Source organism: Janthinobacterium sp. GW460-12-1-14-LB5 (genome assembly GCF_059423585.1).
Genome location: NZ_JBWKYD010000032.1, coordinates 1 through 56,784, shown reverse-complemented (window position 1 = coordinate 56,784; position 56,784 = coordinate 1). Strand labels below are relative to the sequence as shown.

Annotated in this window: 51 protein-coding genes (1 of these 51 only partly in view); 15 read left to right on the top strand and 36 right to left on the bottom strand. The window is 64.5% G+C overall.

All coding sequences use genetic code 11. The features are described 5' to 3' along the window. Positions 1-32: the 5' portion of a hypothetical protein gene (locus tag AC07X6_RS25570; protein ID WP_494792809.1), read on the bottom strand. It extends 376 nt beyond the left edge of the window; 32 of the gene's 408 nt are visible here — the first part of the coding sequence; the start codon lies at positions 30-32; its stop codon lies off the left edge, out of view. A 152-nt stretch (positions 33-184) separates the two neighbouring features. Here AC07X6_RS25570 and AC07X6_RS25565 point away from each other — a divergent pair, with 152 nt between their 5' ends. After that, entirely contained in the window at positions 185-700 is a 516-nt protein-coding gene (locus AC07X6_RS25565; protein WP_494792808.1) for a DUF6265 family protein, read from the top strand. Positions 701-742: 42 nt separating this feature from the next. On the opposite strand, the gene AC07X6_RS25560 is transcribed toward AC07X6_RS25565, so the two are convergent. The 16 genes from AC07X6_RS25560 to AC07X6_RS25485 all read right to left on the bottom strand — a co-directional run bounded on the left by AC07X6_RS25560 (position 743) and on the right by AC07X6_RS25485 (position 17,034). Beyond that, on the bottom strand, positions 743-2,041 hold the full coding sequence (locus AC07X6_RS25560; protein WP_494792807.1) for an NAD(P)/FAD-dependent oxidoreductase: 1,299 nt from the start codon (positions 2,039-2,041) through the stop codon (positions 743-745). A gap of 15 nt (positions 2,042-2,056) precedes the next feature. After that, positions 2,057-2,554 carry a hypothetical protein gene (locus AC07X6_RS25555; RefSeq protein WP_494792806.1) on the bottom strand — a complete coding sequence of 166 codons (498 nt, stop codon included), beginning with the start codon at positions 2,552-2,554 and terminating at the stop codon, positions 2,057-2,059. 93 nt (positions 2,555-2,647) lie between these two features. Further along, on the bottom strand, positions 2,648-3,421 hold the full coding sequence (locus tag AC07X6_RS25550; RefSeq protein ID WP_494792805.1) for a transporter: 774 nt from the start codon (positions 3,419-3,421) through the stop codon (positions 2,648-2,650). Between the two features lie 77 nt (positions 3,422-3,498). After that, positions 3,499-5,154 carry a methyl-accepting chemotaxis protein gene (locus AC07X6_RS25545; RefSeq protein ID WP_494792804.1) on the bottom strand — a complete coding sequence of 552 codons (1,656 nt, stop codon included), beginning with the start codon at positions 5,152-5,154 and terminating at the stop codon, positions 3,499-3,501. A 177-nt stretch (positions 5,155-5,331) separates the two neighbouring features. Beyond that, positions 5,332-6,714, bottom strand: a complete 1,383-nt coding sequence (locus tag AC07X6_RS25540) for a multicopper oxidase family protein (protein ID WP_494792803.1) — start codon at positions 6,712-6,714, stop codon at positions 5,332-5,334. Between the two features lie 2 nt (positions 6,715-6,716). Continuing rightward, positions 6,717-8,075 (bottom strand): TolC family protein, encoded by a 1,359-nt coding sequence (locus tag AC07X6_RS25535; RefSeq protein WP_494792802.1) that lies wholly within the window; start codon positions 8,073-8,075, stop codon positions 6,717-6,719. Between the two features lies 1 nt (position 8,076). Continuing rightward, positions 8,077-8,418 (bottom strand): hypothetical protein, encoded by a 342-nt coding sequence (locus AC07X6_RS25530; protein ID WP_494792801.1) that lies wholly within the window; start codon positions 8,416-8,418, stop codon positions 8,077-8,079. A 126-nt stretch (positions 8,419-8,544) separates the two neighbouring features. Further along, positions 8,545-8,973, bottom strand: coding sequence for a hypothetical protein (locus AC07X6_RS25525; RefSeq protein ID WP_494792800.1), 429 nt, complete (start codon positions 8,971-8,973; stop codon positions 8,545-8,547). A 41-nt stretch (positions 8,974-9,014) separates the two neighbouring features. Next, positions 9,015-9,545 carry a hypothetical protein gene (locus AC07X6_RS25520; RefSeq protein ID WP_494792799.1) on the bottom strand — a complete coding sequence of 177 codons (531 nt, stop codon included), beginning with the start codon at positions 9,543-9,545 and terminating at the stop codon, positions 9,015-9,017. After that, a complete protein-coding gene (locus AC07X6_RS25515; RefSeq protein WP_329958067.1) occupies positions 9,545-9,637 on the bottom strand; it encodes a DUF2474 family protein in 93 nt (30 codons plus the stop codon). Before AC07X6_RS25515 ends, AC07X6_RS25520 begins: the two co-directional genes overlap by 1 nt. 50 nt (positions 9,638-9,687) lie before the next feature. Then, entirely contained in the window at positions 9,688-10,695 is a 1,008-nt protein-coding gene (cydB, locus tag AC07X6_RS25510; protein WP_494792798.1) for a cytochrome d ubiquinol oxidase subunit II, read from the bottom strand. Then, the gene (locus AC07X6_RS25505) at positions 10,685-12,100 is read right to left on the bottom strand and encodes a cytochrome ubiquinol oxidase subunit I (protein ID WP_494792797.1); all 1,416 of its coding nucleotides are present in this window, start codon (positions 12,098-12,100) and stop codon (positions 10,685-10,687) included. Before AC07X6_RS25505 ends, cydB begins: the two co-directional genes overlap by 11 nt. Positions 12,101-12,254: 154 nt before the next feature. After that, the gene (locus AC07X6_RS25500) at positions 12,255-13,829 is read right to left on the bottom strand and encodes a sensor domain-containing diguanylate cyclase (protein WP_230540716.1); all 1,575 of its coding nucleotides are present in this window, start codon (positions 13,827-13,829) and stop codon (positions 12,255-12,257) included. Positions 13,830-13,968: 139 nt separating this feature from the next. After that, positions 13,969-14,526, bottom strand: coding sequence for an NADPH-dependent FMN reductase (locus AC07X6_RS25495; RefSeq protein ID WP_230540715.1), 558 nt, complete (start codon positions 14,524-14,526; stop codon positions 13,969-13,971). A gap of 86 nt (positions 14,527-14,612) precedes the next feature. Next, positions 14,613-15,731, bottom strand: a complete 1,119-nt coding sequence (gene alr, locus AC07X6_RS25490) for an alanine racemase (protein WP_230540714.1) — start codon at positions 15,729-15,731, stop codon at positions 14,613-14,615. 13 nt (positions 15,732-15,744) lie between these two features. After that, positions 15,745-17,034 carry a D-amino acid dehydrogenase gene (locus AC07X6_RS25485; protein WP_494792796.1) on the bottom strand — a complete coding sequence of 430 codons (1,290 nt, stop codon included), beginning with the start codon at positions 17,032-17,034 and terminating at the stop codon, positions 15,745-15,747. Positions 17,035-17,140: 106 nt separating this feature from the next. On the opposite strand from AC07X6_RS25485, the gene AC07X6_RS25480 reads away from it, so the two are divergent. The 4 genes from AC07X6_RS25480 to AC07X6_RS25465 all read left to right on the top strand — a co-directional run bounded on the left by AC07X6_RS25480 (position 17,141) and on the right by AC07X6_RS25465 (position 19,765). After that, complete coding sequence (locus tag AC07X6_RS25480; protein WP_070222192.1) at positions 17,141-17,641, top strand: Lrp/AsnC ligand binding domain-containing protein; 501 nt, start codon at positions 17,141-17,143, stop codon at positions 17,639-17,641. 148 nt (positions 17,642-17,789) lie between these two features. Further along, positions 17,790-18,137 carry a hypothetical protein gene (locus AC07X6_RS25475; RefSeq protein WP_070222194.1) on the top strand — a complete coding sequence of 116 codons (348 nt, stop codon included), beginning with the start codon at positions 17,790-17,792 and terminating at the stop codon, positions 18,135-18,137. A 95-nt stretch (positions 18,138-18,232) separates the two neighbouring features. Further along, positions 18,233-18,799, top strand: coding sequence for a carboxymuconolactone decarboxylase family protein (locus AC07X6_RS25470; RefSeq protein ID WP_230540712.1), 567 nt, complete (start codon positions 18,233-18,235; stop codon positions 18,797-18,799). 105 nt (positions 18,800-18,904) lie between these two features. Next, positions 18,905-19,765 (top strand): tetratricopeptide repeat protein, encoded by an 861-nt coding sequence (locus AC07X6_RS25465; protein WP_494792795.1) that lies wholly within the window; start codon positions 18,905-18,907, stop codon positions 19,763-19,765. Here AC07X6_RS25465 and AC07X6_RS25460 read toward each other — a convergent pair. After that, complete coding sequence (locus AC07X6_RS25460; RefSeq protein ID WP_494792815.1) at positions 19,736-20,710, bottom strand: GlxA family transcriptional regulator; 975 nt, start codon at positions 20,708-20,710, stop codon at positions 19,736-19,738. The genes AC07X6_RS25465 and AC07X6_RS25460 overlap by 30 nt on opposite strands. A gap of 139 nt (positions 20,711-20,849) precedes the next feature. Between AC07X6_RS25460 and AC07X6_RS25455 the strand changes: the two genes are divergently transcribed. The 3 genes from AC07X6_RS25455 to AC07X6_RS25445 all read left to right on the top strand — a co-directional run bounded on the left by AC07X6_RS25455 (position 20,850) and on the right by AC07X6_RS25445 (position 23,124). Further along, complete coding sequence (locus AC07X6_RS25455) at positions 20,850-21,491, top strand: cysteine hydrolase family protein (protein WP_494792794.1); 642 nt, start codon at positions 20,850-20,852, stop codon at positions 21,489-21,491. A 140-nt stretch (positions 21,492-21,631) separates the two neighbouring features. Continuing rightward, positions 21,632-22,564 carry a CFI-box-CTERM domain-containing protein gene (locus tag AC07X6_RS25450; RefSeq protein WP_494792793.1) on the top strand — a complete coding sequence of 311 codons (933 nt, stop codon included), beginning with the start codon at positions 21,632-21,634 and terminating at the stop codon, positions 22,562-22,564. Beyond that, positions 22,561-23,124 carry a YdcF family protein gene (locus AC07X6_RS25445; protein WP_494792792.1) on the top strand — a complete coding sequence of 188 codons (564 nt, stop codon included), beginning with the start codon at positions 22,561-22,563 and terminating at the stop codon, positions 23,122-23,124. Before AC07X6_RS25450 ends, AC07X6_RS25445 begins: the two co-directional genes overlap by 4 nt. Positions 23,125-23,143: 19 nt before the next feature. Here the strand turns inward: AC07X6_RS25445 and glpK are convergent, their stop codons facing one another. The 8 genes from glpK to glpD all read right to left on the bottom strand — a co-directional run bounded on the left by glpK (position 23,144) and on the right by glpD (position 32,324). Further along, a complete protein-coding gene (glpK, locus tag AC07X6_RS25440; protein ID WP_494792791.1) occupies positions 23,144-24,637 on the bottom strand; it encodes a glycerol kinase GlpK in 1,494 nt (497 codons plus the stop codon). Positions 24,638-24,721: 84 nt separating this feature from the next. Further along, a complete protein-coding gene (locus tag AC07X6_RS25435) occupies positions 24,722-26,449 on the bottom strand; it encodes an ABC transporter substrate-binding protein (protein ID WP_230540705.1) in 1,728 nt (575 codons plus the stop codon). 71 nt (positions 26,450-26,520) lie between these two features. Beyond that, entirely contained in the window at positions 26,521-26,796 is a 276-nt protein-coding gene (locus AC07X6_RS25430) for a DUF2160 domain-containing protein (RefSeq protein WP_230540747.1), read from the bottom strand. A gap of 31 nt (positions 26,797-26,827) precedes the next feature. Then, positions 26,828-27,634 (bottom strand): carbohydrate ABC transporter permease, encoded by an 807-nt coding sequence (locus tag AC07X6_RS25425; RefSeq protein ID WP_152282449.1) that lies wholly within the window; start codon positions 27,632-27,634, stop codon positions 26,828-26,830. Then, positions 27,631-28,515, bottom strand: a complete 885-nt coding sequence (locus tag AC07X6_RS25420) for a carbohydrate ABC transporter permease (protein ID WP_034754965.1) — start codon at positions 28,513-28,515, stop codon at positions 27,631-27,633. Before AC07X6_RS25420 ends, AC07X6_RS25425 begins: the two co-directional genes overlap by 4 nt. Then, positions 28,515-29,615, bottom strand: a complete 1,101-nt coding sequence (locus AC07X6_RS25415; RefSeq protein ID WP_494792790.1) for an ABC transporter ATP-binding protein — start codon at positions 29,613-29,615, stop codon at positions 28,515-28,517. Before AC07X6_RS25415 ends, AC07X6_RS25420 begins: the two co-directional genes overlap by 1 nt. A gap of 1 nt (position 29,616) precedes the next feature. Further along, complete coding sequence (locus AC07X6_RS25410) at positions 29,617-30,711, bottom strand: ABC transporter ATP-binding protein (RefSeq protein ID WP_494792789.1); 1,095 nt, start codon at positions 30,709-30,711, stop codon at positions 29,617-29,619. Between the two features lie 74 nt (positions 30,712-30,785). Then, positions 30,786-32,324 (bottom strand): glycerol-3-phosphate dehydrogenase, encoded by a 1,539-nt coding sequence (gene glpD, locus AC07X6_RS25405; protein ID WP_494792788.1) that lies wholly within the window; start codon positions 32,322-32,324, stop codon positions 30,786-30,788. 226 nt (positions 32,325-32,550) lie between these two features. On the opposite strand from glpD, the gene AC07X6_RS25400 reads away from it, so the two are divergent. The 3 genes from AC07X6_RS25400 (at position 32,551) to AC07X6_RS25390 (ending at position 35,169) form a co-directional block, all read left to right on the top strand. Then, positions 32,551-33,309: a DeoR/GlpR family DNA-binding transcription regulator gene (locus tag AC07X6_RS25400; RefSeq protein ID WP_230540701.1), complete on the top strand. Its 759-nt coding sequence runs from the start codon at positions 32,551-32,553 to the stop codon at positions 33,307-33,309. Between the two features lie 355 nt (positions 33,310-33,664). Then, positions 33,665-34,168 (top strand): MarR family winged helix-turn-helix transcriptional regulator, encoded by a 504-nt coding sequence (locus AC07X6_RS25395; protein ID WP_230540700.1) that lies wholly within the window; start codon positions 33,665-33,667, stop codon positions 34,166-34,168. Between the two features lie 83 nt (positions 34,169-34,251). Continuing rightward, complete coding sequence (locus tag AC07X6_RS25390) at positions 34,252-35,169, top strand: pyridoxal-phosphate dependent enzyme (protein ID WP_494792787.1); 918 nt, start codon at positions 34,252-34,254, stop codon at positions 35,167-35,169. A gap of 3 nt (positions 35,170-35,172) precedes the next feature. Here AC07X6_RS25390 and AC07X6_RS25385 read toward each other — a convergent pair whose 3' ends face one another. From AC07X6_RS25385 to AC07X6_RS25355, 7 genes are all read right to left on the bottom strand, one after another. Further along, positions 35,173-37,176, bottom strand: coding sequence for a diguanylate cyclase domain-containing protein (locus AC07X6_RS25385; RefSeq protein ID WP_494792786.1), 2,004 nt, complete (start codon positions 37,174-37,176; stop codon positions 35,173-35,175). Further along, entirely contained in the window at positions 37,173-37,703 is a 531-nt protein-coding gene (gene cysC, locus AC07X6_RS25380; RefSeq protein ID WP_494792785.1) for an adenylyl-sulfate kinase, read from the bottom strand. The genes AC07X6_RS25385 and cysC overlap by 4 nt, the downstream gene beginning before the upstream one ends. 62 nt (positions 37,704-37,765) lie before the next feature. Next, positions 37,766-40,435 carry a molybdopterin-dependent oxidoreductase gene (locus AC07X6_RS25375; RefSeq protein ID WP_494792784.1) on the bottom strand — a complete coding sequence of 890 codons (2,670 nt, stop codon included), beginning with the start codon at positions 40,433-40,435 and terminating at the stop codon, positions 37,766-37,768. Positions 40,436-40,446: 11 nt separating this feature from the next. Beyond that, positions 40,447-41,673, bottom strand: coding sequence for an NAD(P)/FAD-dependent oxidoreductase (locus tag AC07X6_RS25370; RefSeq protein ID WP_230540695.1), 1,227 nt, complete (start codon positions 41,671-41,673; stop codon positions 40,447-40,449). Then, complete coding sequence (gene nirD / locus AC07X6_RS25365) at positions 41,670-42,032, bottom strand: nitrite reductase small subunit NirD (RefSeq protein ID WP_494792783.1); 363 nt, start codon at positions 42,030-42,032, stop codon at positions 41,670-41,672. The genes AC07X6_RS25370 and nirD overlap by 4 nt, the downstream gene beginning before the upstream one ends. A gap of 3 nt (positions 42,033-42,035) precedes the next feature. Next, the gene (gene nirB / locus AC07X6_RS25360) at positions 42,036-44,588 is read right to left on the bottom strand and encodes a nitrite reductase large subunit NirB (RefSeq protein ID WP_494792782.1); all 2,553 of its coding nucleotides are present in this window, start codon (positions 44,586-44,588) and stop codon (positions 42,036-42,038) included. 10 nt (positions 44,589-44,598) lie between these two features. Further along, the gene (locus tag AC07X6_RS25355) at positions 44,599-45,894 is read right to left on the bottom strand and encodes an MFS transporter (RefSeq protein WP_494792781.1); all 1,296 of its coding nucleotides are present in this window, start codon (positions 45,892-45,894) and stop codon (positions 44,599-44,601) included. A 337-nt stretch (positions 45,895-46,231) separates the two neighbouring features. Here AC07X6_RS25355 and AC07X6_RS25350 point away from each other — a divergent pair, with 337 nt between their 5' ends. Further along, on the top strand, positions 46,232-47,962 hold the full coding sequence (locus AC07X6_RS25350; protein ID WP_494792780.1) for a CehA/McbA family metallohydrolase: 1,731 nt from the start codon (positions 46,232-46,234) through the stop codon (positions 47,960-47,962). A gap of 31 nt (positions 47,963-47,993) precedes the next feature. Here AC07X6_RS25350 and AC07X6_RS25345 read toward each other — a convergent pair whose 3' ends face one another. Beyond that, entirely contained in the window at positions 47,994-48,572 is a 579-nt protein-coding gene (locus AC07X6_RS25345) for an RDD family protein (RefSeq protein WP_494792779.1), read from the bottom strand. A gap of 389 nt (positions 48,573-48,961) precedes the next feature. On the opposite strand from AC07X6_RS25345, the gene AC07X6_RS25340 reads away from it, so the two are divergent. Then, a complete protein-coding gene (locus AC07X6_RS25340; protein WP_494792778.1) occupies positions 48,962-51,067 on the top strand; it encodes a prolyl oligopeptidase family serine peptidase in 2,106 nt (701 codons plus the stop codon). A gap of 90 nt (positions 51,068-51,157) precedes the next feature. Here AC07X6_RS25340 and AC07X6_RS25335 read toward each other — a convergent pair whose 3' ends face one another. Beyond that, positions 51,158-51,781 (bottom strand): glutathione S-transferase family protein, encoded by a 624-nt coding sequence (locus tag AC07X6_RS25335; protein ID WP_076566717.1) that lies wholly within the window; start codon positions 51,779-51,781, stop codon positions 51,158-51,160. A gap of 261 nt (positions 51,782-52,042) precedes the next feature. On the opposite strand from AC07X6_RS25335, the gene AC07X6_RS25330 reads away from it, so the two are divergent. Next, positions 52,043-54,736, top strand: coding sequence for a M1 family metallopeptidase (locus AC07X6_RS25330; protein ID WP_494792777.1), 2,694 nt, complete (start codon positions 52,043-52,045; stop codon positions 54,734-54,736). Positions 54,737-55,267: 531 nt separating this feature from the next. Beyond that, positions 55,268-56,017, top strand: coding sequence for a YceI family protein (locus tag AC07X6_RS25325; protein WP_494792776.1), 750 nt, complete (start codon positions 55,268-55,270; stop codon positions 56,015-56,017). Here AC07X6_RS25325 and AC07X6_RS25320 read toward each other — a convergent pair. Beyond that, complete coding sequence (locus AC07X6_RS25320; RefSeq protein WP_494792775.1) at positions 55,980-56,609, bottom strand: LysE family translocator; 630 nt, start codon at positions 56,607-56,609, stop codon at positions 55,980-55,982. The genes AC07X6_RS25325 and AC07X6_RS25320 overlap by 38 nt on opposite strands. Positions 56,610-56,784 lie beyond the last annotated feature (175 nt).

The following is a 56,784-nucleotide window of genomic DNA, read 5'->3' as shown; positions in this document are numbered from 1 at the left end:
TCGCTGCGCTGCGGCGTGAAAGAATCGTGCATGATTGCTCCTGGTAGTGATTGGGCCAGCAATGTCATTCCATAAAGTATAGTTGGCCTGCCGCTCCATCGGGCGGCGCGCAGCGCCTGCACTGCGAAAAAGCATCACTTTATTGCAATTATTGAATGCAAATATCTAAAGAACAGGAGACCGTATGCAAGGCCTTGCCACGACGTGGTTTGTAGTTCTGCTGGGCATGACCACCGCCCAGGCCGCCGAAAAAACCGTGCCGCCGCCGGAAACCGTGGACAAGCTGGCCTGGCTGGCCGGCTGCTGGAACGTCGATGGCGCCGAGCCCGGCTCCGGGGAGCAATGGAGTACGGCTGCCGGCGGCACCCTGCTCGGCACCAGCCGCACCGTCAAGGGCGGCAAGACGACGGCCTTCGAATTCGTGCAGATCCGCCTCACCGAACCGGGCCAGCTGGCCTACATCGTGCAGCCGTCGGGCCAGCCGGCCGTAGTGTTCAACCTGCTGCGCCAGGACAAGCCGAATGAATTCATCTTCGCCAACCTGGACAATGACTTTCCGAGCCGCATCATCTACCGCCGCGACAGCGAGCGCATCTTGCACGCCAGCATCACCGGCACCTTGAAGGGCAAGCTCACCACCATCGCCTTCCCCATGACGCGGGGCCGCTGCGAAGCGGCGCCGATTACGCGCAGCAAATAAAAAGGGGCCTCGCGGCCCCTTTCTGCTCTGATACCAACCAGGTCAATGCAGCTTGACCTGCGGCGTGCTGCGCTTGATCAGGAAACGGCCCATGGCCATGACGGCCGTGCGCACGCTGCCCAGCACGGCGTTGTGGTGCATCAAATGCAGGCTGACATACATCATGCGCGCGACAAATCCTTCGACGAACCAGCTCAGGCCCTTCAGCGAACCCATCAGGGTGCCCACCGAGGTGGTGCGGCCAAACGACACGAGCGAACCGTAGTCCAGGTATTCGTATGGCTTGGTTTGCGGCGGCTTGCCCTTCGCTTGCAGCAGGAACGTTTTCAGCAGGTAATCGGCCTGCTGGTGGGCAGCCTGGGCGCGCGGCGGCACCAGCTTGCCGTCCGGCCCCATGCAGGCGGCGCAATCGCCGAGCGCGAAGATATTCTCATGGCCCTGCACATTGAGCATGCCCGTCACTTCCAGCTGGCCGGCGCGGTTGGTCGGCAAGCCCAAAGTGGACAGGAATTCCGGCGCGCGGATGCCGGCGGCCCACACGCAGATGTCGGCCGCATAGCTGGTGCCGCTGGCCACCGTCACCTTGTCGGGGTCGATGGACGTCACACGCGTATCGGTCACCACGGTGATGCCATGCTGATGCAGCAGTTTCGAGGCGGCAATGGAGACGCGCTCGGGCAGCGGCGCCAGGATGCGCGGCGCCCCTTCCAGCAGGGTGATGCGCACGTCCTTGATGGCGTTGAGATTCTGGAAGCCATACGCGGCATACACGCCGCTCGCTTCGCGCAGTTCGGCCGCCAGCTCGACGCCCGTGGCGCCGCCGCCGATGATGACGATGTCGACACCGGGATGGCCGGCGTCGCCCTGGCGCTGCTCGGCCATGGCCAGCAGCTTGAGCAGGGTCAAACGGAACCGTTCCGCGTCTTCCGTGGCATTCAGGGAAATCGTGTTTTCCTGGGCGCCGGGCACGCCGAAGTAATTCGAGGTGCTGCCCACGGCCAGCACCAGCTGGTCATAGCTGACTGTGCGCTGCGGCAAGAGCTGTTCATCCTTGTCGGTGGCGATGGCGCCCACGGTGAGGCTGTTGCTGGCCGCGTCGAGCGCGATCAGGGGGCCATAGACATAGGTAAAACCATTGTCATGCGCCAACATCTGGTACGACAGGCCCTCTTGATGAATATCCAGGGTGCCGGCCGCCACTTCATGCAGCGAAGGCTTCCAGATGTGATACAGCCGGCTGTCGACCAGGGTCACCTGGCCGGGGCCGAGCTTGCGGCTGAGTTTGCAGGCCAGCTCCAGGCCGCCTGCACCTCCTCCTACGATTACGATTTTACTGTGCAAAGATCCTCCTGCGTGTTAATCCCTGTGCCCGTTGCCGTTGCCGTGACCATTGCCATTACCGTGGCCCTTGCCCGGCTTGTTGTCATGCTTGTCGCGCTTGTCATCATGCTTGTCGAAGTGCTTGTCATGCTTGTCGTCATGACGGCCGCGGTCGCCATAATCGGGACGGCCATGGTCGCCATGTTGCTGGCGATAACGGGGCACATATTGGTTGTTATACCAACTATCTTGGACGAAATATACCTCTTGGTTACAGGCATTATACTTGCGGCAGTGCTTGGACCAGTTTTTCGCATGGCCGGGCGGCACGCGCAAATAGATGGGGCGGGCCGAATAGTATTGCGGGCGCTGCACGATGACGGGCTGGGCGTAGATCAATTGCGGCGCGGGATAGTCGCCGATGTCGAGGCGTCCGTAAAAGCCTGGCTGGCCGACGGTGACGGAGACGCCAACCTGGGCGACAGCAGCGGTACCTGCCGACAGCAGGACGGCGGCGAGAATGAGGGTTTTCATGGGGACACTCCTTTTATCAGTTATGCCGCAATTGTAGACCTTGTGTGACCAACTGTTTGTTCGCAAGGACACATAAGGACTGCCGTGGCAATCTCACCACAGCTTGCCCAAAGGCACTACCAGGCCGCTGAACAGCGACCAGCCCGGCGACGCCGCCGTCAAGCCGCGCGCCATGCCGATATCGATGGCCAGCCGGGGCGTGGGACTGTAGGTGGCCGCCAGCAGCAGTTGCGCCGTGGCTCGTGCGCCGCGCAGGCGCGTGCCCGACACTTCCGCCGTGGCGCCCCAGCGCTCGCTGACGGGCGTGGAAAAGGAGGCCGCCCAGCCCGTCTGCACCCGGCCCGTGCCAGGGTCGGATGCGCCCAGGCGCGTGGCGTTCAAATTGGCGTCCATGTGCACGGCGCCCAGGTCGCGGCTGAGAATGCCGTTCAGCGACACGTCGCTCTTGCCGCTGCCGATGCTGTCCTTGGCCGTGGGCAACTTCCAGCCCAGTTCCAGGCCCAGCGCCGTGGCGCTGTCGAGCACAAAGGCGCGCTTGAGCACGAGCGTCGTGTCGCCCACGCCCGTCTCGCGCCGGCCCGTGTCGTCGCGCGCGCGCACAACACCCTCGCCTTCGAGCAACACGCCCCATTCGGGCGTGAACGCCAGCTTGAAGGTGTAGGGCAGGCTGGCGCGGCGCGTATCGTCCGTTTTCGACAACAGGCCGCCCGCCTCGAATTCCAGCTGGCCCGGCACGGGCAGCTGGGCGGGGCTGGCCACCGAAGGACGGTAAGGCAGGACGGCATCGCTATCCTGCGCCTGCGCCAGGGGCGCCAGGAACAGCAGCAACAGGGAGAAACGGAAGGACGGCAGGAAAGGAGATGGCATGGGGAACCCGGAAGTGGCAAACGCGCAATAGCGACAGCCTACCACCGCCGCGCCGCTTGCGCCCGGTCCAGCCGCCGTCAGGCCAGGCGCCGCACGCCCGGCCTGGCCGCTGGCGCGGGCCGGCGCAGCGGCGTGACATTGCTCGACGCCGGCACGGCGATGCCCTCGGCCTGGGCATGCAGGCGGAACACGCCCACCAGCTCCGTCAGGGTCTGCGCCTGGTCCTGCAGCGATTCGGCGGCCGCCGCCGCCTCCTCCACCAGAGCCGCATTCTGCTGCGTTACCTGGTCCATCTGCAGCACGGCCTGGTTGACTTGCTCGATGCCGGCGCTCTGTTCCGCGCTGGCGGCCGTGATTTCCTGCATGATGTCGGCCACCTGGCGCACGCTGGTGACCACTTCGTCCATCGTGTGCCCCGCGTCGCGCACGAGTTTGGCGCCCACGGCCACCTGCTCGACGGAGTCGCCGATCAGGATCTTGATTTCCTTAGCGGCACTGGCCGAGCGCTGGGCCAGGTTGCGCACCTCGGCCGCCACGACGGCAAAACCGCGCCCCTCCTCGCCCGCCCTGGCCGCTTCCACGGCCGCGTTCAGGGCCAGGATATTAGTCTGGAAGGCGATGCCGTCGATGACGCTGATGATGTCGACGATCTTGCGCGACGAGGCATTGATCGATTCCATGGTCTGCACCACCTGCCCCACCGCAGCGCCGCCCTTGCCGGCCACGTCGGACGCGGCGCCGGCCAGCGCATTGGCCTGGCGCGCATTGTCCGCGTTCTGCCGCACGGCCGAGGTCAGCTGCTCCATCGACGACGCCGTTTCTTCCAGCGAACTGGCCTGCTCTTCCGTGCGCGACGACAGGTCCAGGTTGCCCTGGGCGATTTCGCTCGACGCCGTATGGATGGTGTCCGTGCCTGAACGGACCTGGCTGACGATGCCCACCAGCTTGTCGCGCATGGTTTTCATGGCAAACAGCAGGCTGGCGCTGTCGTGGCTGGCCGTGCGGATCTCGACGGTGAGGTCGCCCTCGGCAATGGCGCCGGCGATCTTCACGGCATACGCCGGCTCGCCACCGAGCTGGCGCGTCAATCCCCGGGTGATCAGCGCGCCCAGCGCCAGGCCGACCGCCACACTGCCCAGCACCAGGGCGAGCATGAAGCTGCGGCTGGCCTGGTACACGCCGGACGCCTGCTCGGCGGCCGCCTTGGCGCGCGCTTCCTTCTGCAGCGAGAGCTTGTCCAGCACACCGTCGAGTTCGTCCGCATGCTGGCGCGTCTTGTTGAGCAGTTCGACCAGTTGCGCGCTGCGCTGGGCCAGCGGTTCGCCGGCCGCCAGGGTCAGTGCCTGCTGCATGGTGGCAATGTACTCGGCTTCGACAGTGGCGAAGCGGGCAAACAGTTCCTTGGCCGCTTGCGTGACGAACAGCGGTTCCGCCTTGGCAAGGTAACTTTTATTTAATTCGAGAAATTTGGCGATGTCGGCCTGGCGCGTGGCGCGCTCCTCGGCGGTCGTGGCCAGCAAGAAATTGCTGCGCGCGCGGCCCACCTTGATCAGGGCGATATTGGCTTCCTTGATGTACGACAGGCCCAGCAATTCATGGTTGTACATCTGCCCCGCCATGGTGTCGATCTTGCCCATGTTGAAGATGCCGATGCCGGCCACGATGGCGCCCAGCAGCGCCACGCAAAAGAATGCCGCCAACAGGCGCGTGCCCACCTTCATCCGATTCAACATGATTCCTCCGATGGCCTGGCGGCCGATACGCAACGGGACCTCAACTTGAATATAAAGAAAAAAGCAGGAGGAAAATGCTCGGATTGTCACTAAACAACAATTCATTGATTTATAGCAACATGCAAAACGGCTTGCCGTGCTAGGCAAGCCGTTCCGGCAGGTGCTTAATGGGCCAGCTTAATGGCCCGTGTGCGCGCCAGGCTTGCGCACCGTCATCTCCACGCCGCCTTTCACCAAGGGCTTGCCCGCGCCCTGGCCGCGCACGGCTTCCGGCAAGGCGCCCGTCCATTCATACGCCACGCTGCCGGCCGGATGCTTGTACCAGCCCGGGTCGCGGTAGTCGCCGGCTTTTTGGTCCTTGCGCACTTTCACCGTGGTAAACATGCCGCCCATGCCGATGGCGCCGAAGGGGCCGTCGCCGGCCATCATCGGCAAGGTATTGTCGGGAATCGGCATCTGCATCTCGCCCATGTCGGCCATGCCCCGCTCGCCCATCACCATGTAGCCGGGCACGAGCTGGTTGACCTTCGCCGCCACGCCCTGGTGGTCAACGCCGATCATGGTCGGTACGTCATGCCCCATGGCATTCATCGTGTGGTGCGACTTGTGGCAGTGGAAAGCCCAGTCGCCCAGGTCCGTGGCCGTAAACTCCACGGCGCGCATCTGCCCTACGGCCACGTCCGTCGTCACTTCGGGCCAGCGCGACTCGGGACGCGTCCAGCCGCCATCCGTGCCCGTCACCTCGAATTCGTGGCCGTGCATGTGGATCGGGTGATTCGTCATGGTCAGGTTGCCCACGCGCACGCGCACCTTGTCGCCCTGGCGCACGACCATGGGATCGATGCCGGGAAAGACGCGGCTGTTGAAGGTGAACACATTAAAATCCGTCATGGTCATAATCTTCGGCGTGTAGCTGCCCGGATCGATGTCGTAGTTGCTGAGCAGAAAGACGAAATCGCGGTCCACCTGCATGAAATGCGGGTCTTTCGGGTGCGTCACCCAGAACCCCATCATGCCCATGGCCATCTGCGTCATTTCATCGGCATGCGGGTGGTACATAAAGGTGCCGGGCCGCTTGGCAACAAATTCATACACGAAAGTCTTGCCGGGAGGAATGCCCGGCTGGGTCAGGCCCGTGACGCCATCCATGCCGTTGGGCAAGCGCTGGCCATGCCAGTGCACACTCGTGTGTTCCGGCAATTTGTTGGTGACGAAGATGCGCACGCGGTCGCCCTCCACCACTTCGATGGTGGGACCGGGCGACTGGCCGTTGTAGCCCCACAGGTTCGCCTGCATGCCGGGCGCCAGTTCGCGCACGACGGGTTCGGCCACCAGGTGGAATTCCTTGACGTTGTTGTTCATGCGCCAGGGCAAGGACCAGCCATTCAAGGTGACGACGGGGTTGTACGGCCGCCCGTTCGGCGGCGGTGGCGGCGCCTTCGTCTCCGCGCCGGCCATGCTGACCGCTTCCGGCAACGACGCCGCACCCACGCGGCTGACCGCAGCCGCACTCAGGGCGACGGCGCCCGCATTCATGAAAAAGTTTCTACGTGTAATCATCATTATTCCTTGTTGGCAAGACCGCTGCCGTTGATGGCGCCTTGCAGTTCAGTTTGCGCGATCCAGAAATCGCGCTGGGTCTCGATGGCGCTGTTCACGCTGGCAACTTGCTCGCGCGCGTCGGCCAGCAGCTCGAACACGCTGGCCAGCATGCCGTTGTAGCGCAGCAATACTTCATGCGAGATCGTCTTGCGCAGCGGCACGACTTCATCGCGGTAGTGGCGCGCCAGGTCGTAGGCCGTGCGGTAGCTGGAATACGCTTCGCGCACTTCCGAGCGTGCCTTCACCGCCGTGCCCGCCGTGCGCTGCAGCGACTGCTCGTACAGCGCTTGCGCCTTCGCATTGCGCGCCGTACCCCAGTCGAACAGGGGCAGTTCCAGCGACACCTCATAGCCGTTTTCGCGCGGCGCCTCGCTGCTGCTCTTGTTGGTATAGCCCACGTCGAGCACATTGACGAAACCCGTCACCTTGGACAGGCCCAGCGCGTCGGCCGTCGCATGCGCGTCGAGTTTCGCTCTTTGCACGTCGAGGCGCTGCTCCATCGCCTGCGCCTCGATATTGCCGGCGTCGGCCGGCTGGGCCGGCAAGTCGGGCAAGCGCGACGGTAAAGTGAACGCCGTCTGCTTGCCCCACAGGCCCAGCAAGCGCGTCAGGTGTTCGCGCTTGGCCGTGGCCTGGTGGCGCGCGCGGGCCAGGTCGCCGACGGCGTCCGCGTAAAACACTTGCTGGCGCGCCTGGTCGAGGCGGCTCCAGTTGCCCGCCTGCTGCAAGCGCGTGGCCAGTTCGGCGCCCGCCTCGGCCGACAGCAGCGCGCGCTGCATGAACGCTTCCGTCTGCACGGCGGCCACGGCATTGAAATAGGCGCGGCGCGTCTCAAGCGCCAGCTGCACGGCGCTGCCGGCGGCCTGCAGCTTGGCTTGCTCGAAACGGCCCCGCTCGATGTTCACGCGCAGCGGCATGGTCAAGAGGCCGGCCAGGTCGAAGCTGACGCCACGGTCGATTTCATTGCCATGGCTACCGTGCGAGCGGCCGAACGACAGGCCGGGATTGCGCAAGCGCCCCGCCTGCACCAGGTCCGCCTCGGACGCGCCCAGTTCGGCCAGCGCCACCTTCATGCCGTGGTTGTTCATCAGGGCGATGCGCACGGCGCTGTCGGCATCCAGGGGCTGGGCCAGCAGGGACGCCAGTTTTTCCTCGCCGCCCTTGTCCGTCAATGCCGCGGGGGCGCCCGTGCGGACGTCCGCCAGCGCGGACACCGTCTGCATGCCGCCATCGGGGCTGAAGCTGGCGCAGCCGCCGAGCAGCAAGGTAGCCGCCAGCGCCAGCGGCGTGAGGCAAGTTGATTGAGAGAAACGGGTCATGTCAATGTCCCTCATGCTGGTGTTGCGGGGCGGGCTGGGCATCGGGCCTGGGGCCGGGCTTTTCCATCGGCATGGTGTGCCCTTCCATCTTGTGGCCCTTCATCTTGTGGCCTTCCATCTTCATCATGCCCATGTGGCCGCCGGCCTTGCCGACTTTGTCGTTGACGGCGCGCCAGGTCTGGTCGGGCGTGGCGTCCTCTTCGGCGGCGGGACGGTAGCCAGCGAAGGCGGAACGGTAAGTGGTGGCCGGCACGGACGCTTGCGCCTCTTGCGGAGCGGACGGGGATTGCGCTGCGGCGGCCAGCGGCAGTACAGCCAGCACGAAGCTGAACAGGTGTTTCATGGTATTCCTTGAATGACGGGTATGGCGCGGCGGGCGCGCGGCTGGAACGTTGGCGCGGCCGGAACAAGGTGCACGATACAAGCTGCAGGGACGTGCGACGGCGGCGCCGCCAGGTTCAACGGGCGGTCAGGCGGAGCGCGTGCTTCTCGGGGGACGTTCGGGGCCAGGCGGGATATGCCCGGCGAACAGGGAATCGGGCGCCAGCGCCGGGGGCGGCGCGCGCAGGGTCAAGGCGTGCAAGGCAGGCATGCCGGGCGGCGCCGTGGCGCCCACGGTGCAAGCACCATGATTGCTGCAATCGTGGCCATGGTGGGTGGCGCCGCCATCGTCCATGGCCATCTTCATCGGCTGGCCTTGCATGTGGGACATGCCGGCCATGTCACCCATGTCATGGCACTGGGGCGCCTGCATGGCCTCGGCGGCGACCGTGACCGCTGCCGCCAGCTCGTCCACGCAGCAGCTGCGCATGGCCGACGCAAAGCCCTGCAAGGGCAAGGTGACGACCAGCAGCCAGAGCAGCGAGCGGGCGAGTGAGCGGAAAAAGGCGCGGTTCATGGCAGGACTATAAGCCTTCCCACGCGAGGAAGGTCAAGCCCCTATTTGCGCCCGCCGCCTTGCGTCAGCCAGATGACGTAGGCGCCGTAGTAGCCCTGCCCCTCCAATATGACCTGGCCCTCGGCAAAATGGATTTTCTCCACTTTATTGACGGTAAAATACGCGCGGCCATCGGCCGCCTCCACGTCGCCCAGGCAACGGGCGCGGGGCCGGCAGTAGCCGCTGGCGCGCCCGATGGCCCACATCAGGTCGCCGATCATGAAGTCGTACATCATTTCGGCCAGCAACGGCCGGTGCCCCGCCAGCATGGCCGTGATATCGGGGTAGCCGGCGTCCCTGAGCTCGGGCAAATCGCTTTCCTCGTACTGCAGATCGTCTTCACGGCAATCTTGCACGAAACTGTTGAACGGTTCGTCGAGCAGTCCCGCCAGCCCCGCTTCCGGCACGCTCAGGCGGAACGGGTGCAGCGGGAGCACGCTGTGCTGGCCGTAATTGAGTTCGCGGCAGTCGAGCAAGGCCAGCGGGTGCGGCTGGCCACCGACCTCGCAGCGGATGCCGGAGGCCAGCGCCATCAGCTGCCCATCCCCGCCGCCCGCATCAGCAGGCGCATTGCCCAGGCGGCCAGGCCCAGGGTGGCCACGCTCGCCAGCCAGATGCCGGCCATCCACGCCAGTCGCTTCCGCCATGATTGTTGCCCTTGTTCAAATTGTTTCATCAATGATAGCCATCTTCCGGCAAGACTTTGCCACGAAACACATAATAGGACCACACCGTATACATCAGGATCACGGGAATGATGAACAGCGCGCCCACCAGGGTAAAGCCCTGGCTTTGCGGCGGCGAGGACGCCTCCCAGATCGATACCGACGGCGGAATGATGTTGGGCCACACGCTGATGCCCAGGCCCGTGTAGCCGAGGAAGACGAGCGCCAGGGTGCACAGGAACGGCGCCGTTTGCCGGCCCCGCCGCAGGGAGCGCAGCAGCAGCCAGCCCGCGCCCGCCACCAGCAGCGGCACGGGCAGGAAGAAGAACAGTTGCGGCAGCGCAAACCAGCGCGCGGCGATGGCCGGATCGACCAGCGGCGTCCAGACGCTGATGATGGCGATCACGCCCAGCAGCAGCCACACCAACACGCGCGTGACGCGGTAGGCGTGCGCCTGCAAGCCGCCCTGCGTCTTCATGATCAGCCAGGTGCTGCCCAGCAAGGCATACGCCGCCACCAGCCCCGCGCCCGTGAACAGGGAAAACGGCGTGAGCCAGTCCAGCGCGCCGCCCGCGTAGCTGCGGCCCTCCACCGGCATGCCCTGGATGTAGGCGCCCAGAGTCACGCCCTGGAAGAAGGCGGCCGCCACCGAGCCGCCGATAAATGCCTTGTCCCACACATGGCGCTCGTGTTCGCGCGCCTTGAAGCGGAATTCGAAGGCCACGCCACGGAAGATCAAGCCCATCAGCATGAAGCTGAGCGGCAGATAGCAGGCGCTCAGCACCACGGAATAGGCGAGCGGAAAGGCGGCCAGCATGCCGGCGCCGCCCAGCACCAGCCAGGTTTCGTTGCCATCCCAGACGGGCGCGACCGTATTCATCATCACGTCGCGTTCGCTCTTCTCCTGAAAAAACGGGTACAGGATGCCGATGCCCAGGTCGAAGCCATCCATCACCACATACATCATGATGCTGAACAAGATAATAATGGCCCACAGTAGTGGCAGATCAATGCCCATGCGAATTTCCTCCTTGTGCTGCAGACAGTGGCCGCGCGGGTGTACGTTGCTGGCCCGGTCCGCCGTGCTCGACGCGCTCGCCCTCATGCGGCTGCGGCCCCACGCGGATCAGGCGCAGCAGGTAGCCGATGCCCGTGCCGAAGACGGCAAAATAGATGATGACAAAGAACACCAGGGTGATGCCCAGCTGCGTGGCGCCGTGCGCCGAGACGGCGTCTTGCGTGCGCAGCAAGCCATACACGGTCCACGGCTGGCGGCCGATTTCCGTCGTGTACCAGCCGGCCAGCATGGCCACCAGGCCGCTCGGTCCCATCCACAGCGCGCAGCGCAGGAACAGGCGCGAGCGCCACAGGGTGCCGCGCCAGCGCAGCCACGCGCTCCAGATGCCCAGCGCGATCATCAGCATGCCCAGGCCCGCCATCAGGCGAAACGACCAGAACACGACGGCGGAAGGGGGCCGGTCGCGCGGCGCGAAGTCCTTCAGGGCGGGGATCGTGCCATTCCAGTCATGCGCGAGGATCAGGCCGCCCAGGCGGGGGATTTCCACCTTGTACAGGGTTTCCTCGCGCTCCATGTCGGGCCAGCCGAACAGGATCAGCGGCGTGCCCTCGCCGCCCTTGTTTTCCCAGTGGCCTTCCATGGCGGCCAGCTTGGCCGGCTGGTGCTCCAGCGTGTTCAAGCCGTGCAGGTCGCCGATCACGGCCTGGATGGGCGCGACGACCAGCAGCATCGACAGGCCCATGCTCATCATCTTGCGGATGGCCGCATTGTCGTTGCCGCGCAGCAAATGCCAGGCGGCCGACGCCACCACCAGCAAGGCCGTGGCAAGGAAGGCGGCCACGCTCATGTGCAGCAGGCGGTACGGGAACGATGGATTGAAGATGACGGCCAGCCAGTCCACGGGCACGATCCTTCCGTCGATGACTTCATGGCCCTGCGGCGTCTGCATCCAGCTGTTCGAGGCGATGATCCACGTGGCCGAGATCAGGGTGCCCAGCGCCACCATGGACGTGGCGAACATGTGCAGGCCCGGCCCCACGCGGTGCCAGCCGAACAGCATCACGCCGAGGAAGCCCGCTTCCAGGAAGAAGGCCGTCAGCACTTCATAGGCCAGCAGCGGCCCCGTGATGCTGCCCGCGTAATCGGAAAAGAAACTCCAGTTGGTGCCGAACTGATAGGCCATGACGAGGCCGGAAACGACGCCCATGCCGAAATTGACGGCGAAAATCTTCGACCAGAAGTGGTACAGGTCGCGGTACACGGCGTCCTGCGTGCGCAGCCACGCCGCTTCCAGCACCGTCAGGTAACTGGCCAGGCCGATCGTGATGGCAGGAAAAATGATGTGGAATGAGATGGTGAAACCGAACTGGACGCGCGCCAGTTCCAATGCCGTAAGCCCTAACATGTGTTGCCTTCCCGACGCATGACGTCTGTTTTACCCAGGCCTCCACTCTAGGCGTATCCGGCAAAACATAACAGACTCAGAAATCGGAGAAAACATAGGATCAGTTTGACATTTGCCGAATGACAAGGTCAAGCCGATCCAATGGAAAAACGCTTCAGGCAGGCTCCGTGATCCCCACGCAATTGCGCCCGTTTTCCTTGGCCACGTACAGGGCCGCGTCGGCGGCCAGCAGCACGGCGTCCGTGCTGCGCTCCCCGTGCGACGACGAGACGACGCCCAGCGAGACCGTGATGGCGCCCGCGCCGGGTATCACGGCGGCGGCCACCTTGGCGCGCAGGCGCTCGGCCACCTGCATGGCCACGTCCAGGTCGGCGTCGGGCAGCAGCATGATGAATTCATCGCCGCCATTGCGGCACAGCACATCGGCATCGCGCGAACAGGCGCGCATCAGCTGCGCCAGGCGCAGGATGACTTCATCGCCCACGGCATGGCCCCAGCGGTCGTTGACTTGCTTGAAATGGTCGATGTCGATGGCGATGACGGAAAACGGCCGCGCCTGCGCCTGCCAGGCGTCCAGCGCCGCCGCCATGCCGCGCCGGTTCGACAGGCCCGTCAGCGGGTCCGTCTCCACGTCCGTCTTCAGCTTGCCGATCTTGTTCTGCAACAATGCCAGGCCCTTCAACAGGGCTTTCTTGATCTGCGCCGCTTCCACGTACCACGAACGGATGGCGGCGATGCGCTCGGCCGTGCCGGGCGCGTCCATGCGCCGCGCGCCTTCGGCCAGTTGCACCAGGGGCCGTGAAATCAGGCTGGCCAGCCACCAGATGAATGGCAGGCTCAGCAAGGCGATCGGCAGGGAATGCCACACCGTGTTGGCCATCAGCTGGTTCAGCGGCGCCAGGGTCATGGCCGTGGGACGCTGCGCCACGATGCCCCAGCCCGTCGACGGCATGACGGCGTAGCCGGCCAGCATGTCCACGCCCAGGCTGTTGTCCATGCGCCGGTTGCCGCCGCCCCGCTGCGCGATGATGGCGTCGATCACTTCATTGCGGCCGGCCACGTCGCCCAGGCGTTCGGGGTCCGGGTGGTACAGCAGGCGCCGGTTCTGGTCGACCACGTACAGGTAGGAGCCGTCGCGGTAGTAATGCTGGCCCAGCATGGTGTACAGGATATTTTTCTGTTTCAGGTAGATGCTGCCGCCCACATAGCCGAGGTAGCGCCCATCCTTGCCCACGATGGGATGCGAGACGAAGACCACCAGATTGCCGACCGAAGAGATGTAAGGCTGCGTGACCAGCGGGCGCCGCTCGCGCAGCGCCTGCGCGGCGCCGGCCGAATCGAGCGTGCGGTTTTTCAGTGCCAGGGTTTCCGGCGACACGCCCAGCACCTTGCCGTCCGCATCGACGATGAGCACGGAATTGAAGCTGTTCGTTTGCAGGCGCAGGCGCTGCGCCTCTTCCGTCAGCCATTGCTCGTCGTCCATGCGCGAGGGCAGGCTGCCGGCGCTGTAGGCCAGCTGCTGGCGCGCCGACTGCAGGAAGTCCTCGGCCGTGCTGGCCAGCTTGCTGGCGTAGGCGTGGTTCGCCTCCAGGGTGGTATCGATCAGCAGCTGGCGCTGCACGCTGTAGCTGGCATAGAAGGTATTGGCCAGGGACACCAGGGCGCTGGCAAAGGCCACAAGCACGATCAAACGGCGCAAGTTCATGCGCAGAACAGGTTTAGTCCACATGGAGTCGGCAAGAAGAAAGTATTGCGCTAAAGAAAGGGCGCATTATACCGAGACACCCGTGCCAATATTGAAATCCTGGCATCCATGGTCAAAGAATATGAACAAGCGGCAACGCTGGGCGCTGCCGCCTTGATATGCATCAAGCGTGGATGGCGTGCTTGCGGACCCAGTCCGTGTAACGCTGCATCCAGCCCTGGAAGAAACCCAGGCTGGCCGGGCCGATGCCGCCGTGCTCGTCGAACAGGCCGTCCTTGGCCTGGATAAACATTTCAGGCTGCCCCAGCAGCGGCACGTCCAGGTAGGCGAGCACATTGCGCAAATGCTGCTGCGCCAGCGCCGTGCCCGTGGCACCCACGGAGACGCCCAGCACGGCACCGGGCTTGCCGCCCCACACGCTCTGGCCATACGGGCGCGAGCCGTGGTCGAGGGCATTTTTCAGCACGCCGGGGATCGAGCGGTTGTATTCGGGGGTGAGGAAGAGCAAGGCTTGCGATGCGGAAATGTCGGATTTCAGGCGCAGCACCTGCTCGGCCTGCGCGCCATCGTCGTCCTGGTTGTACAGCGGCAAGTCGCCGATCTCGATATGTTTAAAGGAAAACTCGGGCGGCGCCAGCTTGATGAGGGCGTCGGCCAGCTTGCGGTTGAAGGAATCCTTGCGCAGGCTGCCGACGATGATTGCGACTTGATATTGGCTCATGAAAGTCCCCGATAACGGTTAAAAGAAAGCCCTGGAGTGAAGCTCACACCAGGGCTATCTTGCCACACAATTATCGGTTTTGCGCGCTAGCGTGCGGACTGCGCCAGGCCTTGATACTCGCGGTAGTAGCGTCCGCCCAGGTTCGTCAGCACCTCATAGCCGATGGTATTGGCCATGGCCGCCACGGCGTCGACCGGGTGTTCGGCGCAGATCAGGTCGACCAGGCTGCCCGGCGCGACGCGCTCCTGGTCGATGGCGCTGACGTCCAGCGTAATCGAATCCATGGAAATGGCGCCGATCTGCGGCACTTTCACGCCATCGACGATGGCCAGGCCCTGGTTGCTCATGCTGCGCAGCCAGCCATCGGCATAACCGACGGAAATGGTCGCCACCTGGCGCGGCTCGCTGGCCGTGTAGCGGCGGCTGTAGCCCACGTGGTCGCCGGCGGCAATCGTGCGCGTCTGCATGACCTTGCCCTGCAGCCGCACCACGGAGCGCAGCGGATTCGGCTCGCCGCCCTGCGGCCCGATGCCGTACAGGGCCGCGCCCGGACGCACCAGGTCGAAGTGGTAATCGGGCGACAGGAAGATGCCCGAGGAATTGGCCAGGCTGGCGCGGTATTGCGGCAAACGGGCGCGGATGGCGGTGAAACGGGCCAGCTGCTCGCCATTCATCGGGTTGGCGCGCTCGTCGGCGCAAGCCAGGTGGCTCATGATGTAGCGCACCTTGATGCCGTCGAGAAAGTGCGGATCCAGCAGCCAGGCGTCGATTTCCTGCGGCGACAGGCCCATGCGCGACATGCCCGTGTCCACCTGCACGATGGCGTCCAGGGTGGTGCCCAGCGCCTTGGCGTGCCTGCGCCAGCCCGCCACCTGCGGCTCGCTGTTGAGTACGGGCGTCAAGCCGTGGGCCGTGAATTCGCCTTCCGTGTCGACGGGCGGGCCGTGCAGCACGAAGATGGCCGCATCCGGCGCCACGTGCGGGCGCAGGCTGATGCCCTCTTCCAGGTGGGCGACGAAGAAATGGCGGCAACCTTCTTCATACAGGGCCGCGCCCACTTGCGCGGCACCGAGGCCATACGCGTCGGATTTGACGACGGCGGAACAGGCGGCCGGGTGCGCCTTGTCGCGCAACAAGCGGTAGTTGGCGCGCACGGCATCAAGATCCACCGTCAGGATGGCGCCACTACGTTCCTTGGGAGGCATGCTGGCCGCCATCTCAAGCCGCCGCGTGTTGCAGTTTGCCCTGGCCCTGCGCGCCGCTGTAGCGGCTGACGGACAGGTCGTCGGCCAGGATGGCCGGCTTTTTCGACGACATCAGGTCGGCCAGCAATTGCGCCGAACCGCAGGACATGGTCCAGCCCAGGGTGCCGTGGCCCGTGTTCAGGAACAGGTTGCGCAGCGGCGTGCGGCCGACGATCGGCGTGCCGTCCGGCGTCATCGGACGCAAGCCCGTCCAGAAAGTCGCCTCGGCCGTGTTGCCGCCGCCGGGGAACAGGTCGTTGACGACCATCTCCAGCGTTTCGCGGCGGCGCGGGTTCAGGTTCAGGTTGTAGCCGGCGATTTCCGCCATGCCGCCCACGCGGATGCGGTCGTCGAAGCGCGTCACGGCGATTTTATAGGTTTCATCGAGGATGGTCGACACGGGCGCCTTGGCCGCGTTGACGATAGGCACGGTGATCGAATAGCCCTTCAGCGGATACACGGGGATGTCCAGCAGCGGCTTCATGAAGCCCGTCGAGTAGGAACCGAGCGCCACGACGTAGGAATCGGCCTTGACGATTTCCGCACCACATTGCACGCCAGCAATCTCATCGCCCTGCGTCAGCAAGGCATCGATGGACACGCCATAGCGGAACTTCACGCCCAGCGCCACGGCCATTTCGGACAGGCGCGTGGTAAACAGCTGGCAATCGCCCGTTTCATCGTTGGGCAGGCGCAAGCCGCCGAACAGCTTGTCCTTGACGGCTTCCAGGGCCGGTTCCGCGCGCGACAGTTCGTTGCGCTGCAGCACCTCATACGGCACGCCCGCGTCTTTCAACACTTCGATATCCTTGGCGGCGTCGTTGTATTGCTTTTCGGTACGGAACAATTGCATCGTGCCTTGCTGGCGGCCTTCATACGTGATGCCCGCTTCGGCGCGCAGCACCTTGAAGCAGTCGCGGCTGTATTCGGCCAGGCGCACCATGCGTTCCTTGTTCACCGCATACGCTTCCGGTGTGCAATTACGCAACATCTGCCACATCCATTTCAGCTGGGCGGCGCTGCCGTCGAGCGAGATGGCCAGCGGCGCGTGGCGCTGCATCATCCACTTCACGGCTTTCAGGGGAATGCCGGGCGCGGCCCATGGCGAAGCGTAGCCGGGCGAGATTTGCCCCGCATTCGCGAAGCTGGTTTCCAGTGCCGGGCCCGGCTGGCGGTCGATAACTGTCACCTCATGTCCTGCCTTGGCCAGATAGTAAGCACTGGTGACGCCGATGACGCCGCTACCCAGAATCACGATACGCATAGTTTCCTCATTATATTTTTTTAGGCTGACGCCAGATTAACCGCTATCATATTGGGAAAGAGCCAGTATTTGTTCACGTATAAATCGAGATATTCAGCAATAAATCATGAGAATCCTTAAAGAATCGGCACGTGGCCTCGACAAGCTGGATCGCCACATCCTGCGCATCCTGCAACAGGATGGCCGCATCTCGATGAAAGACCTCGGTGAACAGGTGGGGCTGTCCATCACGCCCTGCATCGAGCGGGTCAAGCGCATGGAGCGCGACGGCGTCATCACGGGCTACCACGCCAAGGTGAACCCGGCCGCGCTGGGCGCCAAGCTGCTCGTCTTTGTAGAGATTACTCTCAATCAAAAGTCGGCGTCCGCCTTCGAGCAATTCCGCCGCGAAGTGCTGCAGATTCCCGAAGTGCAGGAATGCCACCTGGTGTCGGGCGACTTCGATTACCTGATCAAGGCGCGCATCCATGAAATGGCCGAATACCGCAAGCTGCTGGGCGACATGCTGCTGCAGCTGCCCGGCGCCGCGCAATCGAAAAGCTATGTGGTGATGGAAGAAATCAAGGAAACCCTGGCGCTGTCGACCGACGTGCTGCAGAACCGCTAAAAGTACCGCCAGCCGGTACCACCGGCATCAGATTTTGCGCCTTTGTATAATCTTGTAGCACATTCGTGGCGACGCAAGCACACTCCCGGCATGACATCACGCCCGTCCCCTCTGAGATTGGAAGCAGTGATGCACACCGGGAGTCCCTATGAACACATTGATCAAACTGGCAGCTTCCTGCCTCGCGGGCCTGGCCGTGGCCATGTGCACCGCCAGTGAATACAAGGTCAACCGCGCGCCCGACAATGGCGCCATCTATCAGAACATCAAGGTCGGCAAGACCACCCGCCTCGACCTCGACGCGGCGCTGGGCAACGCCACCGTCGTCAGCTTCGATCCCGGCTATGAAGTCTGGGTCTACAAGAACCAGCTGCAAGCGCCCAAGGTGACGCGGCTGATCCCCCTGCTGGGCGAAAAAGGCACGCGCGAAGTGGCCGTCATGTTCGACCAGGCAGGTGTCGTGAAGAAATTCCGTATTCACGAGCCGCGCAAGTAGGCGCACAGCGAACGGGCGCCGCCTGCCACGCTGGCTGGCTATACTGGCTGCTGGCTACCGCCGCCCACCGCCCACCTACCCAGCAAGGAGTTCCCATGCGCCTGCCCCTGATCGCTCCGAAAGACCTGACGCCCGAACAGCAGCCGCTGTACGACGATATGCGCAAAGGCATCACCAGCAATTTCAACGATTTCATCGCCGTGCGCGAAGACGGCGCCCTGATGGGGCCATGGAATCCATGGCTGCACGAACCGGCCATCGGCAAGGCCATCTGGGACCTGACCCTGGCCATGACGGCCAACGCCACGCTGCCCGACAAGGTGCGCCAGATTGCCATCCTGGTGGTCGGCGCGCGCTACAACGCCGCCTATGAAATCTACGCCCACATCGCCGTCGCGGAGCGCGAAGGCATGTCGGCCGAGCGCCTGGCCACGCTGGTGGCCGACGTCAAGCCCGTCGACCTGGACCAGCATGAGAGCATCGCCTACGACCTGGCTTACGCGCTCAGCGGCGGCGGCACGCTGCCGGAGCCGCTGTACCGGCTGGCGCTGGCCACCTTCGGCCAGCACGGCACCAACGAGCTGATCTATCTGGTGGGCCTGTACGCGCTGGTCTCGACCACCTTGAACGGCTTCAACGTGCCGGTGCCGGAACGCGACTGAAGGGCCTTGCCCTTCACTTGCCCTACCCCTGCCCACTTGCCGCGATGGGGAACGCCGGTGGACGCGCTCTTGCTCTACACTGGCGTTTTATCCTCTGCAACCTCCATGCAACTACCTGCAAACCTCGCCCCCATCTCGGTCGAACAAGACTGGCAACACGCGACAGCGTATCCGCCGCTCGGCTTCACCCCGTTCTTTGAAGGCGCGCTGGGCAATGGCGACACGTTCGGCCTGTACTGGCCCATCGGGCGCGAAGCGGCGGAACCCATCGTCGTCGAAACATGGCACGACGAGTGGCGCATCCAGCCGCACTTTTCCAGCCTGGCGGCGTTCCTGCAAGCCTACGCAACGGCAGAAGACGAGTATGTCGCCACACCGACGCTGGCCGACGACCCCGCCTCGCCGCGCGCCGCCTTCCTGGAAGCCAAGGAATTGATTGCGCAGCGCAAGCCGGACGCCGCCATCGCGCTGCTGGAAGCGGCGCTGGCCATCGTGCCCGAATACACGGACGCCCTGACCTTGCTGCATGGCCAGTATGTGCGCGCGGGCAGAATCGATGACGCCGTCAAGGTGGCCATCCAGGCCATCATTTCACCGCCGTCGTTTGGCGGCCCGCCATTGAAGGCCTTGCAATGGCTGCGCGCGCAGACGGTGCCGGACGGGGAACTTGACCCCATCTGGCGCGCCTGCGGGCAATTGTCGTTCAACTTTGGCGGCAACAAGGAGAATGCCGATTACCCCGTGCTGCTGGCCGCCATCGACACCTACCTGGAGCAAGGCAAGCATGTTTGCGCCTCGACCCTGATGCAGACGTATGCTGAACTGATGAGCGCGGAAACCGTCTCGTTCCAGGAACGCTACACCTTCGAACCGGCCGCCTTCATCGCGCGGCAAATCGATGTCAGCGCCCAGCTGGCCAACGGCAGCCGGGACACATCAACGCTCTGGCTGCCCGACCCGGCCTGATTGCTGCCGGAACAGCTTGCGGTACGCCGACGGCGACGTCTGCAAGCTGGCCCGGAAATGCTGGCGCAGCGACAGGGCCGTGCCGAAACCGGCCTCCTGCGCCACGACATCGATCGAGGCCGCGCTTTTTTCCAGCAGGCTTTGCGCATGCGCAAGACGCTGGTTCAGTAGCCATTGCTTGAACGACGTGCCCGTCGCCTGGCGGAAGTGGCGCGTGAAATTGCGCCGGCTCATGGCGGCCCGCTCGGCCAGCGCGTCGATGCTGTGCGCCTGGCCCAGGTTGGCCGTCACGCAGGCGAGCACATCGGCAAAGCGCCCTTCGCTGCCGGATACGGGCAGCGGACGCGCGATGAACTGCGCCTGCCCGCCCTGGCGGTGCGGCGCCACCAGCAGCCGGCGCGCCACCCGGTTGGCCACCTCGGCGCCCGCCAGCTGGCGCAGCAGATACAGACAGCAATCGAGGCCGGCCGCCACGCCGGCCGACGTGAGCACGCCGCCATCGTCCACGTACAGCACTTCCCGGTCCACCTTGACTTTGGGGTAGCGGGCCGCCAGCCGGTCCGCCATGCCCCAGTGCGTGGCCGCGCTCTTGCCATCCAACAAGCCCGCCTGCGCCAGGGGAAACGCGCCCAGGCACAGGCCCACCATGCGCGCGCCGCGCCCGCTGGCCGCCTGCAGCGCCGCGACCAGGGATGGCGCCGCGTCGCGGCAATCGTCGTGCCAGGCCGGCATGATGACGATGTCGGCGCCGTCCAGCCCTTCCAGGCCGAACTCGGGCGTGATGCCGAAGCCGGCCGCCGTGCGCAAGGGCGCGGGGTCGGCGGCGCAGACGCGCACGTGGAAAGGCGGCAGATCGGCCTCGTCCGTCTGGGCGCCAAACACGAGGCAAGGCACGGACAGGTGGAATGGCGTCATGCCGTCGAAGGCGATCACGGCCACGCTCAAGGGGGACAAAGTAGGGATAGCAGTCATGGCCCGATTTTATCGCAGATAGGCCTTCGGGCCACTTTTTGTTTGCAGCGCGCCGCTTGAAAATGGCGGTATCGGGGAAGTCCTTCCTCTTTCAACCATTCAGGAGTCAAGTATGTCCACCACTACCGCACCGCGCCGCGCCCTGCTCGTCATCGACGTGCAAAACGAATACTTCACGGGCGACATGCCGATCGAATATCCATCTGTCGACATTTCCCTGCCGAACATCGTCGCCGCCATGGCCGCCGCCCGCGCCGCCGGCGTGCCCGTCATCGTCGTCCAGCACGATGCGCCGGAAACCTCCCCCATCTTTGCAAAAGGCAGCGACGGCTGGCAGCTGCACCCGCAAGTGGCCTCCTTTGCCGCCGACCACCGCATCAACAAGACCATGGGCAGCGCGTTTGCGGGCACGGACTTGCGCGCTTGGCTGGAGCGCCACGGCATCGACACCCTGACGGTGACCGGCTACATGACACACAACTGCGACGCCGCCACCATCTACCACGCCGCGCACGACGGCTTGCAAGTCGAGTTCCTGCAGGACGCCAGCGGCACCCTGCCCTACGCCAATGCGGGCGGCACGGCCAGCGCCGAGGAAATCCACCGCGTCTTTTGCACCGTGTTCCACTCGAATTTCGCCGCCGTCGCCAGCACGCAGGACTGGCTCGATGCCGTGCGCGAGGGCAAGCCGCTGGAAAAGGACAATATTTATCTGTCGAACCAGCGTGCGAGAACAATTTCAATTACACCTTGATGGAAAGTACCGGATGCTTGAAAATATTTTCAGCCATCCCATTATCTTTCCCTGACACCGGCCGTCAGATACGTTAGAGTTTTAGAATTACACAGTTTAAAAGGCTGTGTCCTTTTCCACGCTAACGGAACACGACCGAGATGGCTTTAGCTGTATTTGAATGCACACAATGTGGAGCGAATCTGGACGTAGAAGACCAGGCATCCACATTTACCTGTCCCTATTGTCACAATTCACATGAGCGCAGCCATGAGGCGGCATCCAGCCCCACCCCACAAACCTTGTGCGTCATGGCGGAGCGCTCGATTGCAAAAGGACTCTATGGCAAAGCCATGCAGTACGTTGAGCAGGGGCTGCTGCTTGATCCTTACCATGCAGGCTTGCTGGATCTGGAAATAAAAGCGCGCGATGGGTTAAGCCAATTCAACAATACACAGGCTGCGCGACGTGCCGAAGAGGCAAAGCTGGCTGCCGACAAGGCCGAATCCGACCAGTATCACTATCAAGCGAAGCAAATGATGCGATTGCTGCGCGAGAATAAGAAAATCTACGGTACAAACATAGGTTTTAAAGTGCCGCAATCGGCCGATATGGATCTGGCACTGCAATATATCGACCGTTCGCTGGAGCTATTTCCCGAAAACCCGATCTCTCTCAATCTGAAGGGGCTGATTTTATGGGAAGGACACAAGAAAAAAGACGAGGCACGGGCTTTTCTGGAAAAAGCCGCCCAACTCGCGCCGCGCAATATCGACATCCAGAATAATCTCGCCTCGATCAATTCTTCGGCATGCTTCATCGCCACGGCGGCATTCGGAACACCTTTTGCAAGCGAAATCAATGTATTGCGGCATTGGCGTGATCGGCATCTGCTGCAATCTATTGGCGGACGCTGGTTTGTGGCGTGCTATTACCGCACCAGTCCTCCCTTCGCCAACTTCATTGCCACACGCCCAACATTGAAACGGCTGGTTCGCTGGCTACTCCAGCCACTGCTGACTTATGCGGCAATCCGCTTGCGCAAGGGCCATATCCATTCCGCCCCAGGAAAAACGTCAAGGCATTGCGAATGATGCGAAAACTTACGCTCCTGGGCTTGGCCAGCTCTGCCACGTTCTCGCTGGCCACCGCCGCCCTGGTGCTGGCGGGCCTCAACGACCAGCTGGCCCCGGCCGACGTGATCGTCGTGCCGGGCAATACGATCCTGCCGGACGGCACGCCCAGCCCCCGCCTGCAGGCGCGGCTCGACGCGGCGCTGACGCAATTCCAGGCCGGCCGGGCACCGCGCATCCTCGTCAGCGGGGCGACGGGCAAGGAAGGTTTTGACGAGGCCGCATCGATGGCCCGCTATCTGCTCAAGCGCGGCGTGCCGGCCGGCGTCATTATTGAGGATAATCAAGGCTGGACCACGGACGCCACGGCCCGCAACGCGGCGCTTCTCATGCGCGCACACGGCTGGAAGACCGCCATGGTCGCCACGCAATACTTTCACGTGCCCCGCTTCCGCCTGGCTTTGGAGCGGGCCGGCATCACCGTCAGCGGCAACGTGCACGCGCCGTATGTCGAGCTGCGCGACCTGTATTCCGTGCCGCGCGAAACGGTGGGTTACGCCGTGTATTTCATACGGCACTGATCCCGGCTGATTCCCTGGCTCACTCGCTCCAGTCGCGCGAGCGCTCCACGGCGCGCTGCCATTTATGCAAGCGCGTCAGGCGCTCGTCGGCCGCCATGGCTGGTTCGAATCGGCGTCCCACCTGCCATTGGGCGGCGATTTCTTCCTGCGAGGCCCAGAAGCCCACGGCCAGGCCCGCCAGGTAGGCGGCGCCCAGGGCTGTCGTTTCCGTCACCACGGGGCGCACCACGGGCACATTGAGGATGTCGGCCTGGAACTGCATCAGCATGTCGTTGCGGGCCGCGCCACCGTCCACGCGCAATTCACTTAGAGCAATGCCCGCGTCGTCCTGCATGGCGGACAGCACGTCCACGTTCTGGTAGGCCACGCCCTCCAATGCCGCGCGCGCGATGTGCGCCTTGCCCGTGCCGCGCGTGATGCCGATCAGGGTGCCGCGCGCATACGGGTCCCAGTACGGCGCGCCGAGGCCCGCGAAGGCGGGCACGAAGACCAGGCCGCCCGAGTCGGGCACGCTGGTGGCCAGCGCTTCCACTTCGGACGGGTCGCGGATGATGCCGATGCCGTCGCGCATCCATTGCACGGCCGCACCCGCGATGAAGGCGCTGCCTTCGAGCAAGTAATCCGTTTGATTTGCATCAGGACCCAGGCTCCAGCCCACGGTCGTCAGCAACCGGTTTTTCGATGGCAGCGGACGCTTGCCCACGTTCATCAGCATGAAGCAGCCCGTGCCGTAGGTATTCTTCGCCATGCCCGGCTTCAGGCAAGCCTGGCCGAAGGTGGCCGCCTGCTGGTCGCCCGCGATGCCGGCGATGGGCACGGCCACGCCCAGCAGGTCAACGTAGGTGTGCGCAGCCACGCCGCTCGATGGCACGACGTCGGGCAGCAGCGAGGCGGGAATGTCCAGCAGCGCCAGCAAATCCGTGTCCCATTGCAAGGTATGAATGTTGAACAGCATGGTGCGCGCCGCGTTGCTCGTGTCCGTCAAGTGGGCGCCGCTCATTTTGTAGATCAGCCAGCTGTCGACGGTGCCAAAGGCCAGCTCGCCCCGCTCGGCGCGCGCGCGGGCGCCCTCCACGTTGTCGAGCAGCCATTTGAGTTTGGTGGCGGAAAAATAAGCGTCCAGCACGAGACCCGTCTTGCGCTGGATCAAGTCTGCCTTGCCCTGCTCGACCAGCTGCTCACAGTAAGCCGCATTTCTCCGGTCTTGCCAGACGATGGCATTGGCAACGGGCTCGCCCGTGGCGCGGTCCCACAGCACCGTCGTTTCGCGCTGGTTGGTCACGCCGATGGCGGCCACGTCGCTTGCCGCCACGCCGCTGTCGCGCAGCACCTGCTGCAGCACGCCCTCTTGCGAGGCCCAGATTTCGTTCGCGTCATGCTCGACCCAGCCAGGCTGGGGGAAAATCTGGCGGAATTCGCGCTGCGCGCTGGCGTGCGGCCGGCCCGCATGGTCGAACAGGATGGCGCGCGAACTGGTGGTGCCCTGGTCTAAAGCAAGTATGTATTTGGTCATGGTCGCTACTACAGCTATACAGTGAAAAAAAGGGCACGGACAAGCGCCCGTGCCCCGGGAAAGCGGCGGCAGAAGTCTACACGACTACTTTACCTTGCCTTCTTTCCAAGCCTGCAATAATTTATCGTAGGCAATCGTTTCACCCTTCGGCTTTTCATTCGCCAGCTTTTTCCATGGCGCGTGCTGGTCCGACAGATACTGGTTCGGATCGACCTTCGGATTGAGCTTCGGTGCGCACGCCTTCATGCCGGCCCGCTGCAATCGCGCCATGACCTGGTCCATTTCCTCGGCCAGGTTATCCATGGCGGCTTGCGGCGTTTTTTCCGCCGTGATGGCCGTGGCCACGTTCTTCCACCACAGCTGGGCCAGCTTCGGATAGTCGGGCACGTTGTTGCCCGTCGGCGTCCACGCCACGCGGGCGGGGCTGCGGTAGAACTCGATCAAGCCGCCGTACTCGTTCGCATGTTTCGTGAAGTAATCGTGGCGGATGTCGGAATCGCGGATGAAGGTCAGGCCGACGATGGATTTCTTCAGCGATACGGTTTTCGACGTGACGAATTGCGCGTACAGCCAGGCGGCGGCCTTGCGGTCGTCCGGCGTGGACTTGAACAGGAACCAGGAACCGACGTCCTGATAGCCGTTCTGCATGCCCTCTTTCCAGTACGGGCCGTGCGGCGACGGCGCCATGCGCCATTTCGGCGTGCCGTCCTTGTTGACTACTGGCAAGCCCGGTTTCGTCATGCCGGCCGTAAATGCCGTGTACCAGAAGATTTGCTGGGCGATTTCGCCCTGCGCCGGCACAGGGCCCGATTCCGAGAAATTCATGCCGTTCGCCTGCGGCGGCGCGTATTTCTTCATCCAGTCGATATATTTCGTCAGCGCAAAGACGGCCGCCGGCGAATTGGTGGCGCCGCCGCGCGACATCGACGCGCCCACGGGCGTGCACTTGTCGGCCGCCACCTTGATGCCCCACTCGTCGACCGGCATGCCGTTCGGAATGCCCTTGTCGGCCGCGCCAGCCATCGACAGCCACGCATCGGTGAAGCGCCAGCCCAGGGATGGATCTTTCTTGCCGTAATCCATGTGGCCATACACTTTCTTGCCGTCCAGTTCCTTCACGTCATTGGTGAAGAAATCGGCGATGTCTTCGTAGGCGGACCAGTTTTGCGGCACGCCCAGCTCGTAGCCATACTTGGCCTTGAACTTGGCTTGCAAATCCTTGCGCGCGAACCAGTCGGCGCGGAACCAGTACAGGTTGGCGAATTGCTGGTCGGGCAATTGATACACCTTGCCGTCCGGCGCCGTCGTAAAACTGATGCCGATGAAATCTTTCAAGTCCAGGCCGGGATTCGTGAATTCCTTGCCCTTGGCGGCCATGTAGTCGGACAGCGGCTCGACGGCGCCATAGCGGTAGTGGGTGCCGATCAGGTCGGAATCGGAAATCCAGCCGTCATAAATGCTCTTGCCCGACTGCATCGACGTTTGCAGCTTTTCCACCACGTCGCCTTCCTGGATGATGTCGTGGCGCACTTTGATGCCCGTGATTTCCTCGAAGGCCTTGGCCAGGGTCTTCGATTCGTAGACGTGGGTGTCGATGGTTTCCGAGACCACGGAAATTTCCTTGATGCCCTTGGCTTTCAGCTTGGCCGCCGCATCGATGAACCATTTCATTTCAGCAAGCTGTTGCTGCTTGCTCAGGCTGGATGGCTGGAATTCCTTGTCGATCCAGGTTTGCGCCTGCTTGGCGTCGGCCAGGGCCGCGTTCGACACGAGCATGGCCGCAGCCGCGAAGACCGTGAACTTCAATTTCATCGTGAATCTCCTTTTATTTTATTGCCGGCCGCCTGCTGACGGTCCGGCCTCCATCAACACCGGCAAGCCGGTCATCCCCAACGCATTACAATTACCAACAAGACAAAACTAATCGCAGCCCCGATGGCCTGCTGCATTTCCGTAAATCCCGCCCAGGCCAGATTGACATACGCGGCCGTCAACAGCCCGATGAACAGGCGGTCGCCGCGCGTCGTCGGCATCGGCAGGAAACCTTTTCGTTCGATGCTGGGCGAGCGGATTTGCCACACCGTCATGCCGGCCAGCATCAAGCCGATGCAAATGAAGAAGATGGCCACTTCCGGCGTCCACGCCATCCAGCCGAACAGGCTGGCTGTGCTATCGGTATTGTTTTCCATATCACACCCTCCCCATCGCAAAACCCTTGGCAATGTAATGCCGCACGAACCAGATCACCAGCGCGCCGGGCACGATGGTCAAGACGCCGGCCGCAGCCAGCACGCCCCAGTCCATGCCGGCCGCCGACACCGTGCGCGTCATGGTGGCGGCAATCGGCTTGGCATTGACGGAAGTCAAGGTGCGCGCCAGCAGCAACTCCACCCAGCTGAACATGAAGCAGAAGAACGCCGTCACGCCCACGCCGGACTTGATCATCGGCAAGAAAATGCGGATGAAGAAGCGGGGGAAGCTGTAGCCGTCGATATACGCCGTCTCGTCGATTTCCTTCGGCACGCCGGACATGAAACCTTCCAGTATCCACACGGCCAGCGGCACGTTGAAGACCATGTGCGCGAGCGCCACGGCCAGATGCGTATCCATCAGGCCCACCGTCGAATACAGCTGGAAGAACGGTACGAGGAAAACAGCGGGCGGCGTCATGCGGTTGGTCAACAACCAGAAGAACAGATGTTTATCGCCGACAAAGTTATAGCGGGAAAACGCATACGCGGCCGGCAAGGCGACCGTGACCGACATGACCATGTTCAAGGCCACGTAAATCATGGAATTGATGTAGCCGCTGTACCACGAACGGTCGGTAAAAATCGTGTGGTAGTTGGCGAACGTCAATTGCTGGGGCCACAGGCTCAAGACCCCGACGATTTCCTCGTTGGTCTTGAGCGACATATTGAGCATCCAGTAGATGGGCAACAGCGAGCCCAGCAAAAAGACGATCAGGATGGTGCTGCTCATTTTCTTGTGCATCATTTCTGGTCTCCCGTGCCGACGCGCTGCATCCACGTGTACAGCACAAAGCAGAACAGCAGGATGATGAGGAAATAGATCAGTGAGAAGGCCGAGGCCGGCCCCAGGTCGAACTGGCCCACGGCCTTTTGCGTCAGGTATTGCGACAGGAACGTGGTCGCATTGCCCGGTCCGCCGCCCGTCAGCACGAACGGCTCCGTGTAGATCATGAAACTATCCATGAAGCGCAGCAAGACGGCGATCATCAGCACATTGCGCAGTTTCGGCAGCTGGATGTAGCGGAACACGGCCAGGCGCGAGGCGCCGTCGATGCGTGCCGCCTGGTAATACGCGTCGGGAATGGCGCGCAAGCCCGCATAGCACAGCAGCACGACCAGCGGCGTCCAGTGCCAGATATCCATCACCATCACCGTCAGCCAGGCGTCGAGCGAATTGCCGTTGTAATTGTAGTCAAAACCCAATTGGTTCAGGGTATAGCCCATCAGGCCGATGTCGCCGCGGCCAAAGATTTGCCAGATGGTGCCCACCACGTTCCAGGGAATCAGCAAGGGCAGCGCGATCAGCACCAGCGCCAGCGACGCCTTCCAGCCATCGGCCGGCATGCACAGGGCGATCAGGATACCGAGCGGAATCTGGATCGCCAGCACGGAGCCGGAAAACAGCAGCTGGCGCAGCAAGGCGCTGTGCAGGTCGCCGTCGAGCATGACCATGCGGAACCATTCCGTGCCGACGAAGACCTTTTGCGTGGGACTCAGAATGTCCTGCACGGAATAATTGACCACCGTCATCAGGGGCAGGATGGCGGAAAAGGCCACGCACAGCAGCACGGGCAAGATCAATAGCCAGGCGCGGCGGTTGTTATCGGTTTTACCGTTATGTATCATCAGGCCACCCGCTTATCGTTGACATAGAACAAGGTGCGTTGCGGCGGAAAATGCAGCCGCACAGCATCACCGGCGACGGCATCGATGGCGCGCAGCTTGGCTGCCACCGTCGCGCCGCCCAGCTGGAATTCCGCCAGGTAATGCGTGCCCATGTTGCGCACGGCCGTCACCGTGGCGTCCAGGCAGTGATCGCTGCCCGCACCGCCCTCGCCCGCCTTCAGGCATGCGACGAATTCGGGCCGCACGCCCAGCGTGATTTTCCCTTGCGCGCCAGCCAGGGCCGCGCGGGCGGCGGCGGACACGGCCAGCAGCTGCCCCGCCACGCGCACGCCGCCATCGTCCAGGCTGCAATCGAGCAAGTTCATGCCCGGGTTGCCGATGAAATAGCCGACAAACGTATGCTCGGGTTCCTCGAACAGCGCCTGCGCGCTGCCCGTCTGCACCACTTCGCCCTGCGTCATGACGACCACCTGGTCGGCAAAGGTCAAGGCTTCCACCTGATCGTGCGTGACGTAGATCAACGATAACTTCAATTCGTGATGGATTTCCTTGAGTTTCCGGCGCAGCAGCCATTTCAAATGCGGATCGATCACCGTCAGCGGTTCGTCGAACAGCACGGCCGCCACGTCGGGGCGCACGAGCCCCCGCCCCAGCGAAATCTTTTGCTTGGCGTCCACGGACAAGCCGCTGGCGCGCAGTTTCAAGTCGCCCGTCAATTCCAGCATCTGCGCCACCTGCTGCACGCGCTTTTTCACCTCGCTCTCTTTCCAGCCGCGATTGCGCAGCGGAAACGCCAGGTTGTCGTGCACGGTCATGGTGTCGTAGATGACGGGAAACTGGAACACTTGCGCGATATTGCGTGCTTCCGTCGGCAGCTGCGTCACATCCTTGCCGTCGAACAGCACCTTGCCATGCGACGGTTTCACGAGGCCGGAGATAATATTGAGCAAGGTCGTCTTGCCGCAGCCGGACGGCCCCAGCAAGGCATAGGCGCCGCCGTCATGCCATTCCATGCTCATGGGCCGCAGCGCATAGTCGGCGGGTGCCGCCGGGTTCGGTTTGTAGGCGTGAGCCAGGTCCACCAGTTCGATGCGCGCCATGTCAGACTCCTCCCTGCGCAGGAGCGAACAGCAGCCCGCCGTCATCGGCGAAGATCAGCAAGGCATGCGGCTGGCAATACACGGTGCAGGCGCTGCCGATCTCCAGATTGTGCACGCCGCCGAGCTGCGCCACCAGGGCCAGGTCGCCGCGGCGCGCATGCACATAGGTTTCCGAGCCGCTGATTTCCGCCAGGTCCACCGTAGCGGCGATGGCCACGTCGCCTTCGGACTGGGGAGATAAATGCAGGCTGTGCGCGCGCACGCCGAGGATCACGTCCGTGCGGCCCGCCAGGCGGGCGCGCTGCGCGCCGCTCAGGTGTATCGACAGGCCGTCGGCCGCCTGCGCCACGCCATCGGCGCTCACGCGGGCGGGAATCAGGTTGATGGGCGGGTCGCTGAAGGTGCGCGCCACATCGATGGAATTGGGGGCGTTGAAGACGTCCAGGGTCGGCCCCTGCTGCAGCAAGCGTCCTTCGTGCAGCACGGCAACGTGGCCGCCCAGCTGCAGCGCTTCCAGCGGCTCCGTCGTCGCGTACACGACCGTCGTGCTGCCGCTGGAAAACAATTCCGTCAATTCGCGGCGCAATTCCTCGCGCAGTTTGTAGTCGAGGTTCACCAGGGGCTCGTCGAGCAGCAGCAACGATGCATCCTTGATCAGCGCGCGCCCCAGCGCCGTGCGCTGCTGCTGCCCGCCGGACAACTCTCCCGGCGTGCGCTGCAGGTAGGGCGTGATGTGCAGGCGCTCGGCCAGCGCCTGCACCTTGGTGCGGATCTGTTCCTCGGGCACCTTGCGCAAACGCAAGGGCGAAGCGATATTGTCGTAGACGGTGAAGGCCGGATAATTGATGAATTGCTGGTACACCATGGCCAGGTTGCGGCGGCTGACGGGCACGCCCGTCACGTCGACGCCATCGGCCGTGACCGTGCCCCCGCTGGGCTTGTCCAGCCCCGCCATCACGCGCATCAGGGTCGTCTTGCCGGCACGCGTGGTGCCCAGCAAGACGTTGATGGCGCCCGGCACCAATGCCAGCGACATCGGATATAAATAATCGTCAGCCCCCTGCTTCCTGCTGATCTTGTCCAGTACCAGTTGCACGCGCTTCTCCTCCAGTGATGTGTTCTTATTCTTCGCCGCGCCCTCTGCGGGGCGCGGTCGCTTACGTGTGCTGCTTACGACGACAACGGATGCTGCAACAGCCAGGCGTCGAGCGTGCCCGCCGTTTCGCGCGGCAGGTGCAGGCCCAGCTTGGAGCGCCGCCACAGCATGTCGGCCGCGCTGACGGCCCATTCATGGCGCCGCAAATAGTCCACTTCCGCCGCGTACAGGCCGGCGGCGATTTCCTCGCCCATGGCCGCCATCTCCGCCCGCCCGGCCAGCAGCACGTGGATGCGCGTGCCGTAGGCGCGTGCATAGCGCGCCACCAGCGGCGCCGGCAGCCACGCGTATTCGCGCTGCAAGCCCCGCACGAACTGGCCGAACTCGCGCACGGAGCGGTTCTGCGGCGTGCTGCCGAACACGTCGCCGCCGGGCAGGCAGGCGTTGGCCGTCCAGGCCGGCAGCGCATTGCCTGGCGCCGGCGCCAGCAACGGTGCGAGCACATCGAGCGCTTCCTCCGCCAGCTTGCGAAACGTGGTGATCTTGCCGCCAAAAACACTCAGCAGCGGCGCGCCTTCCCGGTCCAGCTCAAAGCGGTAATCGCGCGTGACGGCCTTGGCATCGGCCGCCGCGTCTTCCACCAGCGGGCGCACGCCCGCATACGTCCAGACCACGTCTTCTGGATTGACGGGCTTGCTGAAATAGTAACTGGAAAGCTCGCACAAGTAACGAATTTCCTCGCCGTCGATTTCCACCTTGCCACTGTCGCCGTGATAGTCGAGATCGGTGGTGCCGATCAGGGTGAAATCGTGCTCATACGGAATGGCAAACACGATGCGCCCGTCCGGATGCTGGAAGATGTACGCATGATCATGCTCGAACAAGCGCTTGACGACGATATGGCTGCCTTTGATCAAGCGCAAATGCCGGCCCTGCCCGCCGGGCGCCGCCTGCTGCAGGAATTCGGCCGTCCACGGTCCTGCCGCATTGACGACGCTGCGCGCGCGCACGGACAGCTCGCGCCCGTCGCCTTGCAGCAGGGTCGCCAGCCAGCAAGCGTCCGCACCCGCGCCGTCGCGCCGCAGGGCCGTGCAGCGCGTCTGCGTGAGGATGGTCGCGCCCTTGTCCGCCGCGTCGATGGCGTTCAAGACCACCAGGCGCGCATCATCGACCCAGCCGTCGGAATACACGAAGCCGCGCTTGAACTGGGGTTTTAATGGTTTGCCGGCCGCGTGGCGCGCCAGGTCGATGCCGCTGGAGGCAGGCAGGATTTCGCGCTTCGCCAGCATGTCGTACAGAAACAGGCCGGCGCGTATCAGCCAGGCGGGGCGCTGACCCTGGGCGTGCGGCATGACGAAGCGCAAGGGCCACATGATGTGCGGCGCCGAGCGCAGCAGCACTTCGCGCTCGATCAGCGCCTTGCGCACGAGGCCGAATTCATAGTATTCGAGGTAGCGCAGGCCGCCGTGTATCAGCTTGGTGGAAGCGGACGAGGTGTGGGAAGCGAGGTCGTCCTTTTCGCACAGCACCACGGACAGGCCCCGCCCGGCCGCGTCGCGCGCGATGCCGGCGCCATTGATGCCGCCGCCGACCACCAGCACGTCGCATGCCATCGTTGTCTCCACACCTTGCTGTGCTGCCGCCATCGGGACTCCGTGTCTGTCGGGGAAAGGCCGGCGAGGAAAGACTAGGCATCGCCGGCGACTGTCGTTAAGATCAATACAGCTGTAATTCGAATGCAATATGGATAAGATACGCCAGATTGCGAATCGATAGCAACATATTTTTATCACTATTTGTTCGTTTTTGTTCGTTTGTGATTTTTAAAGAGACAAGCCCATGATTTTGAATCCCCGCCAGCGCCGCCTGCTCGAAGTGGTGCGCCAGAAGGTCACCATGTCCGTCGAAGAGCTGGCGCAGCAGCTGGACGTGACGCCGCAAACCGTGCGCCGCGACGTCAAGCAGATGGAGGAAGCGCGCCTGCTGGCCCGCTACCACGGCGGGGTGGGCTTGCCCTCGTCCGTGGAAAACATCGATTACAGCCAGCGGCAAGTATTCAACAGCGAGGCCAAGCGGCGCATCGCCGCCGCCGTCGCCGCGCAGGTGCCGCACGGCTGTTCGCTCTTGATCAATATCGGCACGACGACCGAGGAAGTGGCGCGCGCGCTGGGCCGGCACACGGGCTTGCACGTGGTGACGAACAACCTGAACGTGGCCGCCATCCTGGCCGACAACGCCGCCTGCGAAGTCATCGTGGCCGGCGGCGTAGTGCGCGGGCGCGACCGCGGCATCGTCGGCGAAGCCACCATCGACTTCATCCGCCAGTTCAAGGTCGACATCGGCATCATCGGCATTTCCAGCATCGATGAAGACGGCAGCCTGCGCGACTTCGACGCGCGCGAAGTCAAAGTGGCGCAAGCCATCATCGAGCAGTCGCGCGAAGTGTGGCTGGTGGCCGACCAGCATAAATTCGGCCGCAAGGCGCTGGTGCGGCTGGCCGACCTGGCGCAAGTCGACATCCTGTTTACGGATGCGCCGCCGCCGCCCCGCTTTGCCGAAGTATTGCGCGAAGCGGGCGTGAAGGTGGTGCTGGCCTGAACGGGCCGCATTTCTGAAGGAAAACCGCGCGCTGTCGCGTGGGCAATACATCTGGCGTTGGCCAGCAGACGAAATGATATGAAATATTTATCAATTCGGCAAAAATGCTGTTACCATTGATGCAACATGAGTTATTTTTTTAATCTTCCTCTCTGGCAATACGATTATTCGCTTGATATTGTTTTTTATCTATCCAGAGCAAGAAAAAAGGAAAAATTCTTTGCCGGTAAGTGATTTCCTGTGAAAACAGTGTTAGAAATACCTCAAGCACGATGATTGTTCCCAAACAAACCACTCGACAGCAAGCGTGAAGGCCTTAACCATGCCGGCAACGCCGCCTAGTGAAGGAAAAGAAATGAGCCATAATTTTGAAACGGCCGCCATGCCGCAAGCCGCCCATCCCAACAGCGTTCCCGTCAGCGAGCTGGAAGCCCATCTCGGTTACTGGCTGCGTTTCGTTTCCAACCACGTTTCCCACAGCTTCCAGAAAAAAGCGGAAGCCAATGGCGTGACGGTCTCCGAATGGGTGGTGCTGCGCGAAATGTTCCGCCTGGGCTGCACCTCGCCCACGGTGCTGGCGCAAGTGTCCGGCATGAGCAAGGGCGCCGTGTCGAAGCTGATCGACCGCCTGGAAAGCAAGGGCATGGTCAGCAAGTCCATCCTGCTGGCCGACCGCCGCCAGCACTCGATCGAACTGACCACGGAAGGCGAGGCGCTGGTGCCCGTGCTGGCCGGGATGGCCGACCAGAACGACGAGGAATTCTTCGGCCAGTTGCCGCGCCAGCTGCGCGACGACCTGCTCGAAGCGATGAAGGAAGTGGCGCGCACGCACCAGCTCAAGAACGCCCCGCTGAACTAAGCAGTAACACATGCGGCAAGGGTGACACGGTGGCGCGGGCGCTTCGGCTATGATGCTGGCCTGACTGTTTACCAGGAACACGCATGGCCCTGCACATCGAAACTCCCTTGCTCAACTCGCGCGCCCTGAGCCTGCACAGCGAACGCGCCATCTGGCTCAAGCTCGAAGCCTTGCAGCCGCCCGGCTCCTTCAAGATCCGCGGCATCGGCCTGGCGTGCGAAGAATACGCGCGGCGCGGCGCCAGCCGCTTCATCTCCTCTTCCGGCGGCAATGCCGGCATCGCCGTCGCCTATGCGGGACGCCAGCTGGGCATTCCCGTCGTCGTCGTCGTGCCGGAAACGACCAGCGAACGGGCCAGGGCCCTGATTGCCCAGGAAGGCGCCGAAGTCATCGTGCACGGCGCCGCCTGGCAAGAAGCCAACGCGCTGGCGCAATCGATGCTCACGCCGCAAGACGCCTTTCTGCACCCGTTCGACGACCCGCTGCTGTGGCAAGGCCATGCCGGCATGATCGATGAAGTAGCCCGCGCGGGCCTGAAACCGGACGCCGTCGTGCTGTCGGTGGGCGGCGGCGGCTTGCTGGCCGGCGTGGCCGAGGGCTTGCAGCGCAACGGCTGGGACGACGTGGCCATCGTGGCCGTGGAAACGCAAGGCGCCGCTTCGCTGGCGGCCGCCGTGGCCGCGCGCGAACACGTGGCCCTGCCCGCCGTGAGCAGCATCGCCACCTCGCTGGCCGCGCGCCAGGTCTGCGCGCAAGCCTACGCCATCAGCCAGACGCGCCTGCTGCACAGCGTGGTGGTATCGGATCGCGCCGCCGTCGACGCCTGCCAGCGTTTTATCAGCGACCAGCGCCTGGTGGTGGAACCGGCCTGCGGCGCGGCGCTGGCCGCCGTCTACGGCAAGGCGCCGGAACTGGCGCCCTACCGCAACGTGCTCGTCATCGTCTGCGGCGGCGTGACGGCCACCACGCAGCAGCTGGACCAGTGGACTGCCGCCCTGTAGCACCTACGGCGCCGCCTCGAGCAGCGCCACGCCGTCGCGGCCCTGCCCCTTGGCCGCATACAGGGCCTGGTCGGCCAGGTCCAGCAGCTGCGCCGGCGTCAGCGCGCCTTCGCGGAAGATGGCGATGCCGATGCTGGTCGTCACCAGCAGCGGGCCGCCGGCCAGCGCAAACGGCTGGCGGATGGCGTCGATGATCTTCGCGCCGATCTGGCGCACTTCGGCCGCGCCGTTCACGCCTTCGAAAACGATCACGAATTCGTCGCCGGCCAGGCGCGCCACCAGGTCGCTGGCGCGCACGCTGCGCACCAGGCGCGCGGCGAATTCCTTCAGCACCTCGTCGCCCGCCTTGTGTCCCAGGCTGTCGTTGATGGCCTTGAAACGGTCGATATCGAGATAGGCCAGCGCCATCGGCGCGCGTGCCGCGCGCGTGCGCTGCATGCTTTGCGCCAGCTGTTCGTCGAAGCGGCGCCGGTTGGCGATGCCCGTCAGGGTGTCGGTGGCGGCGGCGAACTGCAGCGCCGTGTGCACGGCCTTGGTCTTGGTGATTTCGTGGATCAGGCCATACACGCCTTCCACCGCGCCGCTCTCGCCCACGTCGGGCACGTAACTGGTCTGGAAGGTCCGCTGGCCAGCCTCTCCCACGCCATCGACGGTAAACTCATATTCAACTTCTTCGCCCGCAAAGGCGCGCCGCAGGTAGGCTTCGCGCAATTGATACGCTTCCTCCCCCAGCACCTCGCGGATCGACTGCATCAGGCTTTCCCGCTGCGACCTGCCGAACCATTTTTCAAACGTCGCGTTGATGAACTGGTAACGGTGCTCGCGGTCGATGTAGACGATCACCACGGGCACGTGGTCCGTCAGCAGCTTCAGGCGCCGCTCGCTGTCGCGCGTCTGCGCCACGGCGATTTCGCGCTCGGCCACCAGCGAATAGAAATCGCGGCTCAAGTCGCCGATCTCGTCGCGCCGCTCGATCTGCAGCGCCTCGATGCCCAGGCGCTGACGGCGGATTTCATGCACATGGTGGCGCAGGCGCGCCAAAGGCTGCAGCAGGCGCAGCACCACGCGCCAGCCGGCCAGTCCTGCCAGCGCCGCCAGCAGCACGGCGGCCAGCAATATCTTGCTGCGGATGGCGTGCAGCGGCGCGAACGCGTCGCGCATGGGATACACGGACGCCAGGATCCAGCCGGTGGCGGCGATGCGGTGGTAGGCGAACAGCGCATCGACGCCTTGCGTGGTGGTGCCCGTCATCCAGCCCTCGAAACCCTGCATGGCGCGCCGCGTCGGTTCGCTGATGGGGCCATGCGCTTCGATATGCTGCATGATGCGCGACTTGTCGGGATGCTCGACGATGACGCCTTCATTCGTCATGATGTACAGGTAGCCGCCCGGACCCGGCTTGAGCGCGCCCAGGCGCCCCAGGAAATCGGGCTGGCGCAGGTTGACGCTGGCCGCCAGCACATAACGCACGGCGCCCTGCGCGTCGAACACGGGCTGCGTCACCACCACGATGGGCATGCCGGAAATGCTGCCGTTGAGCGGCGCGGAAATCACCGAGCGCCGGGCCGCCAGCGTCTGGTCGAAGTACGGGCGGCCTGTCACGTTCATCCCCGCCTGCGGCTTGAAGGGGCCCACGCTGGCCAGCAGGGAGCCATCGCTGTCCACCACGCCGGCCGTATAGAACTCCTTGCCCAGCACCGTTTGCGCGGCCAGGAAGCGCTGCAGGCTGGCGCCGTCGTGCGCGCCGCTGGCTGCCAGGCTGTCGGCGATGGCGCGCAGCACGTTGCGCTTCGCGTCGAGCTCCTCGTCGATGAAGACGGCGGCGCTGGCCAGCGATACGTACTGCTGCCGGCCCGTGACGTCGCGCATGCCGCGCTCGGCCACGGCCAGGGTGGCCAGCGCCAGCGAAGCCACGGCAGCCAGCACGAGCAGGAAGACGACCACGCTCATGCGCGCCTTCAGGCTGGCCGGCAGGCGCCGGCGCAATCGTTTGCGCCAGGTCGTCACGGCCGCTGCCGCAGGTACCGGCAGATGCGCTCGACCGACTCGTCCAGCGCCAGCGCCTGGGTATCGAGCGTCAGGGCGGCGGCCAGCGGCGCTTCATAGGGCGCGGAAATGCCCGTGAATTGCGCCAGCTGGCCCGCGCGCGCCTTTTCGTACAGCCCCTTGGGATCGCGCGCCTCGCACACGGCCAGCGGCGTGCTGACGTGGACTTCGATGAAATGCGCGGCGCCGATGATGGCGGCGGCCATGGCCCGGTCGGCGCGGTAGGGAGAAATGAAGGCGGCGATGACGGTCAGGCCCGCCCCGTTCATCAGGCGTGCCACTTCGGCCGTGCGGCGGATGTTTTCATGCCGGTCTTCGGGCGTAAAACCGAGGTCGCGGTTCAAGCCGTGGCGCAGCTGGTCGCCGTCCAGCACCGCCACGGCGCGGCCCTGCGCCTTCAGCGCTTGCGCCAGCGCCAGCGCGACGGTGGTCTTGCCGGCGCCGCTCAAGCCCGTCAGCCAGACCGTGGGGTGTTGTGCTGCTGTCATCGCACTGCCTCTCTGTTATAGAGCTGGCAATATAACAAAGCCGTGCCGGAAAGGACAGATTTTCAGGCCGCGCTGCGCGCCTCAAGCAGCAACTGTCGTATCTCGGGCACGCAGGAGCCGCAATTGCCGCCCGCCTTGACGCAAGCCGTCACCTGCGCCGTCGTCGTCAGCTTCTGCTCCACGATGGCGGCGCAGATGGTGTTGCGTCCCACGCCAAAGCACGAACACACGGTGGGGCCGGCGTCAGCGCCCTTGCCGATGGGCTGGCCCAGCAGCACGCCGGCGCGATCAAGCGCATCCATTTGCGCGTGCGCAAACAGGCTGGCCAGCCAGCTGCGCGACGGCAGGTCGGGCCGGGGCGAAACATACACGCATTGCGCGATGCGCCCCTCGTCCAGGTGCACGGCGCGGTACACGCCGGCGCTGGCGTCCGCGTAATCGAGCCAGTCGGCATCCGGGTCGGTGACGCCCAGCAGCGTGCGCGCCCAGGCGCCCAGATCCTCGATGCGCTGGCGGCCCGCCAGCTCGTAGCGCATGAACTGCTCGCCCTGCACGCGCGTCCAGTGCGCCACGCCGTCCAGGTTCAAGGGCGTGCGGCTCAGCACAAACGCATGCCAGTGCACGCGGAATTGCTCGATGCGCACGGGCGTGTGCTTGAATTCCGGCTCGCCAGAGACGGGATCGACGGCCGGATTGACGACGGCGCCCACGCGCGCGTCGGAGGCATTCGCGTCGCTCCAGTGGATCGGCACGAAGACCTGGCCGCGCGCGATGCCGCCGCCATGCACGACGCGCGCCACCATCGCGCCCCAGGCGCTGGAAATGCGCGCCAGCTCGCCTTCGCGCACGCTGTACAGCAGCGCATCCTGCGGGTGGATATCGATGAACGCTTCGGCGACGTGGCCGGACAATTTCGCTGCCTTGCCCGTGCGCGTCATCGTATGCCACTGGTCGCGCACCCGGCCCGTGTTCAGGATCAGCGGATAGTCTTCATCGGGCGCGTTGCGCGGCGCGCGCGGCGCCGTCGGCACGAAACGCGCGCGCCCGTCCGCATGCGCGAAGCGGCCGTCGCCGAACAGGCGCGCCCGGCCCTGCGGCCACTGCTGCGGCGCCAGGGCGTCGTATTGCGCTGCATCAAGGTTCTCCAGGCCCGCCAGATTGAACAGGCGCGCCGTTTCCGCCCCGTTGCGGAAGGTGGACAGGCGCGCGTGCTCATCGAAGATGGCCTGCGGCGAAGTGAAATCGAAGCCCGCATAGCCCATGCGCCGCGCCACGTCGCACAGCACGTCCCAGTCGGCGCGCGCCTCGCCCGGCGCCGGCAAGAACGCGCGCTGGCGCGAGATGCGGCGCTCGGAATTGGTCACCGTGCCATCCTTTTCGCCCCAGCCCAGCGCGGGCAGCAGCACGTCGGCATGCGCGTTCGTATCCGACCCGGCGCTGATGTCCGACACCACCACCAGCTCGCATTTGGCCAGCGCGCGGCGCACCTGGTCGGCGTCCGGCATGCTGACCAGGGGATTGGTGGCGATGATCCACACGGCCTTGACCTTGCCCGCTTCGATCGCGTGGAACAGTTCCACGGCCTTCAGGCCAGGCTTGTGCGCGATGCGCGGCGAGTCCCAGAACGTTTGCACGGTATCGCGGTGCAGCGGATTGTCCAGTTCCAGGTGCGCCGCCAGCATGTTGGCCAGGCCGCCCACTTCGCGCCCGCCCATGGCATTCGGCTGGCCCGTCAGCGAAAACGGCCCCATGCCGGGCTGGCCGATGCGGCCTGTCGCCAGGTGGCAGTTGATGATGCTGTTAACCTTGTCCGTGCCGCTGGACGACTGGTTCACGCCCTGCGAAAAGGCCGTGACCACCTTGCGCGTGGCGGCAAACGCCTGGTAAAACGCCAGCAGGGCTTGCGGGTCGACCTTGCAGATGCGCGCCACCTGCAGCGGGTCGCCGCAGTCCGCGTGCGCGGCTGCCAGCGCCTCATCGAGGCCGCGGCTGTGCCGCGTGACGAAAGCGTCGGCGATCACGCCCTCCTTCGCCAGATAGCACAGCAAGCCGTTGAACAGCCACACGTCGGTGCCCGGTTTCACGGGCAGGTGCAGGTCGGCCAGCTCGCAGGTGGCCGTGCGGCGCGGGTCGATCACCACCAGTTTCATCTCCGGCCGGGTTTCCTTGATGCGGGCGATGCGCTGGAACAGGATCGGGTGGCACCAGGCCGTGTTCGAGCCCACCAGCACGATCATATCGGCCAGCTCCAGGTCTTCATAGCAGCCGGGCACGATATCCTCGCCGAACGCGCGCTTGTGGCCCGCCACGGCCGACGACATGCACAGGCGCGAATTGGTATCGATGTTCGCACTGCCCACGTAGCCCTTCATGAACTTGTTGGCCACGTAATAATCTTCCGTCAGCAGCTGGCCCGAGACGTACAGGGCGACGGCGTCGGGGCCGTGCTCGTCGATGATGGCGCGCAGGCCGCCGGCGACTTGATCCAGCGCAAAGTCCCAGGAAGTGCGCTGCAGCACGCCGTCGACGCGCACCTGCGGCTGCAGCAGACGGTTTTCCAGGTCCAGGGTATCGCCCAGCACCGAGCCTTTCACGCACAGGCGGCCCAGGTTGGCCGGGTGGCTGGCGTCGCCGGCGATGCGGATGGCGCCGTCGGGCAGGCGTGTCGCTTCCACGCCGCAGCCGACGCCGCAGTATGGGCAAGTGGTTTTTACGGGCGTGCAGCTTGTCATGGAATGTCCTGTCAGGCGGCCTGGGCGCACAGCGCCTGGCCAAACAATAAATGGGCACGCAGCTTGCTGATGTCGCGGCGCTGCTGGATCAGGTCGAAATACCAGGGACCGTCCTGCACGTCGCCATACAGCACGGCGCCGGCCAGGCGGCTGCCCTGCACCACGAGGCGCTTGTAGATGCCGCGGCGCGGGTCGCGCAGCACGAGGTCTTCGCTGCCCTCGCCGCCGAGAATGTCGCCGGCCGAATACAGGTCGATGCCCGTCACTTTCAGTTTGGTGGCGCTGGCCTGCTGCACGTAGCGGCGGTGTCCGGCGCCGGCCAGGTGCGCGCCGCACACGCGCGCCTGTTCCCAGATGGGCGCCACCAGGCCGAAGGTGGCGCGCCGGTGCTGCACGCATTCGCCCACGGCATACACGCGCGGGTCGTAGCTTTGCAGGCAGTCGTCGACGACGATGGCCCGCTCGCAATGCAGGCCGGCCGCTTGCGCCAGCGCAATGTTCGGGCGCACGCCGGCCGTCATCACCACCAGGTCGGCGGGAATGCTGCTGCCGTCCGCAAACTGCACGCCTTCCACGCGGACGCTGCCCATGATGGCGGACGTTTGCGCATGCATTAAAAACCGCAGGCCGCGCGCTTCCAGCGCCGTTTTCAGCAGCAGCGACGCGGGCGCGTCGAGTTGCTGGTTCATCAGCGCGCCGCTCATGTGCACCACCGTCACATCCATGCCCTGGCGCTGCAGGCCGTTGGCCGCTTCCAGTCCCAGCAAGCCGCCGCCGATGACGACCGCGTGACGGTGCTTGCGCGCCGCCCGCAGCATGGTGTCGACGTCGTCGATGTCGCGGAAACCGATCACGCCGGGCAGTTCGTGGCCCGGCACGGGCACGATGAAGGGCGTGGAACCGGTCGCCAGCAGCAGGCGGTCATAGCGCACCTCGATGCCAGACAGCGCCTGCACCGTGCGCGCCTGCCGGTCGATGTGCACCACGGGGTCGCCCGCGTGCAGGGTGATGCCGTTGTGCGCATACCAGTCGCGCGTGTGCAGCATGATGTCGTCCACCGTCTTTTCGCCGGCCAGCACCGGGGACAGCAGGATGCGGTTGTAATTGCCGTGCGGTTCGGCGCCGAACACGGTGATGTCGTACAGGTCCGGCGCGAGTTTCAGCAATTCCTCGACCGTGCGCATGCCGGCCATGCCGTTGCCGACCACGACTAAAGACGGCCGTGCGGCGGTGTTCATATGGCCACCCACACCATGCCGCCGAACACGCGCGCCGGCCAGGCGGCCACCGAGTGTTCAGGCGCTTCGATGCACTCGCCGCTGGCCAGGTCGAAATGCTGCTTGTAGATGGGCGACGCCACCACGACGCGCTCGCCGATGCTGCCCACCAGGCCGCGCGACAGCACGGAAGCGCCCGCGTTCGGGTCGACGTTGTCGATGGCGTACACGCGCGGCGCGGCATCGCCGACGCGGAACACGGCCACGTGGCGGCCACCCAGCAGCGCGCACACGCCCGTGTCGGGCACGATGTCGGTCAGGGGACAGATGGCCGTCCAGTTGTCGGCGCTGGCGCTGTTCAATTCATTCATCGCATTCATGGCTCACGCCTCCACGGCAAGGATGGGGATCACGGTACTGCGGCGTTCAAGGGGTGTAGCGGGCCGGACCTGGCCCCGCTCTTCGACGAACACCACGTTTTCATCGTTCTTCCCGCTGTTGACGAAGTGGCGGAAACGCTGGCGCACGGCGGGGTCGGTGACGGCCGCCTTCCACTCGCAGGCATAGGTGTCGACCACGCGCTGCATGTCCGCTTCCAGTTCGGCGCCCAGGCCCAGGCTGTCGTCGATGATGACGCGCTTGAGGTAATCGAGGCCCCCTTCGAGGTTGTCGCGCCACACGCTGGTGCGCTGCAGGCGGTCGGCCGTGCGCACGTAGAACATCAAAAAGCGGTCGACATAGCGCACCAGGGTGGCTTCATCGAGGTCCGATGCGATCAGTTCCGCGTGGCGCGGCTTCATGCCGCCGTTGCCGCACACGTACAGGTTCCAGCCCTTTTCCGTGGCGATCAGGCCGATGTCCTTGCCCTGCGCCTCGGCACATTCGCGCGTGCAGCCGGAGACGCCGAACTTGATCTTGTGCGGCGTGCGCAAGCCCTTGTAGCGGTTTTCCAGTTGAATGGCGAAGCCCACGCTGTCGGCCACGCCGTAGCGGCACCAGGTGGAACCGACGCAGGATTTGACCGTGCGCAAGGATTTGCCGTAGGCGTGGCCCGACTCGAAGCCGGCCGCGATCAGCTCTTCCCAGATGGCCGGCAACTGGTCCACGCGGGCGCCGAACAGGTCGACCCGTTGGCCGCCCGTGATCTTCGTATAGAGGCCGTATTTTTTCGCCACCGTGCCGACGGCGATCAAGCCGTCGGCCGTCACTTCGCCGCCCGGCATGCGCGGCACGACGGAATACGTGCCATCCTTCTGGATGTTGCCAAGAAAATAATCATTGCTGTCCTGCAGGCTGGCGTGGACAGGCGTCAGCACGAAATCGTTCCAGCAAGACGCGAGGATATTTGCCGCCACGGGCTTGCACACGTCGCAGCCCAGGCCTTGGCCATGCGCGGCCAGCAGTTCGCCGAAGCTGCGGATCTTGCCCACGCGGACCATGTGATGCAATTCCTGGCGCGAGTACGCAAAGTGCTCGCACACGTGATTATTGACGGCCAGACCCTGCTTCTGCATTTCCGCCTTCATGATCTGCGTCACCAGCGGTACGCAGCCGCCGCAGGCGGTGCCGGCCTTTGTGCAGCTTTTGAGGGCAGCGATGGTGGTCGCGCCATCGGCGACGGCCGCACACAGCGCGCCTTTCGACACGTCGTTGCACGAGCAGATTTGCGCAGCATCGGGCAAGGCGTCCACACCCAGTCCCGCCTTTTGCTGGCCGTCCGCCTGCGGCAGGATCAGGAACTCGGGGAACTCGGGCAGCTCAATCTTGTTGAGCATCATCTGCAGCAAGGTGCCGTACTCGCTGGCGTCGCCCACCATCACGCCGCCCAGCAAATACTTGCCGCAGTCGGAAACGACGATCTTCTTGTAGATCTGCTTGCGCTCGTCCATGAACTGGTAGGAGCGGCTGCCCGGCGCATTGCCGTGCGGGTCGCCCAGGCTGGCCACGTCCACGCCCATCAGTTTGAGCTTGGTGCTCATGTCGGCGCCCTTGAACGACGCTTCGCCCTCCTCCTGCAACAGGTGGCGGGCAGCGATGCGCGCCATTTCGTAGCCGGGCGCCACCAGGCCGAACACCAGGCCGCCCCACAGCGCGCATTCGCCGATGGCGTAGATGTCCGGGTCGGACGTGACGCAGCTGTCGTCGATGGCGATGCCGCCGCGCGGCCCCACCTCCAGGCCGCAGGCGCGCGCCAGCTCGTCGCGCGGGCGGATGCCGGCCGAGAAGACGATCATGTCCGCTTCCAGGTGGCTGCCGTCGGCGAACTGCATGCGGTGCGTGGCAGATTCGCCATCAAGGATGGCCAAGGTATTCTTTTGCGTGTGCACGGTCACGCCCAGTTCCTCGATCTTGCGGCGCAGGACGCGCGCGCCGCCCTCGTCGACCTGCACGGCCATCAGGCGCGGCGCGAATTCCACCACGTGGGTGTCGAGTTTCAGGTCGCGCAAGGCCTTCGCGCATTCGAGGCCCAGCAGCCCGCCGCCGATGACCACGCCAGTGGTGGACTTGGCGCCCCAGGCCAGCATGGCTTCCAGGTCTTCGATGGTGCGGTAGACGAAGCAGCCATCCCTCTCCTTGCCCGGCAGCGGCGGCACGAACGGCGTGGAACCGGTGGCGAACACGAGTTTGTCGTAGATCAAGACTTCGCCCGTGCTGGCTGTGACGGTTTTCGCCGCGCGGTCGATGGACACGGCGCGCGCATTGAGCTTCAACACGACATTGCCCTTGTCGAAGAAGCCGGGCGCCACCAGCGACAGATCCTCGGCCGACTTGCCGCTGAAAAATTCGGACAGGTGTACGCGGTCGTAGGCGGGACGCGGCTCTTCGCACAAGACGGTGACGGACAGGTGCGGCGCGTTTTCCAGCGCCAGGCGTTCGAGGAATTTATGTCCGACCATGCCATGGCCAAGGACGACGATCTTCAGGGGGTGGTTCATTGCGCTCTCCTCAGGCCGCGGCCATGTTCGGTTCGGCCGCTTCGCGGGTAAAGCGCACGGCGATGGCGCACAGGGCCGAGACCACCACCAGCGCGCTCAGGATGATCAGGGTCTGGCGGATGTCGCCCGTGCCCTTCATCAGGAAGCCGGCCGCCACGGCGCCCACGTTGCCGCCGGCGCCGATGATGCCGGCCACGCCGCCCAGCGCGCGGCTGTCGATGAAGGGCACCAGCGCATAGGTCGCGCCGCAGGCCATGTGGGTGAACAGGCCGAAGACCAGCATGGCGATGACGGCATACGTGACGCTGTCGACCTTGGCAAACCACAGCAAGCCCACGCCTTCGCCGATCATCAGCATGAACAGCAAGGTGACGCGGCTGTTCAGGTTGCCGCGCAGGGCCAGTTTGTCGGACAGCCAGCCGCCCAAAGCGCGGGCAAACAGGGCCAGCAAGCCGAAGCTGCCGGCGGCCAGGCCCGCCGATTTCAACGACAGGCCGAAATGGTCGACGTAGTAAACGGCGGCGATGTTGTGGATGAAGATCTCGATGCCGAAGCAGGCGCCGTAGGTAACGAACAGCAGCCACACGCGATAATTGCTGCTGGCGGCCTTGAAGCTGTCCCAGCCACCTTTCTTTCCCCCCTCAATAGCCACGCCGGCGGCGCGCAAGTCCGCGTAATTGCCTTCAGGGCAATCCTGCGTATAGCGCCAGTAGAGGGCCGCCATCACCAGCATCAGCACGCCAGGCACCAGCAGCGCCACGCGCCAGCCCAGCGACTCGGACACGCCCAGCATCACTACGGCACCGAGCAGCAAGGGCATCAAGGCCTGTGCCGCGCCGCCGCCCGCATTGCCCCAGCCGGCGGCCGCCGCATTCGCCGTGCCGACGACGCGGGGGGCGAACATCACGGAGGTGTGATATTGCGTAATGACAAAGCTGGCACCGACGGCGCCGATGCCCAGGCGGAAGAACAGGAAACTTTCATAGCTTTGCGACGCGGCCACGCCCAGCACGGGAATGGCGCCCAGCAGCAGCAAGCCCGTGTAGGTCTTGCGTGGGCCGTAGCGGTCGCACAAGGGTCCGACGATCAGGCGCACGAGGATGGTGATGGCGACGGCGGCGATATTGATGTTCGCCACTTGCGCCAGGGAAAGGCCGAACTCGCCCTTGATGACAGGCATCAGCGGCGCGCAGGCGAACCAGGCGAAGAAGCACACGAAAAATGCCATCCACGTCAGGTGGAATGCCCGCATGGGCGGCGTGGCGAGGGAGAAGAGCGCGATGCTTGTTGCTTTTTGGCTGGCCATGATGGTTTCCCGAAGTATCCCGAAAATAACAAAAATGCAAACAAAAACGGCGCCCGCCCCCGCCGATGGAAAAAATCAGCCAGAGCGGACGCCGTTGTCCAGGTGGTCCGTCGTTGGACCGTTGTGCGTTTATTCAGGGGATCGCCGTTGATCCGTATCTTCTGTCTAGCAAGCGCCGTGCCAGGCCCGTCCCAAGGGGGACGCCCCCTATCCGCACGGTCTTTGCGCCAGATCATGGCATCTGGCGGTGCAGGCGCGCCTCTTCTTGGTGCGTCGCGGAACTCGAAAGTGGCAATGATTGTCTAATTATTATTGAGTTCATGTAGCGGAGGCCGGCATGGTCGGGCAACTGCGGCAAGTGCTGCCACGGCGCGGCGTGGGGCGTGCACTGGCGTGCGCCTGCGTGGGGGCGCTGTTGATCGCCTGGAGCAAGTGTGCTGCGTCGCAAGATGGCTCCCCCGAACCCCGCGAACACAGCGAGCTGGACGCGACCGTGTTCGCGCCGTTCCATGCCGCGCGCGGCGCGCGGGGCACGCAGGCGCGCAGCGCGCAGTCACGTACATTTATTGTGCGCCTCACTTATCCGGACGAGGGCCGCCCCCATGCGGTGCGCTGGACCTTGACCCTGTCCGGCCCCGGCCCGCAAGGGGCCGTGCTGCGGCGCTGGTCGGGCACGGAACAGGTGGGCGCCGGCGGCAAGAGCGTGAACTTGCCCTGGGATGGCCGCGCCGATGCCGATGCGCGCGAACGGCGCATGCTGGCGCCGGACGGCTTGTACGCGCTGCGCCTGCTGGCCGTGGCCGATGCCGGCACCCCACGCGAGGCGCAGGTGGAACAGCAGTGGCAAATCCAGGTGCAGCGGGGCGCCAGCACGGCGCCCAGGGTGCCCGCCTTCCGGGCCGGACTGCTGCAGCTGCCCAGCCTGGACGGCCAGCCTGGCTACCGCATCGTCTACGCCAACCTGCACAGCCAGACGCGCCACAGCGACGGCGGCGCGGCGCTGAACGACTGCCATGGCGCGCAGGAACCGCAAACGGCGCCCTTCGGCCCCATCGATGCATACAAGTATGCGCAAGATCACGGCCTCGACGCGCTGCTGACATCCGAGCACAACCATATGTATGACGGTTCCGACGGCACCAACAGCACGGCCGAGCCAGCCGAAGCAAAAACCCTGTACCAGACGGGGCTGGCCGAAGCGGCCGCGTACACGGCCGCGCATCCCGGCTTCCTGGCCCTGTACGGCATGGAATGGGGCGTCATCAACAAGGGCGGCCACCTGAACATCTTCAACAGCGACCAATTGCTGGGCTGGGAAAGGAATGCCCGGGGCGAACTGCTGGCCGACGTGGCAACGCCGAAAAGCGACTACGCCGCCCTGTATGCGCTGATGCGCGAACGGGGCTGGATCGGCCAGTTCAACCACCCGGCGCAAACGGGCCAGTTTCTCGTCAACGGCCAGCCGCTCGGCTACACGCCGGACGGCGACGCGGCCATGGTGCTGTGCGAAGTCATGAACACGTCCGCTTTTTCCACCAACGACGGGGAAACGGAAACGCGGCGCAGCAACTACGAGGCGGCCTGCAACCGGGCCCTGGCGGCCGGCTACCACGTGGCCTTCAGCAGCAACCAGGACAACCACTGCGCCAACTGGGGGGCGTCGTACGGCAACCGCACAGCCGTGCTGGTGGCCAGCCCGGCCGCCGGCATGCCCGTGTCGCGCGACAGCTTCCTCGACGCGCTGCGCGCGCGCCGCGTGTTTGCCACCATGGACAAGCACGCGCAACTGCTGTTCACGGCAAATGGCAAGCTGATGGGCGAGCGATTCGACAACCACGGGCCTTTGCAGCTATCCACCCATTTCAGCAACGACACGGGACGGCAAGCGGCCGCCGTCGCCATCTTCCACGGCGTGCCGGGCGGCAACGGTTCCGTCACGCAAGTATCGGATCAGGCCGAGCTCACCCTCACGCCCGCGCCCGGCCCCCATTTCTATTACGCGCGCCTGACGCAGGATGACGGCAACATCGTCTGGTCGGCGCCCGTGTGGGTGATGCAGCTGCAATGAATTTGTCTGTATCGATGCCTGGCATGGCAGGTCACCGCAGATGCTCTGGCTCTGCCTTGATCACAATCGTACCAGCGAGGATGTCGCCCAGGCGCATTTTATGGGACGACAAGATAAGCAAGGCATCCACCCAGAAAAACAGATGCATGACGTTGCGCCATATTGAACGCAGCCAGGTACAGGAACGCGATGAACGCGCGTGCACCGTACGAATCGAAAACAAGCGCTTGCCTAGGTACAATTCCGGTATGCCATCCCTCAATAAAAAGTAGACCAACCATACGGAGAGCACGACATTGACATGTATTTCCTCAGATATCCACCGCAGTGGCGACAACAAGATGGTGAGCATGATTATCGCCCCCCATACATCCACGAGAAATGCCAGGAAACGGGTCCATCGTGATGCCAGTCGGCCGGCTTCCTTTGCGTGCCGTGCTTGTTGATCCAGCGCATCCGAGCGGGCCGCAATCGTCGCCTCGGGCGCCACGTTGCGGCCAGCGAGCACCTCCTGCAGAACGAGGCGCGCCTCCTCCGTCAGATCTTTGCGCGCAATCGCGAGCAATTCTTCAGTATCTTGTCGTTCATAATACTCTTTGAGTTGTTGCATGTTTTATGTTCTGTCCAGACCGTTATGCGCATCGCGTACGCGAAAAGAATCAATAGCAAGGCGCCCATTGCGGCACGGTGCGAGTGTCCCGAACAGCAGGCAACACCACAGGACACAGCTTATTGACATTAGAATAAATCGAGAGCCGAACAGGTCTTGAACACCGCCCTGCCGTAGAGGTGGCGAGCCCATGGCGGCGCCAGACTCCAGCCCATTACCGGGCCGCAGAATATACGGCCTGGCGATCCAGCAGCGAATATTATAGGAAATACATGCCGAAGCTGCACTAATATCTCCATCACACTGGTTCCGTACAGCAATTCATGGCACCATGGCTGCGCCGTTTTGCCTGCAAAGCGGCCTCCATCGGACCAACCAGGAAACCCACCATGTCGTCATATCGCACCTTCGCCAGCAGCATGCTGCTCGGCCTGGCCGCAGCGGGCATTGCCCATGCGCAAGCCCCCTCCCCTGCCGCCGCCAACACCGATCCCCATTTGTGGCTGGAAGAAGTCCTCGGCGACAAGCCGCTGGCCTGGGTCAAACAGCATAATGCCGTCACCACGCAGGAACTGGAAAGCCAGCCCGGCTTCCCGGCCCTGCAGGCGCGCCTGAAAACCATCCTCAACTCGAAGGAACGCATTCCCTACGTCAGCAAGGAAGGCGAGTATTACTACAATTTCTGGCGCGACGCCCAGCACGTGCGCGGCATCTGGCGCCGCACCACCCTGGCGCAGTACCAGCAGGCCGAACCCGCGTGGGAAACCGTGATCGACCTCGACCAGCTGGCCGCCGGCGAGAGTGAAAACTGGGTCTGGGGCGGCGCCTCGTGCCTGTATCCGAAGGGCGAACGCTGCCTCATTTCCCTGTCGCGCGGCGGCGGCGACGCCAAGGTGGTGCGCGAATACGACGTGGCGAAACGCGCGTTTGTCGACGGCGGCTTTACCCTGCCCGAAGCGAAGGGCAGCGCCAGCTGGATCGACGCCGATACCCTGTTCGTCTCCACCGATTTCGGCCCCGGCTCGATGACCAGCTCCGGCTACCCGCGCATCATCAAGGAGTGGCAGCGCGGCACGCCGCTGGCGCAGGCGAAAACCTTGTATGAAGCGAAACCCGACGACCTGAGCGCGGGCGCCTACAAGGATTTCACGCCCGGCCACGAACACCAGTTCATCGAGCGGCAGATCGATTTCTACAGCGGCGAAATGTTCCTGCGCGACGGCGCCGGCTTGAAGAAAGTGCCGAAACCGGACGACGCCACGGCCTTCACCGTGCGCGATCAATTGATCATCACCCTGCGTTCGGACTGGAAGGTCAACGGCAAGACCTATGCGCAAGGCTCGCTGCTGGCCACGGATTTCAAGGCCTTCATGCAGGGCGGGCAGGCGCTGGAAGTGCTGTACGCGCCCACGGCCACGTCGTCGCTGGACAATGTCACGGCGACGAAGTCGGCCATCCTCGTGACCACCCTGGACAAAGTGAAAAACCGCCTGACGGAACTGCGCCACGTGAACGGCAAGTGGCAGCGCCGCGCCGTCGATGCGCCGAAACTGGGCACCCTGGCCGTCAGCGCGCTCGATCCCGTCGACTCGGATCAGTATTTCCTGACGGTAACCGACTTCCTCAATCCGACCACCCTGTACCTGGGCACGGCGCAGAGCGACAAGCGCACGAAAATCAAGTCGCTGCCCGCCTTCTTCGATGCCGCGCCGTACAAGGTGGAACAGTTCGAATCGACGTCGAAGGATGGCACCAAGGTGCCGTATTTCGCCATCATGGGCAAGAAGACGAAGTTCGACGGCCGCAATCCCACCGTGCTGTATGGCTATGGCGGCTTCGAAGTGTCGCTGAAACCGAGCTACAGCGGCATCATCGGCGAAGCGTGGCTGAACAAGGGCGGCGTGTACGTGCTGGCCAATATCCGCGGCGGCGGCGAATTCGGTCCCCGCTGGCACCAGGCGGCGCTGAAGGAAAACCGCCAGCGCGCGTATGACGATTTCATCTCGGTGGCGCAGGACTTGATCAAGCGCAAAGTCACCAGTCCGCGCCACCTGGGCATCATGGGCGGCAGCAATGGCGGCCTGCTGACGGGCGCCGTGCTGGTGCAGCGTCCCGACCTGTTCAACGCCGTCGTCAGCCAGGTGCCGCTGCTCGACATGCGCCGCTATAACAAGATGCTGGCGGGCGCCTCGTGGATGGGAGAATACGGCGACCCGGACGTGGCGGAACAATGGGCTTACATCAGCAAGTACTCGCCGTACCAGAACGTCTTCAAGGACAAGAAATATCCGCGCGTGCTGTTTACCACCTCGACGCGCGACGACCGGGTCCACCCTGGCCATGCGCGCAAGATGGTGGCAAAGATGGAAGAGCAAGGCCACGACGTGCTGTACTGGGAAAACACGGAAGGCGGCCATGCGGGCGCCGCCAACAACGACCAGCAGGCGCTGATGTGGGCGCTGACCTACACCTTCCTGCACGAGCAGCTGAAGTAAAGAAGTTGAAGTAAACGGGGCCCGACGGGCCTTGCGCAAACAAAAACGCCTGCACCGGAGACTCCGGCGCAGGCGTTCTGCATTTGGCCTTTACTTCGCCTGCGCGCTGGGCCGCTCGGCGATGCGGTCGCGGTAAGCTTGCAGGTTGGATAAACCTTCCGCGCCGGGACGGTACTTCATCAGCCCGCGCGCGAATTCCAGCGCGCAGAAGGCCGTGATGTCGGCAATCGTAAACCGCTCGCCGGCGATGTAGGGCTGGCTGGCCAGCACCTGGTCCAGCCATTGCGCCGTTTCGCGCAGCTTGCCCGCCTGCGCCGTGGCGAAATCGGGAAACTGCGGGTTTTCCAGCGCCACCAGGGCCGGATGGCCGTGGCGCACCCAGTTGGCGGCGGCGCTGAACAGGTGCAGTTCCACGCGGCGGTCGGCCATTTCAATGAAGGCGCGCTCCTCGAAGCCTTCGCCCATCAGGTTCGGCTGCGGCTGCAAGCCTTCCAGATACGTGCAGATGGCGCGCGTCTCGGTCAGCACGCGCCCGTCGTCCAGCTCCAGCACGGGCACGCGGCCCAGCGGATTTTTCGCCAGGAAGGCGGGATCGCGGTGCTGGCCCGCCATCAGGTCGAGCGCCACTTCCTCGATGCCGGTAATGCCCTTCTCGGCGATGAACATGGTGACGCGGCGCGGATTGGGCGTGCGGGGGCTGATAGTCAGTTTCATGTGCAGGTCTCGTCTCGTTGTAGTGGTGGATGGTGTTGACAATCATCTGAAGGACTGGCCGGTGGCAGTACGGTCAGTCGCCCATCATACCAGCGCACCGCCATGGTGCGGCGCCCCTGGCGCGTTGACTTTGCCCCCGTTTCGCCTTAGATTGCTGTACGGGAACGCTGGCCTTCAGTTCCAGCGATGTCCCCCAACCGCCATCAACGCCCACGGCCTATCCGGCCGGCGGGCGTTTTACTCATGAACGAAGGGCATACCATGCATCGCACACCGACTCCGCGTTTCCGCCGCAGCCAACTGGCCGCCGCCATCCTGGCACTGACCGCCGCCACCGCCTTCCCCCCGGGCCACGCCGCCCCGGCCGCCAGGCACGCCTCGGCCAGCCACGCCATCGGCACCACCACGCAGCTGCCGCGCGGCGTCACGCCCTTGCACTATGCGCTGTCGATCACGCCGGACGCCGCCGCCGCCACCTTCAAGGGCGCAGCGGCCATCAAGGTGGCCGTCGACACGCCGACGGCCAGCATCACCTTCAATGCCTTGAACCTGGCGTTTGCCGCCGCCGCCATCGAGGGCGCGGGCGGCAGCAAGCAGGTGACGCGCAAGATCGAGTTCGATGCGGACAAGCAGACGGCCACCGTGCATTTTGCCGAGCCGCTGGCCAAGGGCGAATACCTGTTGCGCATCGACTACAGCGGCAAGATCGGCACGCAGGCGACGGGCCTGTTCTCGCTCGACTACGACACGCCGCAAGGGCGCCAGCGCGCGCTGTACACGCAATTCGAAAATTCCGACGCGCGCAGCATGCTGCCGTCGTGGGATGAACCGGACTACAAGGCCACCTTCGCGCTGGACGTGGTCGTGCCGAGCAGCCAGATGGCCGTCGGCAACATGCCCATCGCCAGCAGCGAAGAGCTAGGCAATGGCATGAAGCACGTGCGCTTCGCCACCACGCCGCGCATGTCGACGTATCTGCTGTTCTTCGGCCTGGGCGACTTCGAACGGGCGACAAAGATGGCCGACGGCACGGAAGTGGGCGTCATCACGAAAAAGGGCGCGCTGGCGCAAAGCCGCTTCGCGCTCGACGAGTCGGCCGCCCTGCTGCGCGAGTACAACGATTATTTCGGCGTGCGCTACCCGCTGCCCAAGCTCGACAACATCGCCGCGCCGGGCCGCAGCCAGTTCTTCGGCGCCATGGAAAACTGGGGCGCCGTCTTCACCTTCGAATACGGCCTGCTGCTCGACCCGGCCATCTCGACCCAGTCGGACAAGGAAAACATCTACACCACCCTGTCGCATGAAATGGCGCACCAGTGGTTTGGCGACCTGGTCACCATGCGCTGGTGGGACGACCTGTGGCTCAACGAAGGCTTTGCGTCGTGGATGGAAAGCCGCACCACGGAGCGTTTGCACCCCGAGTGGAACACGGCCCTGTCCAACGTGGGCGGGCGCGAATCGGCCATGAGCCAGGACGCGCTGCGCACCACGCACCCGGTGGTCCAGCGCATCGCCACCGTGGAACAGGCCAGCCAGGCCTTCGACGGCATCACGTATCAAAAGGGCGAGGCGGTGATCCGCATGCTCGAAGCGTACGTGGGCGCCGACACGTGGCGCACGGCCGTGCGCAGCTACATGCGCAAGCATGCGTATGGCAATACGGTGTCGGACGACCTGTGGCGCGAAGTCGATGCGGCCGCGGGCAAGCCCGTCAGCGCCATCGCCCATGATTTCACCCTGCAGCCGGGCGTGCCGATGATCACCGTGGGCGACGCCGTGTGCAGGAAGGGCAGCACGCGCGTGACCCTGACGCAGACGGAATTTTCCAAGGACCAGCCGGACAAGAAGCCGCTGTCGTGGAAAGTGCCGGTGATCGCGTCGACCGTCGGCAACGGCAAGCTGGCCAAGGTGGTGCTCAAGAACGGCAAGGCCACCCTGAACGTGCCCGGCTGCGGCGCCCTGCTGGTGAATGCGGGCCAGAGCGGCTACTACCGCACCCTGTACGCGCCCGCCGGCACGCACGCGCTGGCGGGCAGCTTCGCGCGCCTGGCGCCGATCGATCAACTGGGCTTGCTGGCGGACAGCCAGTCGCTGGGCATGGCGGGCTTGCAAGACCCGGCCGGTTTCCTGGAACTGGTGAAAGCCACGCCCCTGTCGGCCGATCCGCAAGTGCTGGGCCGGGTGGCCGCATCGCTGAACGGCCTGTATGAGCAGTATGCGGGAGATGCCGCGCGCCAGCAGGCTTTCGGCCGCTTCGCCATGGCGCGCCTGGCGCCGATGATGGCGCAGACGGGCTGGGAAGCGCGCGCTGGCGAAGCGTCGAGCGTGGCGACCCTGCGCGGACGCCTGATTGCCATCCTCGGCGACATTGGCGAGCCCGGCGTGATCGCCGAGGCGCGCCGCCGCTACGCGGCCAGCGAGCAAGACCCGTCCGCCATGCCCGCGCCGCTGCGCCGCACCATCCTGGGCGTGGTGGCGCAGCATGCGGACGCCGCCACCTGGGAACAGCTGCACGCCAGGGCGCAGCAGGAAAAGACGCCGCTGGTGAAGAACCAGCTGTACGACCTGCTGGCATCGAGCGATGATCCCGCCCTGGCGCAACGCGCGCTGGCGCTGGCGCTGACGGATGAACCGGGCGTGACCAACAGCCCGGCCATGATCTCGCGCGTGTCGCGCACGCATCCGGAACTGGCCTTCGACTTTGCGCTGGCGCACCTGGAGCAAGTCAATGCGCGCATCGACGCCAGTTCGCGCAGCCGCTACTTCCCGCGCCTGGCAGCCGGCTCGGCGCAGCCGGAGATGATCGCCAAGCTGGAAGCGTACGCGCAGGCCAACCTGCCGGCCAGCGCGCGCGGCGATGCCGACAGTTCCGTGGCCGGCATCAAATATCGCATCAAGGTACGCGCCGAGCGCCTGCCGGCCGTCGATGCGTGGCTGGCAAAACAGGCCGGCTAAGTGGTTTCCCGGCGCCGCGGCGCCGGGAAGTGATGAAAACGCAGGCAAAAAAAAACCGGCTTCGCAAGGTGCGGTAGCCGGTTGAAACGCTGTTTCAGAGCGCAGGGATAAAACGGGAAAAACACATGAAAAAGTGGGAATCGTGCCGGTCATTGAGGTGTCCGGCAACCTTGCGCCCGGGGTTTCCGTGCGCCATGTGTCCACTATGCCAGTCCTTCATTGAGTCAGGCTTAGGACTTCATTAAATCCCCGCCCAATTCCTGCATTTCCCTTGCCCCGCCCTGCGGATCTTGCCATAAAACAATTTTTACATATCTGGTGCCGATGGTTGAGCTCACCGGCTAAGCTGTTGAGTCATGCCTGCATCCTATCGCTCCCGGAACGTAGTGATTTGCGCACCGCATGCTGTGTGCCAACAAAAGCATCATAGCAGCGCCATATGACCGCCTTATGACGTAGCTCTAACATTGCGCGCGCGCCGCCGCGCGGATCGCGTACCATTCCCCCATCGCCCTTGTCCCTTCTGCCCTCATGTTCAGCCAGAACCGCCGCCCGCCCTCAGCCATCCGCACCGCCTTCCTGCTCGCCTGCGCCGTGCTGGCGTCCTGCACGCCCCTGCCGCCGGCGCCGGCTCCCGCGCTGGCCGTTCCTGCCGCCCCTGCCGCCATGCCCGCGCCCGCGTGGCAGCAGCCGGGCATGCAGCTGCTGCACATCGTGCCAGCAGAATCCCTGCTGACCATCACCGTGCGCCGCGGCGGCGCGCTGGCGCGGCTCGGGCATGACCACGTGGTGGCCAGCCGCACCCTGCAAGGCGTGGTGGCGCCCGCGCCGGGGCGCGCGCAGTTCCGCTTCCGCCTGGACGAGATGAGCGTGGACGAGGAAGGCTTGCGCCAGGCGGCCGGTCTGTCGACGACGCCGTCGGCCGACGCCATCGCTGGCACGCGCCACAACATGCTGGTGCGCGTGCTCGAGGCCGAGCGCTATCCGTGGGTCAGCATCGCGGCGCGCCGCACGGGCGACAAGCAGGAGTTCGATGCGGACATCACCCTGCATGGCGTGACGCGCGCGGTGCGCTTGCCCGTGCGGATCGAGCAAGCGGCCGATGGGCGCAGCCTGCAGGCGAGCGGCAGCCTGCTGCTGAAACAGAGCGACTTCGGCATCGTGCCGTTTGCCGTCCTGGGCGGTGCCATGGCCGTGCAGGACCAGATGGAACTGGCGTTCCGCATTACCGCCCGGCAAGACCTCAGCGCGCCAGGATCAGGCGCAAGCCCAGGCCGATGAAAATGGTGCCGGCCACGCGGTCCAGCCACAGGCCGGCGCGCGGGCGGCGGTTCAGCCACAGGCCGACGGCGCCGGAAAAATAGCCGAGCAGGCCAAACAGCACGCACGCCTGCGCCGTGAAGACGAGGCCCAGCTGCGCCGTCTGCCAGCTGGCATTGCCCTGGCCCGCGACGATGAACTGCGGCAAGAACGAGAGGAAAAACAGCACGACTTTCGGATTGATACTGTTGGCAAACAGCCCTTTGCCGAACAAACGCAGCAAGGACTCGTCGGGCAAGGCGGCCGCGCCATCGACTTTGGCGCCGCCACGGCTGCGCAAGGCGCCGATGCCCAGCCACACCAGGTACAGCCCGCCGGCCACTTTCAGCGCCGTAAAGGCCGTGGGCGAGGCGGCCAGCAGGGCCGATACGCCGATGGTCGCCAGCACGGTATGCGTGAGGCAGCCAAGGGCGCAGCCCAGGCCGAAGGCCATGCCCTGGCGGCGTCCGCGCGACATGCCCACGCCCAGCACCATCAGGTTGTCGGGGCCGGGACTGGCGGTGATCAAAACGGCGGCGGCCAGGAAGGCCAGGAACTGGTCGGGACTGAGCATGAAGATCTCGCAGGCAAAAGCCGACATGATACCGGAGCGGCCGCCATGCCGGCAGGGCAGGAAATTGCCCGTGTGTCACCGAGAGTCGATTAAAATGAGCACTCCACAGCAAACGGCGTTGCCGCCATTTCCCGCGCGACCACCACCCAATCCATCGATGCCAGCCCACCCGCCC

Excerpts from the sequence above, each read along its gene's own strand:
- AC07X6_RS25565 (WP_494792808.1), top strand. The coding sequence starts at position 185 with ATGCAAGGCCTTGCCACGACGTGGTTTGTAGTTCTGCTGGGCATGACC.
- AC07X6_RS25320 (WP_494792775.1), bottom strand. The coding sequence starts at position 56,609 with ATGCTCAGTCCCGACCAGTTCCTGGCCTTCCTGGCCGCCGCCGTTTTG.
- AC07X6_RS25505 (WP_494792797.1), bottom strand. The coding sequence starts at position 12,100 with ATGTTAGGGCTTACGGCATTGGAACTGGCGCGCGTCCAGTTCGGTTTC.
- AC07X6_RS25335 (WP_076566717.1), bottom strand. The coding sequence starts at position 51,781 with ATGAAACTGACTATCAGCCCCCGCACGCCCAATCCGCGCCGCGTCACC.
- AC07X6_RS25495 (WP_230540715.1), bottom strand. The coding sequence starts at position 14,526 with ATGAGCCAATATCAAGTCGCAATCATCGTCGGCAGCCTGCGCAAGGAT.
- AC07X6_RS25345 (WP_494792779.1), bottom strand. The coding sequence starts at position 48,572 with ATGCAACAACTCAAAGAGTATTATGAACGACAAGATACTGAAGAATTG.
- AC07X6_RS25350 (WP_494792780.1), top strand. The coding sequence starts at position 46,232 with ATGGTCGGGCAACTGCGGCAAGTGCTGCCACGGCGCGGCGTGGGGCGT.
- cysC (WP_494792785.1), bottom strand. The coding sequence starts at position 37,703 with ATGACAGCAGCACAACACCCCACGGTCTGGCTGACGGGCTTGAGCGGC.
- AC07X6_RS25525 (WP_494792800.1), bottom strand. The coding sequence starts at position 8,973 with ATGAACCGCGCCTTTTTCCGCTCACTCGCCCGCTCGCTGCTCTGGCTG.
- AC07X6_RS25375 (WP_494792784.1), bottom strand. The coding sequence starts at position 40,435 with ATGACAAGCTGCACGCCCGTAAAAACCACTTGCCCATACTGCGGCGTC.
- glpK (WP_494792791.1), bottom strand. The coding sequence starts at position 24,637 with ATGACCAAATACATACTTGCTTTAGACCAGGGCACCACCAGTTCGCGC.
- AC07X6_RS25400 (WP_230540701.1), top strand. The coding sequence starts at position 32,551 with ATGATTTTGAATCCCCGCCAGCGCCGCCTGCTCGAAGTGGTGCGCCAG.
- AC07X6_RS25435 (WP_230540705.1), bottom strand. The coding sequence starts at position 26,449 with ATGAAATTGAAGTTCACGGTCTTCGCGGCTGCGGCCATGCTCGTGTCG.
- glpD (WP_494792788.1), bottom strand. The coding sequence starts at position 32,324 with ATGGCATGCGACGTGCTGGTGGTCGGCGGCGGCATCAATGGCGCCGGC.
- AC07X6_RS25530 (WP_494792801.1), bottom strand. The coding sequence starts at position 8,418 with ATGAAACACCTGTTCAGCTTCGTGCTGGCTGTACTGCCGCTGGCCGCC.
- AC07X6_RS25395 (WP_230540700.1), top strand. The coding sequence starts at position 33,665 with ATGAGCCATAATTTTGAAACGGCCGCCATGCCGCAAGCCGCCCATCCC.
- AC07X6_RS25540 (WP_494792803.1), bottom strand. The coding sequence starts at position 6,714 with ATGATTACACGTAGAAACTTTTTCATGAATGCGGGCGCCGTCGCCCTG.
- AC07X6_RS25445 (WP_494792792.1), top strand. The coding sequence starts at position 22,561 with ATGATGCGAAAACTTACGCTCCTGGGCTTGGCCAGCTCTGCCACGTTC.
- AC07X6_RS25390 (WP_494792787.1), top strand. The coding sequence starts at position 34,252 with ATGGCCCTGCACATCGAAACTCCCTTGCTCAACTCGCGCGCCCTGAGC.
- AC07X6_RS25340 (WP_494792778.1), top strand. The coding sequence starts at position 48,962 with ATGTCGTCATATCGCACCTTCGCCAGCAGCATGCTGCTCGGCCTGGCC.
- AC07X6_RS25325 (WP_494792776.1), top strand. The coding sequence starts at position 55,268 with ATGTTCAGCCAGAACCGCCGCCCGCCCTCAGCCATCCGCACCGCCTTC.
- alr (WP_230540714.1), bottom strand. The coding sequence starts at position 15,731 with ATGCCTCCCAAGGAACGTAGTGGCGCCATCCTGACGGTGGATCTTGAT.
- AC07X6_RS25370 (WP_230540695.1), bottom strand. The coding sequence starts at position 41,673 with ATGAACACCGCCGCACGGCCGTCTTTAGTCGTGGTCGGCAACGGCATG.
- AC07X6_RS25330 (WP_494792777.1), top strand. The coding sequence starts at position 52,043 with ATGCATCGCACACCGACTCCGCGTTTCCGCCGCAGCCAACTGGCCGCC.
- AC07X6_RS25555 (WP_494792806.1), bottom strand. The coding sequence starts at position 2,554 with ATGAAAACCCTCATTCTCGCCGCCGTCCTGCTGTCGGCAGGTACCGCT.
- AC07X6_RS25455 (WP_494792794.1), top strand. The coding sequence starts at position 20,850 with ATGTCCACCACTACCGCACCGCGCCGCGCCCTGCTCGTCATCGACGTG.
- AC07X6_RS25515 (WP_329958067.1), bottom strand. The coding sequence starts at position 9,637 with ATGGCCGGCATCTGGCTGGCGAGCGTGGCCACCCTGGGCCTGGCCGCC.
- AC07X6_RS25480 (WP_070222192.1), top strand. The coding sequence starts at position 17,141 with ATGAGAATCCTTAAAGAATCGGCACGTGGCCTCGACAAGCTGGATCGC.
- AC07X6_RS25415 (WP_494792790.1), bottom strand. The coding sequence starts at position 29,615 with ATGGCGCGCATCGAACTGGTGGACCTGGCTCACGCCTACAAACCGAAC.
- AC07X6_RS25550 (WP_494792805.1), bottom strand. The coding sequence starts at position 3,421 with ATGCCATCTCCTTTCCTGCCGTCCTTCCGTTTCTCCCTGTTGCTGCTG.
- AC07X6_RS25475 (WP_070222194.1), top strand. The coding sequence starts at position 17,790 with ATGAACACATTGATCAAACTGGCAGCTTCCTGCCTCGCGGGCCTGGCC.
- nirB (WP_494792782.1), bottom strand. The coding sequence starts at position 44,588 with ATGAACCACCCCCTGAAGATCGTCGTCCTTGGCCATGGCATGGTCGGA.
- AC07X6_RS25355 (WP_494792781.1), bottom strand. The coding sequence starts at position 45,894 with ATGGCCAGCCAAAAAGCAACAAGCATCGCGCTCTTCTCCCTCGCCACG.
- AC07X6_RS25545 (WP_494792804.1), bottom strand. The coding sequence starts at position 5,154 with ATGTTGAATCGGATGAAGGTGGGCACGCGCCTGTTGGCGGCATTCTTT.
- AC07X6_RS25425 (WP_152282449.1), bottom strand. The coding sequence starts at position 27,634 with ATGATGCACAAGAAAATGAGCAGCACCATCCTGATCGTCTTTTTGCTG.
- AC07X6_RS25470 (WP_230540712.1), top strand. The coding sequence starts at position 18,233 with ATGCGCCTGCCCCTGATCGCTCCGAAAGACCTGACGCCCGAACAGCAG.
- AC07X6_RS25450 (WP_494792793.1), top strand. The coding sequence starts at position 21,632 with ATGGCTTTAGCTGTATTTGAATGCACACAATGTGGAGCGAATCTGGAC.
- AC07X6_RS25465 (WP_494792795.1), top strand. The coding sequence starts at position 18,905 with ATGCAACTACCTGCAAACCTCGCCCCCATCTCGGTCGAACAAGACTGG.
- cydB (WP_494792798.1), bottom strand. The coding sequence starts at position 10,695 with ATGGGCATTGATCTGCCACTACTGTGGGCCATTATTATCTTGTTCAGC.
- AC07X6_RS25500 (WP_230540716.1), bottom strand. The coding sequence starts at position 13,829 with ATGTGGACTAAACCTGTTCTGCGCATGAACTTGCGCCGTTTGATCGTG.
- AC07X6_RS25535 (WP_494792802.1), bottom strand. The coding sequence starts at position 8,075 with ATGACCCGTTTCTCTCAATCAACTTGCCTCACGCCGCTGGCGCTGGCG.
- AC07X6_RS25420 (WP_034754965.1), bottom strand. The coding sequence starts at position 28,515 with ATGATACATAACGGTAAAACCGATAACAACCGCCGCGCCTGGCTATTG.
- AC07X6_RS25520 (WP_494792799.1), bottom strand. The coding sequence starts at position 9,545 with ATGGCGCTGGCCTCCGGCATCCGCTGCGAGGTCGGTGGCCAGCCGCAC.
- AC07X6_RS25485 (WP_494792796.1), bottom strand. The coding sequence starts at position 17,034 with ATGCGTATCGTGATTCTGGGTAGCGGCGTCATCGGCGTCACCAGTGCT.
- nirD (WP_494792783.1), bottom strand. The coding sequence starts at position 42,032 with ATGAATGCGATGAATGAATTGAACAGCGCCAGCGCCGACAACTGGACG.